Origin of the sequence: Flavobacterium psychraerolatum (assembly GCF_025960985.1) — a bacterium.
Classification (GTDB): domain Bacteria; phylum Bacteroidota; class Bacteroidia; order Flavobacteriales; family Flavobacteriaceae; genus Flavobacterium.
Genome location: NZ_JAOQMX010000003.1, coordinates 57,672 through 115,342 on the forward strand (window position 1 = coordinate 57,672; position 57,671 = coordinate 115,342).

A 57,671-nucleotide genomic window follows, 5' to 3' on the forward strand; every position below is an offset into this window, starting at 1 on the left:
ACCTTCTGGAAGGTTCATGATGACTTTTTTGTTTTCGCGATCTACCTTAACCAAGAAATGGTCAATCATCGGGATTAATATTTCTACGTTTCCGTTCAACACCTCAAATAGTGGCTGAGCAGAAGTATCATTAATAGATTGAATCACACCAAAAACCCCCAAACGTTGGTCTTCGATTTCAAATCCTACTACTTCGTGAAAATAAAATTTGTTACCACTAAGTTTTGGCAACATATTAAGGGGTAGAAAAAGCTCATTACCCATAATGGCATCAGCATCTTCTTCGTTTTTAACTTCTTCAAAACGAATACGTAAAAAATCGTTTTTATGAATGGAGCTATTTTCAATAAAAAAAGGAATCAAGTGTTTGTTGCATTCAACAAACACTGATTCCAAGTTTTCGTATAACTCAGGTTCATCCGTGTCCAAATAGGCCAGAACTTCTCCTTTGAAACTAAATTTTTTAGCGATTTTACCCAAATAGAAACAATCTTCTTTACGCATTATCGCTGTGGAATTAAGCTTGAGTTTCTTCGTTAGTTTCTTCAGCAGCTGGAGCTTCTTCAGCTTCAACTTCTGGAGCAGGTGCAGCAGCAGCGATAGCATCAGCTTCTGCTTGAGCAGCTGTTGCGATACGTTTTGCATTTACATCTTGCTCTGCTTTGAAAGCTTTAGCTTTAGCATCAGCTTGCACTTTTGATAAACCATCTTTCTTAGCATCAACAGTTCCTGTTTTAGATTCTAACCAAGTTGCTAATTTAGCATCAGCTTGTTCTTGTGTTAAAGCACCTTTACGAATACCTCCATCAAGGTGGTGTTTCAATAAAGCTCCTGTGTAAGAAAGAATTGCTCTAGCAGTATCTGTTGGTTGAGCACCATTGTGCAACCATTGAACTGCACTATCAATATTCAAATCGATAGTTGCTGGGTTAGTGTTTGGATTGTAAGTACCGATTTTCTCTAAGTATTTACCATCTCTTTTTGAGCGTGCATCTGCAGCTACAACCCAGTAAAAAGGTTTTCCTTTTTTACCGTGTCTTTGTAATCTAATTTTTACTGACATAATCGTGTGATTAAATTTTGAGGTACTCGACCTCTATTAATTAAGGGCGCAAAGATATACTTTTTATTTCAATAATACCAATCGATTTTCACTATATTAATCAAGTAGTTAGCTAATGTTTTTAATTTATAATTCTTATTTGCCCTCATAATACACTACTTTTGCTTGTCTAAAAAACAGGTTACATGAAAAAATATTTTCTATTTCTCCTTACAACTTTGAGCATCTTCTCTTGTGAAGAAAATGTAAAGTTCAACAACCCTTCCTTTCAAGGGCTAAAAGATAATGTTTTTTGGAGAGCCATTACCACTACTGCAACGATAAACAGCAGTAACGAACTAATTATTACGGCCTACACAAGCAAGGAACAGATTGTACTAAAAACTCCCTCAGACGACATAAACACCTATACACTCGGTGAAGACAACATCTCAACAGCAACTTATACGCTCACAGAAGACACAACGGTAACGACTTACTCAACAGGAACAAATACCGGAAACGGCCAAATTGAAATCACTGAATACGACATTGCAAACAAAATAATAACGGGTACCTTTAAATTTAACGCCATAAATACAATAACAAATCCTGAATCTCAATCGAATTTAAATTTTCAACAAGGTGTCTTTTATAAAATCCCAGTAACACCTTAATGCTTCATAATGAATTTAATCCCACCAAAAGAGAAGGAACAAGTCTCCTAATTGAAAAATATTTGATTAAATAAGCTTATTCATAGTAGATTAGAAAATATTTAAACTACATTTGCTACAATTATTATAAATAAGCACATATGAATATTTTTGTTGGAAGCCTTCCATTCAGTATTGAGGAAGCAGATTTAAGAGAGTCTTTCGAGGCTTACGGAGCAGTAGATTCAGTTAAAATTATCACAGATAAATTTACAGGAAGAAGCAAAGGATTTGGTTTTGTTGAAATGCCAAGTGATGATGACGCTCAAAAAGCAATTGACGAATTGAACGGTGCAACTGTTCAAGGACGTACAATCGTTGTTAACAAATCTGAGCCAAAACCAGAAGGCGAAAGAAGAAGTTTTAATAACAACCGTGGTGGAGGAGATTCACGCGGAGGTTATGGTGGAAACAACCGTGGTGGAGAAAACCGTGGTGGTGGAAACAGAGGAGGATATTAATATTTTTTTCTACAATATATAAAAAGGGTGTCAATTTATTTTGACACCCTTTTTTATTTTTATTAATTCTGTTTACCTAATTTCAATTGAAAAGTAACTACTGTAGCATAAATGTTCTTATTCTTTTTCTAAGACTTTAATGTCTTCAATTAAAGCCTGCATACTACTTGGATCAAGACTATTATAGATCCCGCGAATCAAACGATTTTCATCAATTAAGACAAAATTCTCTGTATGTAAGAAAATGGAGCTGTCATTGTTTTCTCCCAAATCTTCTTCGACAAAATAAAACTTTCGCCCTAAATTATAAATCTCCTCTTTGTCACCAGTAAGTAGTTTCCATTTACTATATTGAATATTATTTTTTTTAGCATAAGCTGCCATTACAGAAACACTATCCTTATCTGGCGTGACGGAATGTGACACCAATTGTATCTGATTATCATTCTTAAACTCCTCTTGAATTTTGGTCATACTATTGGTCATTTTTGGACAAATCCCAGGACAGCTAGTAAAAAAGAAATCTACAATAGTAATTTTTCCATCCAAATTTAATTCTGAAAACGCTTTCCCTTCTTGATCTATCAGATCAAAAGGTCGAATTTTATGAAAAGATTCAGTTTCTGGAGTATTCCAAACAGGCACAAAATCTGATGATTTGTAATAAGGCAATTTTCTCGTTTTTTCTTGACAAGAAATTACCAAAACTCCCAACAATGCGATGATATAATACTTTATTTTCATTTGGATTTTAGTTTTTGATCTTTGAGCGTATAACACAAGTTTGATTTTTGCAAACCATATCGTCGGCCGTCTTTTGCTTCGTAACTGATGTAGGGTTTTCCGTTTTCACGCCAAGCTCTTTGCATCCCTTCTTCTCTATCATTTTTATAGGTCAAAAAGGAGTATTTTCCTCCGCTTTCATACCATTGTTTATGCAAACCTTCTCTTCGATCATTCACATAGATATAATCAAATCTGGGGTTTCCATTCTCCCAATACCCATAATGCCTTCCAAATGACTTACCTTCTTTATAACTTCTAGATTCTTTTAATTTCCCATCTACATAATAAATCAAACTCAAGCCTTGTTGCTTTCCCCCGAAAAAACTAAAAATGCATTTGGTAAATGCTAAAGCATACATTTCTTTAACATAACCTGAATAGACTTTTTTATGAAAATAGTATATTCCGTTGTCTAAAACTAAATTTGGATTGGTAACTAATATAGTATCGTTTGGAATCCCTACCGTTGAAACAATTAAAGACGATGGCATCATAGCTTCGTCTTTAATCTCTTTTTTGCAACTTGTAACAAGAACTGCAATTACGGCTAAAAAATATACTTTAAAAAGTAAAAGTTCCTTTTGTACCATAATAACTTCCTGCTTTTAATACATAAAAACCAGAGTCCATATAATTGACATTCGAACAATGGTAATGATAAATTCCGTTTGGATACTCTACTGTTGCGCCAGTGTGTCCACCATTTGAATCTAGTGCTGAAGGATAAGAACCGTCTTTATCTTTACGACCATAAATTGGGAATCCATCTCTTAACCAGCCAATTAATTTTGCATCGTCATCCGAGGTAAAATCGCCATTAAAATGGTAATGATACAATCCCCCAGGGCCACTGTGAGCCCCAGCTCGATCAAACGATTTCAGTGTTCCTGCATCAACTGGCACATTCCCTCCTTCTCTATCATTGTAAATTGCCACACCATTTAGAGCCATTCCAATTGGACCTAAAGAGGTTTCTTCTTTAGAACTCGCTTCAACAGGATTCACTGGAATTGTCATTACAAAAACTTGCGATTGCAAATTCCCTGGGTTTACAACTTGACCAGTAGTTTGTTCCTCATATAACGAATTACCTGAACCCCAATAAGGCGTAACGTGGTCTGGAGTACCATTAGATTTCATAGTCACTGTAGTCCCTGTACTAGATAAAGTTACTGCTGACTTATAGTTAGTACTAAATACCGCAGGAACATCTGCAGTGCCTTCTACTGTCGTGGTAGAATCATCGCTACTACTACAAGAGTAAGTCGCTATTGATAAAGTAATTATACTTATTGCGGCAATTATTATATTCGATTTTTTCATTATTGTTAAATTAGTTAATTTAATTTGGTGAGGTGTATTCAAAATCTATTCTGTTGGTTTTTTACGCTCTGGCTTAGGCGCTTTTTTCAATTCATCCAGACTCAAGAAACCATCTTTATCCGTATCAATCTTTGTGAAGTCATCCTTCAACGGACCTTTTACCTCTGCTTTAGATAATTTACCATCTTTATCAGCATCCATTTTTTTTATAGCTTCTTCAGCAGTTGGTAGTTTTTGCCCCCCTTGCCCGCCTTGTGGTTGCGCAAAAAGTGAAACTGATCCAGAAAACAACATAACAGTTAAAATAATTTTTATACTTTTCATAGTCTATTTTTTTTAAAATTGTTTAGATAAACAAAGGTGAGGTTATTTTTAAGGTGCTTTTTGTACTTTCAGTGAATGACCAATAGTTATCAGTGTAAAGGTCAAAATTCCTAAATATGTCTCAAACCTAAGAAATAACTGAAATAATGCCATAAGAGGATTAACTACTTCATAAATGAGAGCCTAAGTTTTCCAAAACTTAGGCTCTTTACATGATTATAAAACAGATGTTCTACAATAATTATTTAAGATAAGCATTTACCGCTGTAGTACGTGCAGTAACGTGAGCGCTTAAAGCATCTATCGCTGTTTGAAAATCAGAAGTACTATTTAAAAATGTATAACCCTTTACCTCTTTTATAGCATATGGCTTCACGAGCGCTCCATAAGCTGCGTATTTAGCTTTCATGGTGGTTTCATTAAAAGCATTGTCAATAACACTTTTTACATAAGTATCATATTTGGTCTTATACGTTGCATCATTATATAAATACCCGATCATTGGCCACGAAGCTGTATTTAATCCAGAAAAATTTAAAGCATAAGCACCGCCTTGGTTTCCTGTTTGTAGCGCTTCATTGTTGTCCCATGGTATCCAAGATAGTTTTTTGGTATCGGGATTGTTGTATAGAAAATAATTATGCGTCATTCTACCATAGGTATCCCAGTTTTGAATAACGGTGTTGACAGCTAAATATTTCAAGAAAGTATCTGTATCAAATACCGACTCTAGATTGGTTCTCCAAGCGGCAGCATCTGTTGTTCTATTACTAGCATGCAAGGCAGTGAATAGATTTTTGATATCAGTGTAATCAGCAGCGTCTTCATTGGTTTTTTTAACAAAAACAGATTCTGTGAAACTCCCATTACTAAAACTTGCCCCAGTACCATCTGGCTTGTATAAATTACCATCGTTGTTCGAGAACTCATCAATCAATGTATCGTCAACCTCTTCTACCAAAGTATATACTCCAAAATAAGTAGGACCATCACCATGATCTACATATACCTCGTAAATTGCAGCATGTGAACTTATAACCCCAGACGCTCTAAAAATATCGGTAGCCACTTTTTCGCGCAACATAGACTTGTCATTGTAATTATTTTTTAGACTTAATTTCTTGAAACCATAAAAACGTTGGTTATCAATTTGAGGATACGTGTCTTCATATTCGTCGAAATCCAATTTAAACGACAACTTTAAATTTCCGCTAGACCAAGTAGATTGCAAACTGGAATTTCCTTTGAATCGCACGCCTACACGATACCATTCTTTGCCTTTGTAAAAAAACTCAGCAGGAACCATTATAGGATCTTCATCTGACGATACAAGTCCAGGACCTCCAGAACTTTTACCAAAAGTACCGTAAGTAGCTGTCATATCGGCTAGCATTTTTTTCCAACGTGTACTCGTTATCACAATATCCAATCGCTTTACCGAATTGTCATCAAAAATCTCGGCAAAATTTGGATCTACTTTCTTACTATGTGTTTCTGTAGTCCAATCTGGAATGTCAAATACAGTGTCATCAACTTCTACTTCTGCCACTTCACCTACAACTGCATCCTCTTTTGAGCAAGATGACACAAAGAATAGCTGCATTGTTAAGACTAATAGGATACTTATTTTTTTCATAGTTCTGGTTTTTGAAGTTACTATTGAGGACAAATTTCGTAAAACAATTTTAGCATGAAATTTTTATTCAACCAATAACCCAAACTAATCGGTAAACATTGTATTACAATCAGTAAATGTTTAATTTCAGCCTATTAATTGTCCCATTTTCAAAAAAGGATTCATTTTTATTTTATTTATTTGTACTATGACAAAATTGAATAGAACTCTTTTCCAGATTTTTTTGTGGGCAGCCATTTGGATCATCCTTGGGCTTAACCAGCGAGAAATCATGCATTTTTTTAGCGAAAATTGGTTAGCCTACTTACTGCAAGCAGTACTAATTGTTATACTTACTTACCAACTTGCTCCAAAATTTCTATTCAAAAAGAAGCACCTTGCTTTCACCTTCATATCGCTAGGAGCTTTAATTATTTCAGCATTTATATCTACTAGTGTTATGAACCCTCACAATGATGGTAGAATGCGACGTCAAAGACCAGAAATGGAGCTACCTCCTCCTCCTCCAGGCGAAGGCCCAGAGAGAGGTAACTTACGTGGCTCACAGCAAAACAGTTTACCACCCCCTGTGTTGATTAACTTTTTGATGCTAAGTGTTTCCTATATTTTGGCTATTTTTTTAGAAACTTTTTCTTTTGCACAAAAAAAAGAAGAAGACTTAATGTTGAGTAAAACTGAAAATATCGAAAACGAACTGAAGTTTTTAAAATCTCAGATCAATCCACATTTTCTATTCAACTCTCTCAATAATATTTATTCGCTCTCCATGATTGATTCGAATAAAGCACAGCAGAGCATCCTGTACCTGTCAGACATGCTTCGTTATGTTTTGTACGAATGCGAAAAGCCTATGGTTATTATCGAAAAAGAAGTAACTTATATTAAAGATTTTATTCAGTTATTTTTATTGAAAAGCAGTAAACAATATCCAGTTGAAACGAAGTTTTCTATCGAAAATAAAGGCCTACAGATTGCGCCTATGCTTCTAATACCTTTTATCGAAAATGCCTTCAAACACAGTAATATCGAAAACATTGAAGAAGCATTTATAAAAATCTGTATCCATTCATCCGGCTCAACCATTCTCTTTAGTGTTGAAAATACGTTTAGAAAAGGCCCGAAAGTTCAAGATGCCGTTGGAGGAATTGGGATACAAAATGTAAAAAAACGTTTAAACTTATTATATCCAGACAAGCATACCTTAGCCATTTCAGAAATTAATAGTACTTTTAAAGTTGAACTAAAAATTAACACTAATGCTTAAATGTATCGTTATTGATGACGAAGAACTGGCTCGAAAATTAATTGAAAGCTATATCGAAAAATTAGATTTTTTGACTGTTGCAGGTTCGTTCGAAAATCCTTTGGAAGCTATTAATCTTCTTAAAAAAGAAACTATTGATGTCGTTTTTTTAGATATTCAAATGCCTCAAATTAAAGGAACTGACTTTGCGAAATTGATTCCGTCCACTACCAAAATTATATTTACAACTGCATATTCTGATTATGCTATCGAAGGATTTGAACTAAGTGCGACTGACTACTTATTAAAACCTATTAGTTTTGATCGATTTTTGAAAGCGGTCCAAAAAATTAATACCCCAAATAATTCACTACAAGATAGCATCACCGTAAAATCGGGTTATGATTTATTCAAATTAAAATACGCCGACATTACCCATATCGAAAGTGATAGCGAATACGCTGTTTTTTATACTGCCGACAAAAAAGTAATGAGTTTACAGTCGTTAAAATCGTTAGAAAAAATATTAGACCCATCACTATTTATTAGAGTCCACCGCTCCTTTATCGTTAACAAAACCAAAGTTACCAGCCTAAAAAGTAGGGATTTATTTTTGGGAACTATTCAAATTCCGGTGAGCGATAGTTATTATGAAATGGTGAAAAAGGAGTTGTTTTCATAAAGCCGATCAAAAGAACATAAATAGAAATACAATCTTAAATCCTAGCCCCGATAGAAACGGAAATCCTTGTGGGGGCTGGCATTTTGCCGCCACAAGATTGTAGTGAATAGCGGGAACAGTCGTTATTGATAGCACAACTATTCTGCTTCTAATAAAAAACAAAAAAACTGTCAACCTTGCGATTGACAGCTTTTTGAATAGTATATATTTCGAATATTAGATATTAGCTGCTAACCAATCTCCAACTTCTTTCGTTCCGTGTGCTTTTCCACCATCTGCAAGGTCTTCAGTAACGATTCCTGCTTCTAGTGCTTTGTTTACTGCATCTCTCATAGCTTGACCTTCTTCCATCAATCCGAAGTTTTCGAACATCATAGCAGCCGATAAAACTGTAGCCATTGGGTTTGCAATGTTTAATCCAGTTGCTTGTGGATAAGAACCGTGAATTGGCTCAAATAAAGCTATTTTGTCTCCCATAGATGCAGATGGCATTAATCCCATAGATCCAGAGATTACCGAAGCTTCATCTGTAAGGATATCTCCAAATAAGTTCTCCGTAATTAATACATCATACGAGTTTGGCCATTGTACCAAACGCATTGCTACAGCATCAACAAATTCGTAAGAAACAGTCACTTCTGGATAATCTTTTTCCATAGCTTGTACTGTTTCTCTCCACAAACGAGATGTTTCAAGTACGTTTGCTTTGTCTACACAACATAATTTTTTTGAACGAGTCATTGCCAATTCAAAACCTTTTTTAGCCAAACGTTGTACTTCGTGTCTCGTGTAAACACAATTGTCAAAAGCCGTTTCACCATCATCTCTTCTTCCTTTTTCACCAAAGTAAATACCACCTGTTAACTCTCTTAAGAAAACCAAGTCAGTACCTTCGATACGTTCTCTTTTTAAAGGAGATTTATCCAACAAAGAAGGGAATGTAAATGTAGGACGTACATTAGCAAACAAACCTAATTTTTTACGCATCAACAACAATCCTTGCTCTGGACGAACTGGCGCAGTAGGATCATTATCGTATTTTGGGTGCCCAATAGCTCCAAAAAGAACTGCATCAGAATTTAAACATATCTCATGAGTCTCATCAGGATAAGGAACACCAACAGCATCAATAGCGCAAGCTCCTGTAAGTGCTGGTGTCCATGTGATTTCGTGTCCAAATTTTTTCGCAATTGCATCAGATACTTTTACTGCTTGATCAATTACTTCTGGTCCGATTCCGTCCCCTGCTAAAAGTGCGATATTTAATTTCATCTATTTTATATTTATAAGTTTCTAAGATTCTGAGTTTCTAAGTTTCTAAGTTTTTACAACTTTATAGCTTAGTATATTACGGTTCCAAATCTCTAAGTTTCTGAGTTTCTAAGTCTTTTTAAAATCTTAGAAACTTAGTCGCTTAGCAACTTAGCACTTCTTTTTAATTTGCGGCTACATTCAGCATTTTTTGAGTAGCGATAATCGCCGCTACAGTTTGATCTGAATCCAAACCACGTGTTTTATATTCTTTTCCTTCGAATAGCCATGTAATAACAGTTTCACACAAAGCATCGGAACTACTTCCTGGAGGAATCCTCACTGCATAGTCAATTAACTTAGGTAATTCTATTTTTTTGCTTTTATAGATTTTCGCCAAAGCATTCATAAAAGCATCAAATTGGCCGTCCCCTTGAGCATGCTCTTCGATGACATGACCATCCATTTTCATACATAAAGTCGTTGAGGGACGCATTCCTTTGGCATGAGATAATAAGTAGGATTCAAAAGTGATTTTTTCCTCATATGCATGACTTCCCAGAACATCCGAGATGATATAAGGTAAATCTTCTTTGGTAACGGTTTCTTTTTTATCCCCTAACTCAATAATTCGTTGAGTCACTAATTTTAAATCTTCATTATTAAGTTTCAAACCTAATTCTTGAAGATTTTTTTCAATGTTAGCTTTACCCGAAGTTTTTCCTAAAGCATACTGTCTTTTACGTCCAAAACGCTCAGGGAGTAAATCATTGAAATATAAGTTTTTCTTATTGTCACCATCAGCATGAATTCCTGCAGTTTGGGTAAAAACATTATCTCCAACAATTGGTTTATTGGCAGGGATTCTATATCCTGTAAAAGCTTCTACTAATTTACTCACCGAGTACAAGGAAGTTTCTTTTACACCAATAGTAATCTCAGGCATAAAGTCGTTAATTACCGCTACTGTACTTGCAAGTGGAGCATTTCCTGCTCTCTCACCCATTCCGTTTACAGTTACGTGCAACCCATGAATTCCTGCTTTAATGGCTTCCATTACATTTGACACACTCAAATCATAATCATTATGTGCGTGGAAATCAAAATGAATATTTGGGTATTTTTGAGTGATGGTCGAAATAAATTCGAATGTATCCGATGGAATTAAGACTCCTAAAGTATCTGGAAGCAAAATTCTTTTTACCGGTTGGGTACTAATGAAATCCAAATATTGGTACACATAATCAGGCGAATGATGCATTCCATTACTCCAATCTTCAAGGTAAACATTGGTTGCAATACCGTTTTCGGCTGCCAAAGCAATGCTTTCGGCAATTTCGGCAAAATGCTGTTCTGGTGTTTTTTTCAATTGGTGTACCAAATGATTCAAAGATCCTTTGGTTAGCAAGTTTTGTACTTTGGCACCCGACTTTTTCATCCATTCGATTGAAAGTCCTTTGTCAACAAATGTCAATACTTCGATTTTATCCGTAAATCCTTTTGTTTCTGCCCAAGACATAATGCCTTTTACGCCTTCAAATTCGCCTTCGCTCACACGAGCAGAAGCAATTTCGATACGATCAACCTTTAATTCTTCTAATAATAATTGGGCAATGGTTAGTTTTTCTGCAGCAGAAAAAGATACTCCGGAGGTTTGTTCACCATCACGAAGCGTTGTATCCATTATTTCAATTTTTCTTCTCTCCATTATCTATTAGATGCTAATACGATTTTGATGCTAAAAAGAAATAACATTATATATCGTAAAAGCAGTTACTAAACTCAATTGAATCAATCAAGCTTAGTAACTGCGTATTTATTAATTATTTTTGATTTAGTAAGGAAGCTTGTCAGCAAAAGCAACAATGTCTTCTTTGATGTTTGCTAGATAATCGATATCATCAAAACCATTCAACATGTTGTTCTTTTTGTATCCATTGATATCAAAAGATTCTTTCTCACCTGTCGCTTTTATAGTAATCGTTTGCTCTGGCAAGTTGATTTCTAATTCTGTTTTAGGATCTGCTTCAATAGCTGCAAAGATTTTATCTGCAAATTCAGCACTAACTTGAACTGGCAAAACACCAATATTCAAACAGTTTCCTTTGAAGATATCAGCAAAGAAAGAAGAAACTACTGCACGGAATCCGTAATCGTACACTGCCCAAGCAGCGTGCTCACGAGAAGATCCTGAACCAAAGTTTTTTCCTCCAACTAGGATTTTCCCAGAGTAAGTAGCATCATTCAATACAAAATCTGCTTTTGGAGTATCGTCTCCATTGTATCTCCAGTCACGGAAAAGGTTATCACCAAATCCTTCACGTTTCGTAGCTTTCAAGAAACGAGCTGGAATGATTTGATCTGTATCTACGTTTTCAATAGGTAGTGGCACTGCACTACTGGTAAGGATATTAAATTTATCGTATGCCATTGTTATTGTTTTACCGCAAAGGCGCAAAGGCGCAAATGCATTATTATTTTATATTTTATCGCAAAGGCACAAAGGCACAATGCTATATTATTTTAAGTTTTTGAAGATTAATATTTATTTACAAATCTTCTAAAACCACTTTTTATTAATGGAACATTAAAATTGATTAAAAATCCCATTCTTTTGTCTGCTAATTTCAAATATGAAATTATTTGTGCTTCATGAACAGGTAAAATCGAACCAACCGACTTTAATTCAATTATTATTTGTTTTTCAACTAGAATATCAATTCGATATTCTTTTGACAAATTGAATCCCTTAAATTGTAAAGGAATAGCAACTTGACATTCTGCTGAAATATTTCTCAACTGCAATTCTCTCAAAAGACACATTTCATATACGGACTCTAACAAACCTGGACCCATAATTTTATGAACCTCTAGACTAGCTAAAAATATTTCTTTTGCTAACTCTTCGTAACGGTATATTTCCATAATTCCTTGCGTCTTTGCGTCTTTGCGGTGAAAAAATACTACATCAACTCTCTTGGATCTGTCAATTTTCCGGTAACTGCTGCTGCTGCTGCCATGATAGGAGATGCTAGCAAAGTTCTTGAACCTGGACCTTGACGACCTTCGAAGTTTCTGTTTGAGGTACTTACTGCATATTTTCCAGCTGGTACTTTATCATCGTTCATTGCTAAACAAGCAGAACAACCTGGTTGACGTAAAACGAAACCAGCTTCAGTAAGAATATCTAATAATCCTTCTTCTTTGATTTGCGCTTCTACAACGTGAGATCCTGGAACTAACCAAGCGGTAACGTTATCTGCTTTTTTACGACCTTTTACAATTTCTGTAAAGGCTCTAAAATCTTCGATACGTCCGTTGGTACAACTTCCCAAGAAAACGTAGTCAATTGTTTTACCAATCATTACATCATCCTCGCTGAAGCCCATATAAGCTAACGATTTTTTGTAAGTCTCAGCACCACCTTCAACTTGGTTTGCAGAAGGAATGTGCTTAGATATACCAATTCCCATACCTGGATTTGTTCCGTAAGTAATCATTGGCTCGATATCTTCAGCTTTGATATTTAATTCAGCATCAAATATTGCATCAGCATCTGTTTTCAACGTTTTCCAGTATGCTACTGCTTTTGTCCAAGCTTCTCCTTTAGGAGCATGTAATCTACCTTCTAAATAATCAAATGTTTTTTGGTCAGGAGCGATCATACCACCACGAGCACCCATTTCGATAGAAAGGTTACAAACAGTCATACGTCCTTCCATTGTCATTTCTTCAAAAACGTTTCCAGCGTACTCAGCAAAATAACCAGTACCTCCAGAAGTTGTTAATTGAGCAATGATATAAAGTGCAACATCTTTTGGCCCCACACCTTTACTCAAAGTTCCATTTACGCTGATACGCATTTTCTTTGGTTTAGGTTGCATGATACATTGAGTAGAAAGTACCATCTCTACCTCTGAAGTTCCGATTCCAAAAGCAATCGCTCCAAAAGCACCGTGAGTTGATGTATGTGAATCACCACAAACAATAGTTGCACCCGGTAATGTAATTCCGTTTTCTGGACCTACAACGTGTACAATTCCGTTTTTTTGGTGCCCTAATCCCCAGTGTGAAATACCGTATTCAGCTGAATTATCTTCTAATGCTTGTAATTGATTAGCAGACAGTTTATCCTCAACAGGTAAATGCTGGTTGATTGTAGGCGTATTGTGATCTGCTGTAGCGAAAGTACGCTCAGGGTATAAAACGGTAACACCTCTAGATTTTAAACCTAAGAAAGCCACAGGACTTGTTACTTCATGGATGAAATGACGGTCAATAAAAAACACATCTGGTCCATCTTCAATTTTACGCACCACGTGCGAATCCCATACTTTGTCAAATAATGTAGTACTCATTTTTACTGTTTTTTAAGTGTAATTCTATTCACAATACCAGTTAATGAACTGTAATTGCTATAACAAGAAAACAAAACTACTAAAAAGAAATATAAGAGGTTATTACAATTATTGATTATATACGATACCCAAAACGCTTTTGAACTAAAATCCAACTTATTTTGATTGGTTTACAGTTTTAAAACTCATTTTTCTTTCAACAGCAAGTCGTCAAAATACAACATAGATTTCGGCTATTTTATTTTCGATAATAAATATGATATTCTTATCCATTATCTTAAAAAACTTTAAATAAAGTAACAAAAAATTAAAAATAGCACTTCTTACAGATAATTATACTTTCATTTTACAAAAATGAAGAAGGTATACCAGTATTCCTTTCGATAAAAATTTTAATCGAATACCCCTGTTTTCGACTAAAAAAACAGCCCGAAATACTACCGAAATACTACGACATCCAAAAAGAAATATGTTTTATTCTTTAGCACCGCGCTATCTACCCTTTACCAAAAAAACTTCTTTAAAATTGGATCTATATTTAGTTATAACATGTAGATATAGCCTTTCACTTCAAACGGATAAAAAACTCATGACACTAAAACGGGATCTCATGACATATTTCTAAGAAAATTAAAAAATCAACAATTAATTTTACGAGATAATATTTTTCCAATTAACTGAACCTTTTAAACACTAGTAGTATTGTGCAGTATATTTAGCTTTACGAAACATAAAAATAGAGCCTCTTTCTAAAAAAAGGGATATACTTTTTTATTTTTGCATGAATTTCGTTAATTTACATCGGAATTTGAAACATACAGAAACGACACCAACTAACTGAATTAAAACAGCTTAGTAAATAGAATACCTAAATACCACAAATCACTGACTATTGATATGAACATTACCAAATGGCTTCAATTTATAAAACCCAATGTAAACTTCTACAAAGATGGATTTTTTGAATTTCCGTTCTTAGCCAATTCTCCTCAATTAATGATTGAGTCAACTATCAAAACGCCACTGAGCAGACACGTTCCTGAGGAACAAACCGTTTATAGAAATAACCCCTTTACCAAAGGTGAAATGCGTTACCGAGAAATTGATGAGGGTTTATGGCTCACCATTTCGACTATCGAATTCAAACAAAATACCCTGATTAAATCGGTTTATGCCGAAGGAATTCCAAGCGAATATTATACCCTTACCTTCACTATTTTCGAAAGTGACGTGATGCTAAGCAATACCTTTCTAGACAAGATTCCGTTTCAAAATAAATTTTGGGGCTTTAAGAAACCAGGAACTGATGTTGGGGCTTATTTCTATAAAGGTTCCAAATGCCAATTTTACATCTATCACTTCAGTCCCGATTGGATTAAAAAGCACATACCTTTTGACAAATTAGACAATAGCATTCCGTTCAAGAGATTTTTAGATTCAGACAAAGGATTTATATCCTACCAAGATATTGTGCCAAATGCAGAGGAACTATCACATGCCATTTTACATAAATTCAAAACTTTTAATTATGATGTGTTTAGTGAAACCTTATTGAAGGCAGAAACCTTAACCTTAGTCACTTCTTTTTTCAAAAATGCTTTCACCGATTTGCGTACACAAGATTACAACACAAAAGAATCCATAGATTATCAAAAAATGGCCAAATGTGAGCGCTTGATTTCTTTAAATTTTTCAAAACCTTTTAACGGAATTGATGAACTAGCAGAACGTGTAAATCTTTCGACCTCAAAACTGAAGAAGGATTTCAAAATGGTTTACGGAAGTTCCATCTTGCAGTACCATATTGACAAAAAAATGCAATTTGCGATGAATTTGCTATCGACCACTGATATGCAAATAAAAGAAATAGCCCAAGAAGTAGGATATGACAGCCCAAGCAAATTTAGTGCTGCATTCAAAAAGAAATTTGATAAACTACCTTCCGATATTCGACCAGAAAATAGTTGATTTTAAAGCACTTTCATTTTAAAAACCAAATCTAAACCATAGCCATTCGCTATGGTTTTTTTATACAAATGAACGAAAAAACCGCACTTAGCCCGATTAATATGCATTTTATCGGTAAAATATGTCTGAATGGGCTATCGATATGTCCGAATGGGATAGTAAAAATAATAACCATCAAATACATTTGTAGCAAATAAAATTAACGTCAAATAAAATTATTATGAAACAAAATTATTTCTTAATCACATTTTTCCTTCTGATTTTCAATCAAGGATACTGCACTTACTATTTTCAGATATCAAGCCTAGACCCTTTAAATGGCGGACAAACTTATGAACTTAATCAAGCCGCAAACAACCTTAGCTTCAACATCAATTACTTAGGTTGCGGGACTTCAAAACCTCAAGTTGCAACACAATACACCCTAACTTGGTATGTAAACACAGTTAACTCAACAGTTGGAGGAACTGCCTTGTCATCATCCAATCAAACAACCGTGGCACAATATAATTTAGCAGATATCAAAACTCTTACTCCAAATACCACACAAGTAGGAACATATTATTATTACGCTATAGTATCAAATCCATCAATGTCAACTTGTGGATTCTCTGGTAGTTTAGCAACAACAATTCAAAGAGTCGATGTTACGCAACCTGCAACACATTTAAATTTTGATGGGGTTAATGATTATGTTAATATTAATAATTCAAGTTCTTTACAATTTGGTACTAATGATGTAACCTTAGAAGCAACAATTAAACTTGATGGATTACAAAAAAATTTCAGTGGCTTAATTTCAAAAGCAAATAATTCAGGCCTTTTTACAGGGTTTCAATGGGTCGTTAATGGTGATCAATTGTATATAGAATTTGGTCAAAATGCTGTAGTATTTGGGTCTGGAACAACTCATTTAAATGACAACTTATGGCATCATGTGGCTTGTGTCATCAATAGAACTTCAAGCACAATAAGCTTTTATGTAGATGGAAAGTTAGATGGTACAACTTCTTTTAGTTCAAGTTATAACATAACATCAACAAGACCACTATTAATTGGAACAAGTAGATTAACAGATGTTTTTTTTAAAGGAAATATTGATGAAGTTCGCATTTGGAATACTGCAAGAACTATAGAGCAATTAAATGCTTCAAAAAACTGTGAATTACAAGGAAATGAAGCTGGTTTAGTTTCTTATTACAAATTCGATCAAGGTATTAATGCTGAAAACAATACTGGCAATACCACTTTGATTGACGCAACCACTACTGGTAATACGGGAACATTAACCAATTTTGCATTAACGGGTACAACATCCAACTGGTTAGCTGGATCACCTGTCATTACAGGTTCAATTATACCTTCATCGCCTACTGTAACAACACCTATTACATACAATAAAGGGGCTACAGCAACAGCATTAACAGCTACAACAGGCACAAATGGCACAGGTTTATTATGGTATATTGTTGCAACTGGTGGATCTGGATCAACAACTGCAACTACTCCAAGTACTGCAACTGCAGGAAGTACATCTTACTGGGTTTCTAGTACAAATGCAAACGGATGCGAAAGTGCTAGAACTGAAATTATTGTTAAGATTAATGCCGCTGCTACTCACTTAAATTTTGATGGGGTTAATGATTATGCTGAAATTCCAGCTGGAATAAATATTTCAAATTCCTCTTTTACAATAGAATTTTACGTTAAACGTACGTTAAGCAACACTAATGATTATGTTTTTAATCAAGGGTACTACTATACTAACAATAACCTACATATTGGTTTTAGAGATAACAATAATTTTCTATTTGCATTTTACAACAATGACTTAAACGTTTCAGATGTTAATTACATTTCAGATAATGCATGGCATCAATGGACTTGTGTTTACAACATAACTACTGGTTCTAGAGAAGTATATCAAGATGGAATTTTAGTAGGTTCCCAAACAGGTGTAGCACCTTATACAGGTAATGGATCTCTTCAAATAGGATCCCAAGGTAATTACCAGCACTTTTATGATGGTAGTATTGATGACATTCGTATTTGGAATACGGCCCGAACTGCAGAGCAAATTAATGCGACAAAAAACTGTGAATTACAAGGAAACGAAGTTGGTTTAGTATCTTACTATAAATTCAATCAAGGTATTGATTCTGCAAATAATGCTGGAATTACAACATTAACAGATGCTACTGCACATGCAAATAATGGTACAATATCAAACTTCGCCTTAGCAGGAGCAACAAGCAACTGGCTGGCAGGTTCACCAATTATTACAGGAGTTACATGTTCAACACTAAGTACTAAATCATTCACAAAATCCAACAGTATAAAAGTATTCCCGAATCCTACTAGAAATAACGTAACAATTGAAGCTAGTACTATGGAAAACGCAACTATTCAAGTATCTGATATTGCTGGAAGAACATTTATATCTAAAAATATTTCTGAAACTTCAAATACTATTGATCTTTCACAATTGCAACAAGGTGTTTATATTTTCAAAGTCAAAACAAAAGACGGAGAATCAGTAACTAAAGTTGTCAAACAATAATTTTACACTTCAATTTTCTCTGAAATAGTAACAAAGCAACCCTGCTAGAGTTTTAAACTTTAGCGGGGTTTTTTAATACGATTTGGTCGCTCATGCGAAACTGATAAAAGTAATCCGCCGCAGCGGAGCAAATAGCAGAACAGCATTAAAAAAGGTGCTTTGTAACTGCAAAATACATTGAAACCCGCTTTTTACCCTAGCCACGAAGCTTCTTGATACACCAATTAGGAAGCGCTAATTTTTGTTGATAAATTCCCTTTCGAATCGCTAAAAAATTCGCTAAATTTGACATTCATTTTTTTGGACTTTTACTAATCTTAAAGTGTTAAAAACCCGCAAAATACACAGTCAAAATCTAAGCGATTTTGGCCCCCTTTCCTTTGGAGAGGGTTGGGAAGAGGATTTATGTACTTAATATTCGATACCGAAACTACAGGATTACCAAAGCGTTGGGACGCACCCATCACCGATTCGGCTAACTGGCCGCGTTGTATTCAGATTGCATGGCAATTGCACGATGAGATGGGAAAACTTATCGAACACCAAGATTATTTGGTGCAGCCTGACGGATTCAACATTCCGTATGATGCTGAGCGTATTCACGGGATTTCGACCGAGCTGGCGCAGCATGACGGAATTCCGTTGGCTGAGGTTTTGGAGAAATTCAATATTGCTTTGGGTAAAGCCAAATTTATTGTGGGTCAAAATCTAGGTTTTGACGTGAATATTATGGGAGCCGAATTCCACCGACTTTCAGTTGAAAGTCCGATGGCTTCGATGCCGGTTTTAGACACTTGTACTGAGGTTACTGCCTCTTTGCTAAAACTACCCGGAGGTCGTGGTGGAAAATTCAAGCTACCAACCTTAACCGAGTTACACCAATATTTATTCAACGTTCCCTTTGGCGAAGCGCACAACGCGACTGCCGATGTGGAGGCAACGACCCGTTGTTTTTTAGAATTAATTCGAAAAGAAATTTTCACCAAAGAAGAGCTAGATGTTCCTGGTTCCTACTTTGTAGATTTTCAAAATAAAAATCCAAGAGAGATTCAGCTCATTGGATTAAAACACATCAACCTCAAACAAGCTTCGGATAAAATTCGTCAGCAATTTGGGGAAACAACAACGCAAACCGTTTCAAAGCAGGAACTAAACGAGAACAAAGCGGTTTTGACCGATGTGCCTTATGCGCATTTGCACAATCATACCCAATTTTCGGTATTGCAGTCAACAATTGGTGTCGCCGATATTGTAAAAGCTACAGCAAAATTCAAAATGCCAGCGGTTGCAATGACCGACACGGCCAATATGATGGGAGCTTTTCACTTTGTGAGTGCGGTAATGAACCATACCAAAGCAGCTAAAGCCAAAAACGCAGCTTTAATTGAAAATGGTGAAGAACCAACCGAAACTGAAATCAAACCGATTGTGGGATTGGAGTTCAATATTTGTGAAAACCATAAAGACAAATCCAAAAAAGACAATGGCTACCAAGTGGTCTTTTTAGCCAAAAACAAAAATGGATATCACAACTTGGCCAAAATGGCGTCTATTGCCAATATTGATGGTTTCTATTATGTACCTCGTATTGACAAGAAATTAGTCGAAAAATACAAGGAAGACATCATGGTTTTGTCTGGAAATTTATACGGAGAAATTCCGGGTAAGATTTTGAACTTAGGAGAAAACCAAGCAGAAGAAGCCTTGATTTGGTGGAAGGAGCAATTTGGTGCTGACCTCTATCTCGAAATCATGCGTCACAACCAAGAGGACGAGAATCGTGTCAATAAAACTTTGATTGCATTTGCTCGAAAACACGATGTCAAATTAATTGCAACCAACAATACCTATTACGTAAATAAAGAAGATGCCAATGCACACGATATTTTGTTGTGTGTAAAAGACGGAGAAAAACAAGCCACACCAATTGGGCGTGGTCGTGGTTATCGTTATGGTTTGCCCAATCAAGAATACTATTACAAATCGGGTGACGAAATGAAGCAATTGTTTGCTGATTTACCTGATGCAATTATCAACATACAAGAAATTGTAGACAAGGTCGAGGCTTACTCCTTGTACCGAGATGTATTGCTACCTAAATATGATATTCCGCAAGAATTTGTCGACCCCGAAGATGATGTTGACAATGGGGTTCGTGGAGAAAACGCTTATTTGCGTGACCTGACCATGGTCGGTGCAAAAAAACGATATGGCGAAATAACCGAATCGATTCAGGAACGTCTTGATTTTGAATTATTAACCATTTCGAACTCAGGTTATCCTGGTTATTTCTTGATTGTACAGGATTTCATTGCCAAGGCTAGAGAGATGGATGTTTCTGTAGGACCTGGGCGTGGATCGGCTGCGGGTTCTGCCGTGGCGTATTGTCTCGGAATTACGAATATTGACCCCATTAAGTACGACTTGCTTTTTGAGCGTTTCTTGAATCCCGATCGTGTATCCATGCCCGATATTGATATCGATTTTGATGATGAGGGTCGTGGTCGCGTTATGGATTATGTAATCAAAAAATACGGAGCCAATCAGGTAGCACAAATTATCACTTATGGTAAGATGGCAACCAAATCGGCAATTCGTGATACGGCGCGTGTCCTGGATCTACCGTTATTTGAAGCTGATAGAATTGCAAAACTGATTCCGGCCATGATGCCCGGAAAATGGAATCTAGCGCGTTTCCTTTCCGAATCTGAAGATGATGTTCGAAAAGCATTGAAAGGTCCGGACGAATTTGACTTGGTCAAAGAATTAATAGCCATTGCCAACGGAGATGATTTGGCTGCCGAAACGATTCAGCAAGCAAAAATCCTCGAAGGCTCGATGCGTAACACGGGTATTCACGCGTGTGGAGTGATCATCACCCCATCGGATATTACCAATTATGTTCCAGTTACAACAGCAAAGGATTCCGATTTATACGTAACCCAATTTGACAACTCCGTGGCCGAAAGTGCTGGATTGTTAAAAATGGACTTTTTGGGTCTGAAGACCCTTACCCTGATAAAAGACACCGTTAAACTGGTCAAATATAGAAACGGAATAACGCTCGATCCCGACACCTTCCCTATTGATGATGTCAAGACGTATGAGCTCTTTCAGCGCGGAGAAACAGTTGGAATCTTCCAATACGAGTCACCCGGAATGCAGAAATACATGAAGGAATTAAAACCCACGGTTTTTGGAGATTTAATTGCCATGAATGCCTTGTATCGTCCGGGACCTTTAGAATATATTCCTTCTTTCGTTCGACGAAAAAATGGCGAAGAAGAAATCAAATACGATCTAGATGCCTGCGAAGAATACCTTGGAGAAACCTACGGAATTACCGTTTACCAAGAGCAGGTGATGCTTTTGTCTCAATCTTTGGCTGGATTTACCAAAGGTGAGGCCGATGTTTTGCGTAAAGCGATGGGTAAGAAACAAAAAGAGGTTCTTGATAAAATGAAACCTAAATTTGTCAAACAAGCGGCTGAAAAAGGTCATGATGCCAAGGTATTAGAAAAAATTTGGAAAGACTGGGAAGCCTTTGCGAGTTACGCCTTTAACAAGTCACACTCCACTTGCTACGCTTGGATTGCTTACCAAACTGCCTACTTAAAAGCACATTATCCGGCCGAATATATGGCAGCGGTACTTTCGAATAACATGAACGATATCAAGCAAGTTTCGTTTTTCATGGAAGAATGTAAACGTATGGGACTCCAAGTTTTGGGACCAGATGTAAATGAATCATTTTATAAATTTACAGTAAACGAAGAGTATGCGGTTCGTTTTGGAATGGGCGCTGTCAAAGGTGTGGGTTCTGGTGCGGTTGCTACCATTGTTGAACATAGAAAAGATGGTCGCTATAAATCGATTTTCGACCTGGCAAAACGTATTGATTTGCGCGCAGCCAACAAAAAAGCATTTGAAAATCTTGTACTCGCCGGAGGAATGGATTGTTTTGAGGATACACACCGAGCGCAATATTTTCATGATGATGGTGACGGAATTACATTCTACGAAAAAGCCATACGTTATGGAGCTAAATTTCAGGAAAACGAAAACTCCTCGCAAGTTAGTTTATTTGGGGAAGCCTCTGAAGTTCAAATTGCCGAGCCTGTTGTACCGCCTTGCGAGGACTGGAGTACCATGGAAAAACTAGCCAAAGAGAAAGAAGTGGTTGGAATTTACATCTCGGGGCATCCTCTAGATGATTTCAAATTCGAAATGAAAAACTTTTGCAATGTTCGACTAGAAGCACTCCGAAACCTTCATCTACATGTGAGCAAGCCGCTCGCTATTGCAGGAATCGTGAACAATGTGCAGCACAAAGTCGCCAAAAACGGAAAAGGTTGGGGTATATTTACTCTCGAAGGTTATGATGAAAGTTATGAGTTCAAAATTTTTGGAGAAGAATATTTGAAGTTCCGTCATTTCTTTTTGCAGAACAATTTTGTCTACATCAAATTGATGGTCAAAGACGGTTGGGTAAACCAAGACACCGGCAAGAAAAGTGACCCTAGAATTGCCTTTACAGAAGTACGACAACTGCAAGATGTGCTAGCTGCTTTTGCCAAAAGACTCGTTATTATCCTAAATATTACTGATTTACAAGCGGATTTCATTCACCACTTGAATCGCATTTTCCAAGAACACAAAGGCGAGCACCAAGTCACTTTTGACATTATGGAATTGGACCGTATCAAAAAAATGGTCGAAGTAGAACCGATTACTATCGAAACCGAAGATGATTTTATAGAAGACGTAAACGATGACGATGAAGGCGAAACAGGAACTACCAAAACACCAGAAATGACCGAAGTGGAAGAAGTTAAGGTTGTAACGCGACTAAGCATGCCAAGCCGCCGACTTAAAATTAATATCTCCAATGAGCTATTGGTCGAACTCGAAAAAATGCAAATCAACTTCAAGCTGAATTAATGGTTTAGGAGTAGATAAATAATTCTACTCCTTTATTTTAAAACACAAAACAAGAAAACATCATTCTTACCATAATTTACTTTTTTTATTTAATTAGCAATTATCCAAAAAGAAACACTAAATTTCATTTCAATTACAGAAATTGCAGCAATTAAACCAAAAAACAAAATTAGCTTATTGAAAAAAGAAGTCGAAAATATCAATTTTACCCGTTTTGTAAATCAAATTGTTCCATTCGAATTTATAACCATTACAGAACTCTATGAGCGTTGTGCAGTACACAATTATGATTTATCTACTCCGCATCGAATAGAGTTTAATGCACTTTTAATTATCACAAAAGGCAATGGTACACATTGTGTAGATTTTAAAAAAGAACAATTATCACCTGGTGTTGTTATACCGTTGACCAATGGACAAATTCACTCGTTTGACAACAAACAAACAATTGAAGGGCATATCATCACTTTTGAAGAAAATTTTATCACAGACACTATAAGTGAAAAAAACTTATTTCACTTCCTTCATTTATATCACACTCCTAGACTTTACATCAAGGAAGTTGAGATTGCCACTTTAGCCCCCTTTTTGATGTTATTGGATAAAGTGCATAAGGAAAACACAACATACATGAAAGCCGAAATTTTAAATACTGCTTTTATGACATTGCTTTTTCAAATCAAACGGCTCACTTTCGACCAAGAAAAAATAGTTCCAAACCAGCGTTTTAAAGATTTTATTAAATTCAAAAACCAAATAGCAACCTCCTACCATAAAACCCACAATGTCAAAGATTACGCAATAACACTAAGTATCTCATATAAATACTTAAATGATATTTGCAAGCAGATTTCAAATCAAACGGCAAAAGCCTTCCTAGACAATTGGATGCTACTCGAAATCAAAAGGTCATTGCTAGAAAATCGATATACCTCTCAAGAAATTGCCTTTAGAATGGGGTTTAAAGAACCTTCCAACTTCATCCGTTTTTTCAAAAACTACACTGGCCTTACTCCAAATCAATTCCAAGAAAATCTAAATAAAAGCAGACTCGGTTAGATATCGACTATTTTTTTATTCAAAAAGACATCCAAAAGAAAAGATCTTATATTGATCTTTGCAACAAACAAATTTTAAAATTAAAACTAAAAAAATACCACCTTATGAAAACAAATAAAATTATTTACTGGACCTCTACTGGATTACTATGCTTACTATTTTTGGCAAGTGCTATGATGTATATTTTTAATTACCCAAGGGCCGAAGAATTTTTTATAAGCCTTGGATTTCCGGTTTGGATTATATATCCATTGGCTACTCTAAAAATACTAGGAGTCTTAACTTTACTTAGTAAAAAATCAAATTTCTTAAAAGAACTGGCCTATGCAGGTTTTCTATTTGATGTCCTTTTAGCTTTAACGGCACACCTTATGGTAAGTGATGGCGAATTTGCACCTGCAATATTGGCGCTCATTTTTATTGTTACATCATGGATTTATGACCGCAAAATTTATGGTAGCTATACTCAAAGTACAACAGTTTCAAACAAAAAATAAAGACTTACAAGTAATTAGGATGGATACAAATGGGGCGAAGTAAGTAATGTATTAACAAGCTTTTAAAATTTATTTGATAGAAAAGAAAAAAATGGTAATGCCCCAATTAATACTTTGGTTAAATTCTATCCTAACAAAAGCAAAAATCTGGTAGGACATATTATCGCCAGCCAAAAATCATACTAGTATTGATCTATTTTGGGAATAAAATCGCTGGCAAGTCATTTTCATATAAACTTATCAGATTGAACCTAAAAAAATTCTACTCATTACTTAAGCTCACCATAAAATAGACATCGATTCCTCTTTTTTTTGCAGAGTACCATAGCAAACCTCCATTGATTGATATATTTTCCTTAAATTTAGTTTTGAAAACCTATCAAAACTTCATTTGTATGAAACCAGACTTATTTCAAGCCCCAGATTATTACTTATTGGACGACTTATTGACCGAAGAGCACAAATTAGTTAGGGAATCGGCACGAGCTTGGGTCAAAAAAGCAGTTTCACCCATTATCGAGGACTATGCTCAACGAGCCGAGTTCCCCAAAGAACTCATTCCTGGCTTGGGGGAAGTTGGTGGTTTTGGCCCTTATATACCAACAGAATATGGCGGTGCAGGACTGGACCAAATTTCTTATGGTTTAATCATGCAAGAACTAGAACGTGGAGATTCTGGGATTCGCTCAACCGCATCAGTACAATCCTCTTTGGTCATGTATCCTATCTGGAAATATGGAAACGAAGAACAACGCACTAAATACTTGCCCAAACTCGCTACGGGTGAGTTTATCGGTTGCTTTGGTTTGACAGAGCCTAATTACGGATCTGATCCAGGTAGTATGATAACTAATTTTAAAGACAAGGGCGATCACGTGGTTTTGAATGGTGCCAAAATGTGGATTTCTAATGCTCCCTTTGCAGATATTGCCATTGTTTGGGCCAAAGATGAATCGGACCGCATACACGGACTCATTGTAGAAAGAGGAATGAAAGGTTTTACTACTCCCGAAACACACAATAAATGGTCACTTCGCGCATCTGCTACTGGTGAATTAATTTTTGATAACGTCAAAGTTCCAAAAGCCAATATTTTACCTAACAAATCGGGCTTGGGTGCCCCTTTGGGTTGTTTGGACTCCGCACGTTACGGAATTGCTTGGGGAGCAATTGGCGCAGCGATGGATTGCTATGACACGGCATTGCGATACGCAAAAGAACGTATTCAATTTGACAAACCCATTGCGGGAATGCAACTGCAACAGAAAAAACTAGCCGAAATGATTACCGAAATCACAAAAGCCCAATTGCTCACTTGGAGACTAGGTGTATTGCGTAACGATGGTAGAGCGACTACTGCACAAATCTCGATGGCAAAACGCAATAATGTGAACATGGCCATTCAAATTGCCCGTGAGGCCAGACAAATTTTAGGAGGAATGGGAATCACCGGAGAATACTCCATCATGAGACATATAATGAACCTAGAATCGGTGATTACTTATGAAGGAACACACGATATCCATTTATTAATCACAGGAATGGATATTACTGGAATTTCAGCATTTAAATAATTAATAAATCATAAGTAAGTAGAGAAATAGCTTGGCTGCAATCAAAAACAAGATTTATACTACGCTTTGGATTGAAATCCAATATAGTTGACAAGACTAAACCCCTTTTACCCAAAAGATAAAAAACTAAATTATTATTTCTATCTCCTAAAAAGAATACAACATACTATTATTTAGTCCTTTAATTATTTTATTTATTAGAAATAATTAAAAGATCAATATATTTCTTTTAATCGAAACATACTTGTAACTCATCGAAATTTGCTTCTCCTAAAACCGTTTATTGATTAAATTCGTATATTATCTAACAGAAGTTCCTCAATATACATTAATGTATTAATAAAATGATGAGAAAGCTTCATGATAACTAGTAGCTTTTTTATATTTACATAAAATTATTCCAAATGAACATTCAACATATCAACAAAAGTATCGAGAGTCAAAAAAATATATTGTTGGAACATCCACTTTACAATAAAGTAAAAACGATTGAAGACCTTCAATCTTTCCTTGAAGGGCATGTTTATGCTGTTTGGGACTTCATGTCATTGTTAAAGGCGTTACAGTCAAAACTAACATGTACTACAACTCCTTGGTTCCCTACTTCGAATCCGCAAACTCGCTATTTAATTAACGAAATTGTTCTTGCAGAGGAGACTGATCTATCAATAGATGGCCGACGTCAAAGCCACTATGAAATGTACATTGAAGCAATGAAAGATTGTGGTGCTGACACTACTGAAATCTCACAGTTTTTAAGAGAAATTGATTCGCTTAAAAATATTTTTGTAGCCATTAAAACAAGTCATTTACACCCAGGGATTAAAGCATTTCTTGATTTTACTTTCACGGTAATTGAACACGGAAAACCGCATGAAATCGCGGCAGCCTTTACTTTTGGACGTGAAGATTTGATTCCAAATATGTTTACCTCCATTATCAAACGTTTCCAAGAAAACTTACTCGAAACCGATTTGACAAAATTGGTTTATTATTTCGAAAGACATATCGAACTAGATGCCGATGAACACGGACCAATGGCTATGGAAATGATTACAGAATTGTGTCAAAACGATACTGTAAAATGGAAAGAAGTAGAAGAAGTATCTATTCTTGCGCTTGAAAAACGCATTGGATTATGGAATGCTATTGAAGAGCACATTTCTCAAAAAGTAGCAGTGGTATAAAACCTTAAAGCTTGTATTACCGTAACTATCTATAGGAAACCTTTTAATTATCCCTATATGAAAAAGACAATAATCATTGTAGTTACGGTAGTACTCACTTTTTTACTTAGCAACTGTACCGCAGAAAACCCTGCTACAAAAATTACAACTACTCCATCTGATACAAAGGAAGAGACTTTTAAATATCTCGCACTAGGCGATTCCTACACCATTGGGCAGAGTGTTTGCTCAATCTGTTCTTTTCCTGAGCAACTAAAAAACCAACTAACAAACACAACTAAAAATCATAAGTATACTCTTGAAGTAATTGCAAGAACAGGATGGACAACCACCCACTTAATAGATGCAATTAAAGATAAAAATCCTAGCACCAATTATAATTTAGTTAGCTTACTTATTGGAGTTAACAATCAATTTCAGGATATTGATTTTAGTGTTTATGAGAAAGAGTTACCTCAATTAATTAATCAGAGTATTGCCTTTGCAAATGGGAACAAAAAAAGAGTTATCGTTGTATCAATACCCGATTATGCCTTTACTCCTTTTGGTCAAAATTATAGAAATCCAACAAACACCTCCTTGGAAATTGACCATTACAATGCCTTCGCTAAAAAATACTGTGAGGATAATTCCATTCAATTCCTCAACATAACAGATATTACTAGAGACGGCATTAAAAACCCTAGTTTGGTTACCAATGATGGCTTACACCCTTCTGCAGCAGCTTATACATTATTTGTTGAACGACTGCTACCGCTGGCATTTAAGACCTTACAAGAAGAAAAACAATAACTATAACTCTATCAAATCGACAACCAAAAATCACTTTATCCTCATCTATTTATACAAAAAACAAGCTAGGTAATAAATTAGAATAATTTAACTATTGTTCCATACCCAAAAGTTTATCTTTATAGTACTAAATATTACTATATGAAAAATAAGATTTCACTACTCGTCATGGTACTACTAGTTGTACCACAATTTACATTTGCTCAATTAAAAGCTATTGAATATAAAGATGGTATTGACAACTTGGCCGGCTATTTTGGAAAAGCCAAAGGAAAATTGCTAGACAATGCCGGAGTATTAATTCTACCTGCATGGATGGGAATTGACGACCACTCTAAAGAATCTGCTATAGAACTAAATGCTTTGGGATATCATGCCTTTGTAGCTGATATTTACGGAATTGGCAACAAGCCAAATAGTCCACAAGAGGCTGGTAAAATTTCAGGCTCGTACAAAAAAGACATTCAAAACTACCACCGAAGAATTCAATTGGCTCTAGACCAATTAATTAAAAACGGAGCCAATCCAGAAAAAATCGTAGTAATTGGCTATTGTTTTGGAGGTACCGGCGCTATTGAAGCGGCACGTATAAACATGAAAGTAAAAGGTATTGTCTCATTTCATGGAGGTTTGGCTCGTGACTCTTCAAGAACTATTACCCCAATTACCCCAAAAGTTTTGGTATTGCATGGAGCCGATGATCCTTATGAATCTGAACTAGAAATAAAAGATTTTCAAAATGAAATGCGCACAGCAAAAGCTGACTGGCAAATGAATTATTATTCGAATGCTGTACATGCTTTCACCCACAAGGATGCAGGAAACGATAATAGTAAAGGAGTTGCTTATAACAAAGAAGCCGCTGAACGCTCTTGGAAAGCAATGCTTACCTTTTTCAAGGAGATATTATAAATTTATCAGTTTTAAAATATAAATACTTTGACAAGTTAAGTGGGACAAGTTCCGTCTGACTATTTAACAATATCCTATTCTAACAAAAGTAAAAGCCTCCATTTGTGTAAATGGAGGCTTTTACTTTTGTAAAAAACACAATTAACTCTCTGGAGCTAATTCTAATTCTAGTCCTTCTAACTCTGGTGTGATTGGAATTTGACATCCCAATCGACTATTTGATTTTACGTAAAAAGCTTCAGAAAGCATGGCTTCTTCGTCCTCTCCCATTTCTGGCAAAGCAACGTCATTGGTTACATAACATTGGCACGATGCACACATTGCCATTCCACCACAAGTACCTTCTACAGGTAGTTCATAGGCTTTACATAATTCCATGATGTTCATGGCCATATCAGTAGGAGCTTGTAACTCGTGTACAACGCCTTCTCTATCTTTAATTTTTATTAATACATCCATTTTTTAAGGGATTGGGTTTTGCGTGAGGGATAGAAGCTGGCTACCGAAGTAGCGCGGATAGCCCGACAATTTTAAGAAATAAGGCCCATGAGCGCAAACTACATTTGGCCTTGTTTCTTAAAATGGTCACGCCCTCAAGGTGATTATGCTATATTGACAACGGTTTCGATTTGTGGCGCAAATTTTTTGATGGTAGTTTCGACACCTGCCTTCAAGGTCATTTGGTTCACGCTACAACTCGTGCAGGCACCTTCTAGTCGAACTTTTACATGCTTATCATCATCAATGGAAACCAATGAAATGTCTCCTCCGTCTGAGTTCAAAAAGGGACGAATTTCTTCTAGTGCTAATAACACATTGTTGGTTAATTCTTCTGTTGTCATATTTTTTTATATTATTCCCCTACCTAGTAGGTTTGGGGATTATTTTTTTACTGCTGAACAACCTGCCATAGTTGTGATTTTGATGGCTTCAGAAGCTGGTAAGCTTTCATTTCTACTGATTGTTTCTTGCACTACTTTACGAGTAATCTCTTCGAATACACTAGCGACAACGGAACCTTCCTGCATTGCTGCTGGGCGTCCGTAATCTCCTGCTTCGCGGATTGATTGTACGATTGGTACTTCTCCTAGGAAAGGCACGTCTAAATCTTGTGCTAAATTTTTTGCTCCTTCTTGACCAAAGATATAATATTTATTGTCTGGCAACTCTTCTGGTGTGAAATAGGCCATGTTTTCTATGATTCCAAGTACAGGAACATTGATTGCTTCTGACATAAACATAGATACTCCTTTTTTTGCATCTGCCAAGGCTACTGCTTGTGGCGTACTCACGACAACTGCACCTGTAACAGGCAATGATTGCATAATCGAAAGATGAATATCTCCTGTTCCTGGAGGTAAATCGATTAACATAAAGTCTAGTTCTCCCCAATCTGCATCAAAAATCATTTGGTTTAATGCTTTTGAAGCCATTGGTCCTCTCCAGATAACAGCTTGACTTGGTGCTGTAAAAAATCCGATAGAAAGCATTTTTACTTCGTAACTTTCTACTGGTTTCATTTTTGATTTTCCATCGACCATGATTGACGTTGGCTTTTCGTTTTCAACATCAAACATAATTGGCATAGATGGTCCGTAGATATCGGCATCTAAAACTCCTACTGAAAAACCCATTTTTGCTAATGAAACCGCTAGATTTGCCGTTACAGTTGATTTCCCTACTCCTCCTTTTCCAGAAGCAACAGCGATTATATTTTTGATTCCAGGAATCGATTTTCCTTTTATCTCTGCCTTTTCAGGAACTTGTACTTTACTGTTAATTTTTATTTTGGCATCGGCCGAAACTTTTTCTAAGATGGTTTTCTTGATGTCGTCTTCTGCACGTTTCTTGATGTGCATGGCGGGTGTATTCAAAACCAATTCAACCACAACTTCATCACCAAAAGTAAGTACATTTGCAATGGCGCCACTTTCTACCATATTTTTTCCTTCGCCAGCTATAGTTATTGTTTCTAAAGCTTTTAGAATTTCTTTTCTATCTAATTTCATCACTTATTCTATTTCTATTGTTGCATTCGGAGCCAAAACATTATGTTTATTTAAACTAATTTAAGCTCCAACGTTTCGGTAGCAAAGATAAGCGATTAAGTTCTTATTATAAAGTATTTAAATTGGATTTATTGTTAAGGAAAACGCAAAAGATAAAACACAAAAAACATTTTTACCGATGGCATTACTTCCTAATTATAGACTGAAACAACAGCAATTAGCAATCCAATTTCCGCATGTAAATGATCGATTTACATCCTGAAACTGTTACTTAAAAAGTAACTTCTGGTTGCCAAAAGTGCTTTTCGAAATCTATTATCTGATTATCAACCACTTTCACGCCTTCACTTTCTAGAAGTTGTTGCATGAGATTGGTACCATCAAAATGAATTTTACCTGTCAACAATCCTTTTCGATTGACCACGCGGTGTGCTGGAATATCTTCTCGATTGTGTGAGGCATTCATTGCCCAACCTACCATTCTGGCAGAACGAGCGGTTCCTAATGCCTTTGCAATTGCACCGTATGAAGTTACACAGCCAAAAGGGATTTGGCGAGCAATCACATAAACGCGTTCAAAGAAATTTTCGTTTTCCAAAAGATTATTTTTTTATCCTAAATAATAGCGGACGATGTTTATTAAGGTTAGTATTGAAATCAAACCTGTGATACTCCCAATAATAAGGTTCATGTTTTTTAAAAGCGAATCGGCTTTGGATTCTACTTTTTTAAAGAAGGAGATGTAAAAATAAAATACCAATGATGATCCCAAAACCACTCCGCTTACAAATGTAAGTATCGAGTTGTTCATAAAAGAAAACATTTGGTAGGATGCCAACGTGATACTTACAAAAACATAATATGGAATAGGAAAAAAATTAAGTGCAGAGAGCAACATTCCTAAAAAAAAACGTTTTTTCTTGCTTTTTTTTCCGATTTTAGCTTGTTTTAGCTTAGGTTTTTTGGCAATAAAAAGAAAAAATATAGTTAATAAAGTGAAAATTCCAAAACCAATTTCACGTAATAAAATTACAATATCTGGTCGAGAATTAATTACCTCCGCAAACAAAATCGCAATATAAGCCTGAAAAAATATAATTATTACCGCACCCAGCACAAACGAAAAGGCATTTTTACTTCCTTCCTTTAGATTTACCTTGGCAGCTGTCATATTGATTAGACCTGGAGGAATAATACCAACAACAGCTGTTAAAAATCCTAAAAAAAGTGGGGTAATAAAATTCATCCTAACTATTTAAAACGATCATTAGTAAAAAAAAATTAGTCTTTAATTTTGAATTTAATATAAGTAATCGCTTTGTTCACTTCCAAATACTGTTTTTCGTAAAAAGTCTGAAAAGCAGTAACCTCCTCTGGACTTCCTTCATTGACATATACATTGTGATTGGCATACAATACCTCGTGCCCTTCACCATGAAGTAATCCTAATGTATAACCATGCATGAATTCACTATCTGTTTTCAGGTTCATCACACCGTCTTTCTTCAATACTTTTTTGTACAATTGTAAAAATTCCGAATTGGTCATGCGGTGTTTTGTTCTCTTATACTTGATTTGCGGATCTGGAAAAGTAATCCAAATTTCGTCCACTTCATTTTCGGCAAAAATGTGGTTAATCAATTCGATTTGAGTACGAATAAAAGCTACATTGTGCAGACCTGTTTCTATCGCAGTTTTTGCACCACGCCAAAAACGAGCACCTTTAATATCAATTCCAACAAAGTTTTTATTCGGGTATCTTTCGGCCAAACCTACTGAATATTCCCCTTTACCGCATCCTAACTCCAAGACAACTGGATTGTCATTTTTGAAGAAACCTGAATTCCATTTTCCCTTTAACGGAAATAAATCACCGACTACTTCTTCTCTAGTTGGCTGGAATACGTTTTCGAATGTTTCGTTTTCTTTGAATCTCTTTAATTTATTTTTGCTTCCCACGATTTTCTATATATTTTACTTCGTACAATTGAACCTAAAAGGTCTCAGGCGGCAAATTTAAGTAATTATATAAGACCAAGGAGAATTTGAATGAAGATTAATGATATTTAGTAGAACCATAAAGCATACTATAAAAGGAGCAGTCCATTGTTTTGTTGCAGAGACAAAAGGTATAGAGAAAATTAAAACCTATTTTATTCAATGCTTTTCCGACATTGCATTAATTTTATAAAGATATCATCTCCAGACTAAGTACTCACTAGTAAAACACTAGACAATGAAATTAAAAAACTAATTTCATTCGTGGTTAAGGATAATATATCTGTCTTACCAGACTTTACATTATAATAAAGTAATAATTAAAATCTAGTCTGTACATTCGATCGGAAAAAGTGTTTCGTCGTGTTGTGAAATATCCAAACCCATTTTTTCTGACTCTTTTGAAACCCTCATTGGGATAATTCTATTTGTCACTTTAAACAGAAAATAAGCACCAAAAAAAGTAAAAATAGAGACCAAAACCAAGGCCATCATGTGGTGACCAAAAACACCCCATCCACCGTGAAGTAAACTAGCATCCTCACCATGTGCAAAAATGGCAGTTAGAATCATTCCCATAATTCCGCCTACTCCATGGCAAGCAAAAACATCAAGAGTATCATCAAACTTACGCAACAAACTAGAATGCACCAGTGAATTGGAAACTAAAGAAGTGATAAAACCGAAAAACATACTCTCAGGTACAGACACATAACCAGCAGCGGGAGTAATAGAAACCAAACCTACAACGGCACCAATACAAGCACCCAAAGCCGAAACTTTACGTCCATTCAATCTATCAAAGAAAATCCACGTGAGCATTGCTGCTGCTGAAGCAGTTGTAGTAGTCGCAAAGGCCATTGCAGCTACACCATTAGCTTCTAATGAAGACCCTGCATTAAAACCAATCCAACCAAACCACAACATTCCAGTTCCCAACAATACAAACGGAATATTGGTAGGCACATGATTGCTATCATTTCTTTTACCCAAAACCATAACTCCTGCCAATGCAGCAAAACCAGCACTCATATGTACCACTGTTCCACCTGCAAAATCCTTTACACCAAAAAACGAACCTAATATTCCTGTAGGATACCACACCATATGACACAAAGGTGCATATATAAAAATGGTAAACAAACAGATAAAAAGCAAATATGAAATAAAACGTACACGTTCTGCAAACGAACCGGTAATGATCGCCGGTGCTATGACAGCAAATTTCATTTGAAACAAAGCAAATAACATAAATGGGACCGTTGACGCAATTTTTTTATGCGGCAAAATACCGACATAATCCATAAAAGTAAATGAGGTTGGATCACCTATAAAGCTATAAAACCCATCACCTATTTTTACTCCGATTGGTTCACCAAATGACAAGCTAAATCCAACTACAACCCATATTAAGGTAACTACACCCATGCAAATAAAACTTTGTAACATGGTCGAAATCACATTCTTCTTCCCAACCATTCCTCCATAAAAAAAAGAAAGCCCAGGAGTCATAATCAATACCAAACAACAAGATGTAAGCATCCATGCGACATCTGCTGGAATAATATGTTCCAAAGTACCAAACTGAGACAATACAGGGTCTGAATCAGACACTGCAGGCCACAAAACACCTGTAATACAAACCAAGCTAATAATTGCAAAGGAAATAATCCAACGTCTTTCTATTTTCATTATATTTAGTTTACCCCATTAATTTAGGGGGCAAAGTTAAAAATAAATTATTTTTTTTCAACAAAACTATCCAAAATCGAAAATAAAACAAGAAAAAACACTAAATCAATAACGCAAAGCCACTTTAGAACACTTCCTATGATTAATAAACAAACAATTTGACATTTTTTTGAGAATACAATTTTTCCTAAATTCATAATGAATAAATACATCTGATTATATCTTAAATAAATCTTAATAAACATCCCTTTTTAATACAAATAGGTATAGTTATTGAGACTACGAAGCTTTAAGATTATTAAAAAAAACTTAATTCGGAAATAATTTTAATGTATTTTTACCTAGTTTTATTGACCAAATTTTAAACTGCTATGAGAAAGTTAAGCACATGTATCTATTCATTTTTAACCATAATACTTTTACTATCAGTATCTTGTAAAAAATCTAAAGATAGAACCGGAGTAACTGCACTAGAAAAAATCCCAGAAGATACCATTCCCACTTTTGACAGTACTTTTGTTAGTACCTTTTTTCAAAAACATCCTTTATTAGACAAATATCAAGATGAGGTACGTACGTTATATCGCAAGCATCATTTTAATTATGTATGGTATGACAAAAATGGAGTTAATGAATTTGGTAGCTTGCTGCATAATAAAATAATCAATATAGAAGATGAAGGAGTGCTTACCAGCATACCATATCGTCAAAAACTAGATTCAATTTATGAAAGTGTAACACCAAAAAAACCAAACCCTACCACAGAATTACTTAATACTTCTATGTATTTTTTCTATGTTGACAAAGTGTATCAAGGACTCGACACAGAAAAAACCAAAGAAATGGAATGGTTTCTACCACGAGACAAACAATCATACGGACAATATCTTGATTCTTTGCTTATCAACCCTGCCTTAATTAAGAAGAACGAGAAAGGATTATTTGCTCAATACTATTTATTAAAAGGAGTATTAAAAGACTACCGTAAGATTGAAAAAAAAGGAGGATGGGGAAGTATACAATTAGAGCCGAATGTAAAATCTCTTAATATTGGTGATAGTTCCAATACAATTATTCAATTAAGAAACCGATTATTCTTAACAGGAGAACTTAAAACTGACACCAAAAGTGCAATTTATGATGAAGAATTGGGGAATGCGGTATTGAAATTCAAAAAAGCCAACCGAAATGCTTCTAGCACCATCATATTACCATCACACCTTAAAGTCCTTAATATTTCTGTTACAGACAGAATAAAAACACTTGTAGTTAATATGGAAAGATGTCGATGGATCCCAAAAGACATCATCAAAGCTAAAGAAGTTATTGCTGTAAATATTCCGGCCTATGAATTAACCTATTTTAAAAACGGAAAACCGGCATTTAAGTCCAATGTTGTAGTGGGAAAAACCCTCAACAAAACTGTGATTTTCAGTGCACCAATGCGATACATCGTATTTAGTCCGTATTGGAACATACCTTATAGCATTATCAAGAACGAAATCAAACCTGGAATTGCTAAAAACCCAAACTACCTAGCCCAACACAATATGGAATGGAATGATGGAAAAGTGCGCCAAAAGCCAGGAACTCGCAATTCTTTGGGTTTAGTTAAATTTTTATTCCCTAATTCCAATTCGATTTACTTACATGACACTCCTTCAAAACATTTGTTCAGTCGACGTGACCGCGCCTTTAGTCATGGTTGTATACGAGTAGAAAAGCCCAAAGAGCTAGCAGAAGTATTACTACATAACGAACCAAAATGGACATCCGAAGAAATAGATAAAGCGATGCATGGTGGAAAAGAAGTTTGGCATACACTACAAAATAAAATCCCTGTTTACATAGGTTATTTTACTGCTTGGGTAGATACCGAGGGAACCTTGCAGTTTTATGAAGATGTGTATGAACGTGACCAGCCGCTAGCCGATTTACTATTCGAAAAACAATCTCAAAACTAGGGGCACAATACCTGTCTTTAAAGTAAGAGTTATCCTGATCTTCTCATTGTCTTTTTATTTGGAAAGACTCCCTAGGTGAGTCTGCTCAAATAAAAAGGATAATTTGATGCGCTTGGGGCTATCTATCGACTTCACTTTTCCAATACTTAGCTATTAATTTACGGATAAAGCAGATTTTTAAATCCTTAGCTATTTAGAGCCTATGCCACTAAATAATTTGCTTTTCTGAATACAAATCTAGAAATCAGAGTACTTTAAAAAATAAGCGATCAAATTGCACTTTTAATCAGTATGTTTCAAACTAAAAACAAGTCCTCCTGTTGAGTGATTATCCTTTTTATTACAAACAAAATATTCAATAATTCCTCTCTGCTAATTTAATATTTAGTTGAAGTAGCTAAGGTAAATCTCGAACTTACACCTAGGTTTCGAATCTTATTATTTGATTCAGCTATCGTAAATGATAAAAAAGGTAACATCCAAAAAAAGGACTTTATCTCATTCTTATTTCACATATGTACTAAACAAAAAAAGCAGCCTAAAATATTTCTTAGACTGCTTTTTCCTGAATTTATAATTGACCTTAGATATTCAAATTAATGTGCTTGCTGTTTTTCAAAAGCAGTTGTTAAAGCTTTTTTGATTTTATCAGAAGCTAAGAAAAAAGCTTTCTCGATAGAATCTGCATGAGCAGTAACAGCAATAGGTTGTAATTTTGCTGGACGGGCTTCGATGACACATCTTTTATCATCAACTCCACTTTTGGCACTGTTCTCATCGCCCAAATGTACCTCAAAGCGAGTAATCTTATCTTCAAAACGAGCTAAAGATTTTTCTAATTCAGCTGTAAAGTATGTTTCTAATCTTTCGTGTCCTTCTATATTTTTGTCAGTATTGAATTGTATTTTCATATATTATTATGTTTTTGATATATCTCAAATTTAGCAAAATTATTTGGCAAAAAATAGGGATTTAGTAAAAAATTATGAAATGAAAAACCAAAAAAGTAAACTAAAACTACTTAACTGCTTAAAATTGTGCGAACAGTGTTTTTTTTCGTTAGACAAAGAATTTATTTAATCACTCCAACAATAGAAAATTAGATAGAATGTACCTGATTCAATCACACCTTTTAATCTTTAAGGACTTTTAGTGATATCCTAATATTCAAAAACTAGGCTTTCTAAGTTGATTTTTCAATTATATACATAAATAAAACATAATAAAAACAAAGCTGATTTACCTCTCCGTCAATATTATTGAAATGTATCTAACAGGACGACAATTCTGCAGCTTTGTTTTGTTTTCATAATTTATTTATTCCTTAAAGATAACACTTACTTATCTTTCTGATAGTAAAGATATGAGCAGGACTAAATGTTCTTTGAATTTCGAATTATTATGCTCCTACACTTACTTAGGCAAACTCTTAAAACCCATATTATATAGTGTGAATGCCTGAATATCGACATTTTCTTCGATGGTTGCTCTTACTGACTTTCCAGCTCCGTGACCAGCCTTCACATCAATTCGGATGAGTGTTGGATTGTCACCCGTTTGCTTGTCTTGCAATTCAGCTGCAAATTTAAAACTGTGTGCTGGCACTACGCGATCATCATGATCGCCAGTGGTAATCAAAGTCGCAGGGTAGGCCACTCCAGATTTGACATTGTGTACAGGGGAATAATCTTTGAGATAGTCGAACATTTCTTTGCTGTCTTGTGCGGTTCCGTAATCGTATGCCCAGCCTGCTCCTGCAGTAAAGGTGTGGTAGCGTAACATATCAAGAACACCAACAGCTGGTAACGCAACTTGCATCAAATCGGGACGCTGTGTCATCACAGCCCCTACAAGCAAACCACCATTGGAACCTCCACGTATAGCTAAATATGGAGTCGATGTATAGTTATTGGCAATCAAATACTCCGCAGCTGCGATGAAATCATCAAACACATTTTGTTTGTGCTGTTGTGTACCTGCATCGTGCCATTTTTTTCCGTATTCACCTCCACCTCTAAGATTGGGTACTGCAAAAATTCCACCATTTTCCATCCAAACAGCATTGGATATACTAAAACTAGGTGTCAAGCTAATATTGAAACCTCCATAACCGTACAAAATCGTTGGGTTTTTACCATTAAGTAACAATCCTTTTTTATACGTAATCATCATAGGTATCTTTGTCCCATCCTTAGACGTATAAAAAACCTGTTGTGTCTCGTATAAATCCGATTGAAAATCGGCTTTTGATTTACGATACACTACTGACTTGCCCGTTGCGACATCCAACTGATAAATTGTTGGTGGCATAGTGTAGTTGGTAAAACTGTAGTAGAGTGTTTTCTCTTTCTTCTTTCCCCTCAATCCAGAGGCAGTTCCTAGGTCAGGTAATTCTATGACTCTAACTTTGGTTCCTTTAGCATCAAATTGTTCAATAACTGAAACAGCATCTTTCATATAATGTGCAAAAAAGTAACCACCACCAGTGGTTATTCCCAATACATTATTGGTTTCTGGAATAAAATCTTTCCAGTTTTTACTATTTGGTTCGTTTACTGAAACGGTCACAATACGTTTGTTGGCTGCTTTATAATCGGTTTCGATAAATAAAGTTTCGCCATGATTATCAATAACACTGTTATCACTTTCAAAATTAGCCACAACGGTTACTAACGGGCTATTTTTCTTGGTTAAATCCTGTACGTATAATTCATTCCCATAAGTAGAATTGGCAGCTGTGATGACCAAATAATGATCGTCCTCGGTTACAGAACCTCCTACATAACGACGTTTATGGCTGTTACCAAAGATTACTTTGTCGGTTTTTTGCTGGGTACCAATAGTATGAAAATATAATTTGTGTTGATCTGTTTTGGCTGACAATTCGCTACCGACTGGTTTTTCATAACTAGAATAATAAAACCCTTTGTTGCCCAACCAAGATAATCCACTAAATTTCACATCGATCAATGTTTCATCAATCTTCTGTTTGGTTACTGCATTAATAATAACCACTTTGCGCCAGTCACTCCCCCCTTCTGATATGGAGTAAGCTGCTAGCGAACCGTCTTTGGAAAAACTAATCTCACCCAAGGAAGTCGTTCCGTCTTTGGAAAATGTATTGGGATCTAAGAAAACTTCTTCTTTCCCTTTTATGTCTTTTCTCCACATTACAGCTTGATTTTGCAGACCATCATTTTTGTAGTAGTAATTAAAATTTCCTTCTAGAGAGGGTGCACTTTCTTTTTCGTAATTCCACAAATGTTCTAATCGGGTTTTGATAGCCTCGCGAAATGGAATTTGTTTTAGATAGTCAAAAGTAAGTTTGTTTTCAGTTTTTACCCAAGCTGCTGTTTCGGTAGAGCGATCATCTTCAAGCCAACGGTAGGGATCTGCAACGGTTATTCCAAAGTAATTATCAGTAACTGATCCTTTTTGTGTTTGTGGGTACTTGGGTGCATTTTGTCCCAAAGCAGAAATTGTTGTCATTAATAAAAGTATTTTTTTCATAAAGGTGCATTTAGTAAGCCTAACAAAAATAAGAAATCTGAATCTTTTTTATTTAAAACTCATTAGAAACTTAAGGCTGAGTTTTAGATTATGACAAAACAGACTAATTGAGTTTAACAAGTCTAGTCGTTTTTTTTTAAACACTATAAAAATCTTCCATTTATAAGTCAAAAAAAATACAAATAAAAAATACTACTCTTTCGAATAGTATTTTAGTTTTCTGATGTAACACTTATAAATCAAAGTTCAAACCTAGAACGATGTTTCTGCCTATGTTGGGAATTCCATCCGTTTTTAAGCGAGAAAGATGCGCAATATAAGTTTTATTGAAAAGGTTGTTCCCATTGAGGTTGAGTCTAAAAACGGTTTTACCCCAGGATATATTTCCTCCAAAGCCAAGATTAACCAAACCGTAACCACTAGAAGCAGTTTCGAAACCACTTACATTTTTTTGACGAAAAGTAGCATTATAAGTTAAGGTTGCGAAACCATTTTTCAACCACTCTTTTATTTTAAATTCGGTACGAATGGTATTGTTCCAATTATTTGCCGGAATTAAAGGCAAGTAATCATTGTCTTGTTTTTTACCCGTTACGGTTTCAAAACTTGTTTCAAAATGCAACCAGTCTAACGGGTGTGGGTGAAAATGCAAGCCTGCTTCTCCCCCATATAATTTGGCATTATTTTGAATATACTCATACACTAAATTATCCTCCAATGTTGCACCCGTTAGATTGATATAAATATAATTGTTGATATGATTGTAAAATCCATTAACAAAGAATTCAAAATGAGAATTTTTATATTCGATATTCAAATCGGTTTGTACATTCTGTTCATTTTTCAAATTGGCATTTCCTATTTCGTAACGGTAGGTTCCTTCGTGAACACCATTGGATGATAATTCGGCTAAGTTTGGTGCTCTAAAACCAGAAGCCACATTTAGACGCAAAATCCAATTGGTAGTCAATTCGGTCTTATACCCTACTGATGCATTCAAGCTATTAAAAGAACGATTTATAGCTTGAAAATATCCTTCTGTACCAAAATCACCGTGTTCTTGGCTTTGTACTTTTCGGTTATCATAACGCAAACCACCCTGGATTACATTGGTGTTCCATTCGTAATTGGCTGTTCCAAAAACACCAATATCATTTGTCTTGGCATCTGGAATTAAAAATTCTTCACCCGAATTGGCATTGGTCTGTCTCATTCCTTGAATCCCAAAAATGGACTCAACAGCTCCTATCTTGGGTAAATGATACTTGGCATTAAAATTAAAGGTATTCAACTGCATTTGCAAAATAGCTGCTGGACTATTCTCATATTCCCTTCGGTTATTGGCGATGTATCCTAAATCTAGGTCTAACTTGGAGGTACCTAAATACACCACCGAATTTAAACTTAACAAATGATTATCAATCCCTTGACGCGGAAAATCAGTAATCTTGGAAGTAGATTGAGCTTCGATTCCATTTTCGGGAATTCCCAAATCCAAACCATTATAATTGTATCGAAAAACAGTAGAAAAATCAGTATTACTATATCCAATTCCGGTTTTAAAATCGGTCTCGTTATACCGAGTGTTGGTTACGCGCTCACCGGCAGGTACCCTATAATCAGAATGAGTGGTATAGTCACCTCGTACCAAATATTTCCAGTTGTTGGTAGAAGCCTTCAGCCCCAAAGAAGAATTTGATCCCAAAGTATTGGAGAATAGTCTTTGATTAAAATTGATTTTGAACGTATTTGCATCGGCAAATTTTTCTGGATTGAAATACAATACACCACCCAAGGCATCAGAACCATACAATAATGAGGCAGGTCCTTTGATGACCTCAACGCTTTCTACTCCTGAGTCATTAAGTCCCAATCCATGTTCATCTCCAAATTGTTGGTTTTCAATGCGTACACCTTGGGAGTATACCAATACGCGATTACCACTCAACCCACGAATCACCGGTTTACCTATAGATGTTCCTGTAGAAACTTGTGACACTCCCGGAATGGTTGCCAATCCTTCGATCAAAGTAGATGTCCCTTTTTCTTGTAACGATTGAATGCTTTCGTGTGATACCTTCATCACATTTTGTGACTGAATCTTATTAAAGGCTGTAGAAATAATTACCTCATCCATAGTGAACAAAGACGGTTCCATTATGACATTTAGCTCTTGCCCTTGTTGAGCGATGACTACCGTTTTATTTTGAGTTCCAAAACCCACTAATACAAAACGGACAGAGAGTTCACTTTTAGGCACATTAGAAAAAGAAAAAGCACCTTTTTGGTTCGTGATAGTACCTTTATGTAATTCAGCAATATATACAGACACCCCTGCTAAGGGCTGATCATGTACATTGGTAACGGTTCCCGATATTCGTTGTTGTGCTTGTAGTATTGTTGCTAGCCCTAGAAATAAGACTAATATATATTTTTTCATTTTATGATTTTATAAGTACAATTGATGTTAACGGCTAGGCAGATAACTAAAAAAATAGCGGATGTAATGAATTTGCTTCTGCTAAATCGCTATTTAAAATTGGCTTTTTTTTAAACTTTTTTGGTTTTATACTGTGATTTTTATTGTGTATTGCTCTCTACTAAGCCTACTTCACTATGACTACTGTATAAATAACAATAGTTTCTGACTCGAAAATATTTCCGAACCAAATACAAGTTGTACTATTATCAAAACGCAACCAAGTTGTTCGTTCATCAAATAGAATAAAAAGCTTTAAAATTTATGTGCTAAAAAAAGGTGGACCGCGAAGGAAATATAAAATCCCTGAAAAAGTGGTTATTTTCTCAGCAGTTACGGAGAAATAAGGAATCAGTTTATAATCTAAGTAAAACTGGAAACTAACAATATCATTTGAAAGGTAGTTTCCAAACGAAAAATGACAGATACTACACGATTCTGCTTTGTAGTGGTGGTGGGTAATTTGCATTTTATTACCGTGACTATCATGATAGCAAGATTGTTGCGCTACCTCTTCGTAATGATGAACATGCGCATGAAAAGACTGTAACAATATTGATAGCAATACGGTTAACCCAAGCGAAAAGGCAATGACAATCTGTTTCTTTTTCATGAAGGGCAAAGATAGGGAAACAATTTTGGCAAATGCAAGGCGAGATTAGAAATAGGAATTAGCTTTTAACTGCTCATAAAAAGAGAACACAAATTCCATAAACTCAAAAAGAATATTGCACTATTTCTCAATTCGAACTTAAAACACTTTTGTAAATTCGGAAAATTAAAGGCTGAAAAATGGAGTACTACGACATTGTAGAAGCCTATACATAAAAATTAAAACTTGCTTAAACTACAGGAATGAAGGTATAAAAATTAGGATTTTAAGTCAGCATTATGAACAATTACTATTCATTACTTGCTAATTACTCCATTGTATTGATGGCATTTGTAACAAAAAAATCAATCCAAAGATTATAAGTATATAAGAATTTAAAACTAACTATTTTCTATCTCCAAAATAGTTGACAAACCAGTTATCCAAATAATAGGTCTCCATAAAAGAGCATATCCCAAAACTAGGATTGCGAAAAATGAAGAGAAAAACCAAAAGTCAGCTGTACCAGAAAATTCTGGAAAGAACTTAAGAAACACAAAAAAAACACCAAAAGGCACTGCAACCAAAATAAAGAACACTCGAAATATAAATTTAAAAACTATTGCTATAAAACCTACTACTACCTCACCCATCCTATTTTAATTTTAAATTAAGGTATGGGTACATGTTTGCCGTAATTACTTCCGTTGGGATGCATTGAGCATGAACTTATTGTCAAGCTCATAATTGAATACGACGATGCTTCACAGTATTTACAAATATATTGTGCTTTCTCAGTTCCTAGATATATTTTATGTTTTCCTTTACTGCCTCCAAGAGGATGGAGATGGCAAGATTTTGAAGTTAAGCTTGACTTATTCGAGTCTTTCGTCCCACAGTATTCACAATAAAAACTAGACATAATATTGGATTGTTGGTAGTTAAATTCTTAATTAACAGCAAAATACAAATTCAATCGCACTATTTTTAAATTATCTTATAAATACTACCTTTAAGATCACCAAACCCTACTTCTACCAAAAATAACTTATCAAAATCAGAACCCCGTTATTTCCAAATTTTTTGACCACTATACTTCTAAATGAATTATAACCGTCGTACCCTTATTTTTGGATTGAATAATATTAATTGGGTTAGCGACTTTAGACTGTCGAAGTCCCAGTCTTTCCTTTGTCAGATCAATTCCTTTTGATTGATGCCCGTTTCCTTCTTTCAATGTAGTAAATCCTTTTCCGTTGTCGATTATTTTACATTCTAGCAATTTAATTTCAATCATTTCAAATGAGATAATCAATTTAGGATTTGGGTGTCCTTCATCAAAGGCATGTACAAATACATTTTCTACAAAAGGCTGTAATAACATCGTTGGAATTTGAAAAAAATAAACATCAACCTTCGGTCCAATTTTAATTTCAAATTCAATACGATCTTCAAACCGCATATTTTCAATAGAAATATACAATTTTAAATAGTCCAATTCTTCATCAATCGTACTGTTTTGTCGAGAAGAGTTTTCTAATGTTTTGCGCATTAACTTGGCAAAGCTACCGATATATTTTAACGAATTATCAACATCATTACTTATGATAAAGTCTTGAATGGCATTCATTGCATTAAAGGTAAAATGAGGATTCATTTGACTCAACAAGGCTTCCAATTTGGTTTCGGCTATACGCTTTTCGACACTAATACGCTCTTTGGTGCGCGTTCGACTTCGAACGATAAAAAAGACGCCACTCAGTAAAATAACTAATAGGCATACCAAAACGAACCACCATGCTGTCCAAAATGGTGGCTGTATATCAATATGCAACAATCTAAAAGAAGTTGTTTTTCCTGCATTTGCATCATATACCTGTATTTCCAAAAGATATTTATCATCTGGTAGATATGGTAAAAACAAATTAGTTTCTTCACTGTATGGACTCCAACGATTGGTGCTTTTTAATCGATAACGGAACTTTAATTTATTTGGAAAAGAATGTCCAATTGGAACAAAATCAATCAAAAAAGAATTGTGTTTGTAATCACAAGTAATACTATTTGAGGAAAATTCAAACCATTTAAAATAGGCTTTATTCATTTCAACTCCATTTATAGCAACACCACTAATGGCTATAGAACTGACCGTTTTTTGATCTTTCAACATTTCCTTCAAATCAATACTATAATATCCCTTTTGAGTCCCTAACCATAATTGATCGCCAAAAATTTGCGCAGTCGATACCTCGGCATTTTTCAACCCTTGTTCTTTGTCTATCAATCGCATTATGCCATTTTGATAAACATTAATTCCTCTTTCAGTACCAATAAGAATACAATCCTTATACGCTTCCAAAAATAATATTGTATTACCTATAATTCTCTTTCCGGGAATTACTTTCTTAATTTTGAATAAATTATCATCTTCTATTATAAAAACATTTCCAAATTCAGTCGAAAGAATAAGTTGACCTCGATCGTTTACTGTAATATGCTTAAATTTGTGCTCAGACCAAATTCCATTGGCTACATACGATTGAAATTGATTATTTTTATAAACAAAAAGCCCTTTAAAAACAGAAATCAAATAGGTTTTATCTTTATAATTAAGGATATCGACTACATCCAAAGGGGTATCTTTATCAAACTGAGAAAAGAGTTTTCTTTTCAAACTATATACATCATCATACAAGTGAACTCCGGCATAAGGTATTGTCTCAATGAATTGATTTTGTGAGGTAAAACCAAATTTATACGTATGCAAAGGCAAGTAACCTATAATTTTACCTTCGATATTAATTTCAAAAACCCCAATATTACTAGAAACCCAAAGCGAGGATTTATGTTTTACCAATTCATAAAATTCAATTTTATTGGCTTTAATATCATAATTCAATTCATAATATCCCTCCTCATGGCTTGGTAAGCGTAATTTATTTTTAAGTATAAAATCGGATTCCTTTTTTTTAAAATCTAAAAGAGAAATCATGGAATCAAATTCATTTTTATTATTTAGGATGGTAATTCCTTCTTGATGCAAGACAATTTTTTTTTCATTAAAATCCTCAAAATCAATTATTGCTTTATCGTTAAACGGATTATAATCAATCATTTGATCCAGGCGAACTTTATAAACCCCCTTGTCCTTGGAACCAACGTATAGAACATCTTTGACTTTATCGTAAACAACATTCAGTAAATTTTTTGAATCAATTCCATAATAATTTGACACATTTACCATTTTATTATTGATTATTCGATACAAACCACCGTCTGCCTCAAAAACACCCCAAGCAGCAGCATATACATGGTCATTCTTATCTTTGGCATACTGCCAAATCACTGATTTACCAAATTTGGTATCGATATTGATTTTATTGGTCTTTTTATCAAAATCAAAAGTATCAGCATATCCTTTATTACTGCCGTAAAGTATATTTCCAAAATGACCAGATGCATAAATATATTGGTGTTCCAAAACGGGAACAATTTTAGGTAAACCTAAAGTATTATCGATCTTAAAAAAACCCTCATTGACTGCCGAAAAATAAACTTCGTCTTTATACAAAAAAAAACTACTTACGATAAACACTTCATAATGAGGAAGGATCCCTTTGGGCGTGATGACTTTATTAGTCTTTATATCAATAATAGAAACCCCCAATTCTGTTCCAACATACATTTTACCTTTGTAGCACAAAAGCTTTCGAACACGATCAACCGGTAGTCCTTCTTTGGTCGTGAAAACAGTAAATTTTTCGCCATCATATTTGCTCACTCCACCACCATAACTAGCAAACCACATTGCTCCGTTACTGTCCTGAGCAATATCCCAACAGCTATTGTAACCTAAACCATCTGATTCTGTAATGTTAAAAAAAGTTCCATTCTCAAATCTAGAAACCCCATTTTCTGTACCAATCCACAAGGTATTTTTTGAATCCAAAAACAATGCCCGAACGGCATTATTGGGCAGTCCATTTGTAGTTGAATAATTTTTGGAGGGAAGGTATTGTGCAAAGCTACTGTTGACAAACAAAAACAACAGGAAGAACCTAGCTAGTAATTGCATCTATCAATTTCTTTTTTGTGAACAAGTCTTCTGAGACCGGAATTTCGGCTCCATTGGTAAGTTGTAATCTATAATATTCGGATTTGAAAGACTTAATATAATTTCTGCTTACCAAATAACTTCTATGAACTCTAATAAAATCAGGTTCTTCAAGAATATCACATACCTCCTTAAACGTTTTGGAAGTAAAGTATTCTTTTTCGATAGTAAAAATACTGGTGTAAGAACCATCAGATTTACAATAGATAATACTATTGGCTTGAATTACCTCAAATCCATTTTTATTTGGAAAAACAATTCGTTGCTTGTCTGCAAATTGGCTACTAATATTTTCAGTTAATAATTTGAAGCGGTCAATTCCTATTTTAGAATCATTTTTTTGTTCAAAACGTGATATTGCTATTTTAAAATCTTCTACATCGATGGGTTTTATCAAATAGTCCAAAGCGCTGTTGCGTATTGCCTGTATTGCAAATTCTTTGTGGGCTGTAGTAAAAATAATTTCAAAATTTATGACCTCAAAATGTTTGAACAATTCAAACCCATTTTCATTGGGCATTTGAATATCCAATAAAACGAGATTGGGTTGGTTTTTTTTGATAGAGCGAACAGCAGCAGTAACCGAATTACATTCGTCAAGAACCTCAATTTTATCTCTAAAATAAAGTTCACACAGCTTCCTTAAAAAACTTCTTGCTCTCGTTTCATCGTCAACTATGATAACCTTTATCTTCATATAAAATATGTGAAATTTGATAAAGTACTAAAATAGCATATTAATTCACTTCACAATGAAAAAAGAATGAAAAGGTATTAAAAAATAAAAAATCATTTCATACTCCCAACAAAACATGATTTTACTTAGAATAATTCTCAAATAAAATACCCTGCACTATGCAAAAAACCATCTGCTTCACTCTTAAGAGGTAACAGATGGTTTAATAATCTAATTTTTTTATCTAAAAGTTAAATATGTATTACACCAACTTGGATGCAATCAAATATTCTGCGATTTGAATTGTGTTTGTAGCAGCTCCTTTTCTTAAGTTGTCAGCCACAATCCACATATTTAAAGTATTTGCTTGGCTTTCATCACGACGAATTCTACCAACAAAAACATCATTCTTACCTTCAGCATATCTTGGCATTGGGTAAGTGAATGTATCTAAGTTATCTTGAACTGTAATTCCGTCGGTGTTGTGCAATATTGTTCTTACTTCGTTCACGTCAAAATTATTAGAGAACTCCACATTTACTGCTTCACTATGTCCACCAACAACAGGCACACGAACTGCAGTAGCAGTTAATTTGATGCTATCATCACCTAATATTTTTTTGGTTTCATTAACCAATTTCATTTCTTCTTTAGTATATCCATTATCCTCAAAACTATCGCATTGTGGAATACAGTTGCGGTTGATTTTGTATTTGTATACCATATCACCTTCAACACCTGCACATTCGTTTTCAAATTGTTGCACTGCTTTTACACCTGTTCCCGTGATAGATTGGTAAGTTGAAACGATCACACGTTTTACATTGTATTTTTTGTGCAATGGAGCCAAGGCCAATACCATTTGAATAGTAGAGCAGTTTGGATTTGCAATAATTTTATCTTCTTTAGTCAATTCAGAAGCATTGATTTCAGGTACTACCAATTTTTTAGTAGGGTCCATTCTCCAAGCCGATGAATTATCAATTACCGTAGTTCCAGCTTCGGCGAATTTTGGTGCCCAAACTAGTGACGTTTCACCACCTGCAGAGAATAAAGCAATATCTGCTTTCATATCTACAGCTGTTTGTAAACCAACTACTTTATATTTTGTTCCTTTGAATTCAATTTCTTTCCCAACTGATTTCTCTGAGGCAACAGGAATCAATTCTGTTACTGGAAAATTACGTTCAGCCAATACTTTTAACATGATTTCGCCCACCATACCGGTAGCTCCTACTACTGCTATTCTCATCGTATATTTTTATTATTTATTTCTAATTTGATTTTTGAATTGCAAAAGTAAGTAATATCTATTTCTAAACAAGCACGATAACAAAAAATAACAAAATGTTACAATTATAACATTTGTCTCGTTATTATAACTAGTACCGTATTTTAGACCTTGATTTACAACTACATGAATAACCAAATATTCTTTGGCAAGTAAAACTATTTTATTTAAAAGCCCGTTTAGAGTAGAAAAAACATAAGCGAAAGCAATAAATAAATATTCTTTTTATAACGATAACACATTATAATTACAAGACATAAAACAGAAAAACCGCTTCGATTAGGAAGCGGTTTTTCTAGTATCTATTCTTGAAATGAAATTATTTTTTCAATAAATCTCTAATCTGAATCAACAATTCTTCTTGAGAAGGTCCTGCTGGTGCTGCAGGCGCTGCTGCTGCTTCTTTCTTTTTAGTAGCTTCAGCTCCTCTTAAAATTACAAACACAAAAAATGCAATAATTACAAAATTAATTATCGCTTGAACAAGGTTACCATATGTAATTACGGCTGCTCCAGCTTCTTGAGCTGCTTCTAGATTTGCATATGTCTTCCCATCTAAAGTAATAAATTTAGTAGTAAAATCAATACCTCCTGTTATCAAACCAATAATTGGCATAATAACATCTGTCACAACTGAATTAATAACTTTACCAAAAGCAGCACCAATTACTACTGCAGTTGCTAAACTTAAAACATCACCTTTCATTAGAGAGGCTTTAAAATCACTAAAAAATCCCATATCTTTCTTTTTTAATTATAATTAACAGCTAAAGTAAGTATAAAATTATCAGTAAGCATTAATTCTCGTTTAAAACCCATTATTATCTATAAAAAACTCTTTTTACCCGCTGTGAAATACTAGTTAAAATTTCATACGGAATCGTATTTAATGCTTCTGCTATTTCTACAACCGTTGGGCTTTCGCCAAAAATAATGACATCGTCCCCCTCATTACAGGCAATTTCAGACACGTCAACCATTAGCATATCCATGCAAACGCTACCTATAATCTTTGCTTTATGTTGTTTTATGGTCACATACCCCACTCCATTACCCCAACCGCGTGAAATGCCGTCTGCATAACCGATCGGAATGGTCGCTATTTTGGTTTCTTTTTCTGCCATAAAGCGTCTGCCGTATCCAACACTATCTCCCGCTGGTATAGTACGTATTTGTGATATGAGCGATTTTAACGTCCCTACGTTTTCCAAAAATTTTTGTTCTTGCGGATCGTTGGAAACGCCATAAATCCCAATGCCTAGTCGTACCATATTGAATTGTGCTTCTGGAAAATTACTAATGCCTGAAGTGTTCAAAATATGACGGATCGGATTAATCTGCAACTCAGATGTTATTTGACTCGAAAGTTCATCAAAAAGCCGAATCTGGCCTTTGGCAAATTCATACTGTTTTTTATCATCGCTAGTAGCCATGTGCGATAAAATACTTTTGACTTGCACAGTGTGACTTACTTTCAAAATCTGAATTAATTCGGGGATATCTTTTCGTTCAAACCCCAAACGGTGCATCCCAGTATCGATTTTGATATGAATCGGAAAGTTTTTAATTTTTTTACTTTCTGCTATTTTTAAAAAATTTTTCAAACCCCGTAAACTGTAAATTTCTGGTTCTAATTGGTATTGAATAATAGACGAAAAACTAGTACTCTCTGGATTTAATACCATAATAGGCAAACGAATTCCGTCATTTTTTAATGAAATTCCCTCATCAGCGAAAGCTACACCCAAATAATCGACTTGATGGTGTTCCAGCAAACTTGCAATTTCAAGTCCGCCGTTACCATAGCCAAAAGCTTTGACCATGACCATAATTTTGACCTTTGGCTTTAATTTGGCTTTAAAAAAATTCAAATTATCACTCAAAGCATTCAGGTTAATTTCGAGAACAGTTTCATGTTTTTTTTGCTCCAAAACGGCTACAACTTCTTCAAATTCAAAACTTCGTGCACCTTTCACCAAAATGGTTTCATTCGAAAAATCTAGATTTGAAAAATCGGCTAAAAAATCGGCTGTATCAGTGTAAGTAATACAATTGACAAATCGATCTTTGAAAGCCGAAATTGTTGTACCTATTCCGATCACACGCTGAATATGATTGGCAACTACCAATTTGGCGACTTGGCTATACAAAGCTTCCTCCGTTAAACCACTTTGAAAAATATCTGAAAGTATAAGTGTTTTCTTTTGGAATTTATTTTGACTTTCTAAAAAATCCAATGCTATTTTCAATGATTGAAAATCAGAGCTGTAACTATCATCAATCAAGTTGCAATTATTGATTCCGTTTTTTACTTCCAAACGCATTTCTACAGGATACAACATCGCCATTCGGGTCTCAATGATTGCAGCGTCATAGTTCATATATAATAAAACCATCAGACACGATATAGCATTTTCAACGGAAGCCATATCTTCGAATGGAATTTCGATATCAAAATATTTTCCGTTATATCGATAACTAATAGTTGTTTTTTGATTCAAAATGATTGTTTTCGAAATAAAAACTGCAGCCGTATCATCGTCAAAACTCCAACTGAATGTTTTTATATTTTTCGAAAGTAAAGCATCTACTTTTTGGTCTTTCTTGTAGATCAAAACAGCGGCACTCTTAAATAGTTTTAATTTTTCACTTATTTTTTGATGAGTATTTTCAAAACCCACATCATGCGAAGTTCCTATATTGGTCAAAACACCAATAGTAGGTTTCACGATAGGCTCCAGCTTTTCCATTTCTGCAACGGTAGAAATTCCAACTTCAAAAATCCCCAAATTGTGCATCTCATTGATTCCTATCACAGACAGAGGGACCCCGACTTGCGAGTTAAAACTTTTTGGAGAACGAATGATATTAAAATCTGGACTCAATAAGAAATTCAGCCACTCTTTTACAATTGTTTTTCCGTTACTTCCCGTAATTCCAATTACCGGAAAATGAAATAATCCACGGTAATATATGGCAAACTTCTGCAAGGCAACCAAGGTATTGTCTACCACCAAAAAATGGGCTTTATTTTCTAATCCATCTGGAATATATGTCACTACAAAATTACGTACACCTCCAGCGATCAAGTCCTTTATATAGAGATGTCCATCATTATTTGGACCTATTAACGAAAAGAACAAGGTATTGGCTCCATTATGAGAAGATCGGCTATCAATGGAAACATGATCGATCATCACGTCATTGATATCTGTTGTGCAACTTGCCGAAAAAACAGAAATAATATTTTTTAATAGTATGCTCATGGTCTTTATATAAACTACGTCAAAAATAACACTTCTTACTCATTTCTTGATTAGCCAATTCTTTTATTTCAAAAAAACTCCAAATTCTTTACAGATAGCATTCATGAACAAAGTTGCTCAAACCTATTTTTAATTCTAGTGATAAAGTAAAAAAACTAAGCTAAATTTCATTTCTTACCTATCTAATTTTTAATAAATTATACAACCAAATCCCCACTCATGACATAGTATCATCAAACAATTTTATTATATTTGTAAGGCTAACCAATACCACCACATTGAAAAAATTTCTCACTTTCATTTCGTATCTCTTTCATCCGTTATTCATACCGCTCTACGCTACTTTTTTTTACGTATTTGCTAATCATTCGACAGCAATTACTAAAGAAAAATTACTCATATTTCTTCAAATAATCGTTGTTACTATTATTTTACCATTACTCGTCTTTATGCTATTGCGTTCCATAGGTAAAATAGGCTCTGTAATGGCACCAAAAATAGGAGAACGCAAAATCCCTTTATTAATACAATCCTTTTTGATTATACTATTAGTCAAAAAAGGAATTACAATTGAGCGCTATCCAGAGTTTCATTTCTTCTTTCTTGGGGCTCTATTCAGTTCGCTTACTGCTTTAATTTTACTATTTCTCAAGACCAAGGCGAGCCTTCATATGATCGGAATAAGTGCATTAACGGTTTTTGTTTTTGGCTTGAGTATTCATTTCCACACCCAAAATACTTTCTGGATTGGTTTTTTAATTTTTATGAATGGTGCAGTAGCATCGTCACGACTTGAAATGAAAGCACATACCTCAAGAGAGTTAACCATTGGACTCTTTATTGGTAGTATTCCACAACTGTTATTCCTGTTTGTCTGGTTATAGGATATAGAAAATAACCCCCAAATTGAGGGCATTCAAATTCAGTTTTTCATTCGAAATATCTGCTGATTTGAAAAGAGAATTCAAACCATAATAGGCATAAATATTGAACGTATTGTAACCTGTGGCCAAATACAATCCATACTGTAATTTCTCAAAATCTTTATTATTATTAATGACTATTTTGGAGTTATTTACTTCTGAAACATAACGATTAGAAACCAAATAACTAAATTTTACCCCACCATAAATACGCCAAAATTTATAGGATTCGTAGGTGGAAGTACGCCAACGAAACTCAATTGGAACATCTACGTACAGTTGAGAAAAACGGTTTTTACTGTAATCCGAAGCTGAAGCAAAAACCGAGTACGTATTGGTTTGTCCCGATTGACGAATTTTTATATTTTGAATGTTATTATTGTAGGTAAATCCCAAACCCGTGGCAAATGCAATATTTCTCTTTTTATTGACTGGCATATCTCTCAAAAAACCGGCTGAAAAACCAGTACTAAATTTACTTTGGTTTAAATTTGCAGGACCGTTTTGTAAAGTATTAAAGGTGAAACCAAAATAAAACTGATCTTCACGATAAAGTGAATCTACCACAACTAAAGTTGGTTTTTCTTCGTCTATGTCTTCCTGTGCAGATAGGTTAAAAAACGAAAACATAAATAGTAAAATCGGTAGTTGTCGCATTATAGAGTTATATTATAGAATAAATAAAAATCATTTTTGTTGAGTCCTTTTTTCTTTTTAAGATATTCTATCTAAGGTTATCATTAATAGAGCCAACGAAATGCAAATATAAATATTTAAAAGTACCTTTTCTAACTTATCAAATTTCAATTACCTTTCACTTACAAGTCAAAACACTTATATTTGACTATACTTTACTCCTTTATTATGCGATTTTCACTTTACATACTTTTACTAACAATGCTTTTCGGTTGTGGTAAAAAAACTTTCAAGACAGATCAAGTCCAACTTAAGCCTTTAAAAGCAAAAATTGATCCCGCTCATTTTGAGTCCATTATTGATGGAAAAAAAACACATTTGTATGTGTTGCGAAATAAAAACGGAATCGAAATTACCTTTACCAATTACGGGCAACGGCTTGTTTCCTTAATGGTTCCCGACCAAAACGGAAAATTTGAAGATATTGTCTTGGGTTTTAATACTCTCGAAGATTACAAAAATCCGAAAGCAAAATATATTGGAGCTATCATTGGCCGCTCTGCCAACCGCATCGCCAATGGAGAATTTACTGTACATCAAAATAAATATACACTTACGGTAAATAATGGTAAAAACCATTCTCACGGAGGTAATAACGGTTATAACAACCAAGTCTGGGATGCAGTACAACTGGCTTCCAACCAAATAGAATTCTCCCGTCTTTCACCAGATGGAGAAGAAGGTTACCCTGGGAATCTACAAGTCACTACCAAATACACTTTGACCAATTCAAACGAACTTATCATAGATTACAGTGCAACTACAGACAAGAGTACAATTGTAAATCTCACTAATCATTCGTTCTTTAATCTATCTGGTGAAGGAAACGGCAATGTCAACGATCATATTTTGATGATTAATGCCAATAATTACACTCCACTTAACGCTGACCAAATTCCAATTGGCGAAATTACTTCAGTACAAGGTTCTCCATTTGACTTTAGAGTTCCAAAAGCTATTGGTCAAGATCTACACCAACAAAACCAACAACTTACAATTGCCAGTGGTTACGACCAAAACTACGTTTTGAATAACAGCCCGAAAAACAAAAACGGTCTTGTATTTGCCGCCAAAATTACCCAACCCAAAAACGGTCGAACGCTTGAGATTTACACCAACGAACCTGGCTTACAATTTTATGAAAGCAATTATTTTGACGGTTCACTCATTGGTAAAAGTGGTAAGGCTTATCTTTACAGAGGGGCATTCTGTCTGGAATCACAGCATTTTCCTGATGCACCGAACCAAGGTAATTTTACCAAAACCACCTTAGAACCAGGACAAACATACCATTCTACCTGTGTATATACATTTGGAATACTATCAAAATAGGATAACTACTCTTGTCCTGTTCGTGCTACTTTGCTGTGGTCTATAATTTGTCCTTATTATTAGTCCTTAAAATAGGTGGTCTTTACCTAATTAACCTTTTCAGGCAAACTCAAGCTTTACTACATACATAAGTGCTAACCAACTTCAGATAATCTTGAATTAAATAATTCATATACTTTATAATAAACAAAAACCTCGAAATCCAATAATTTCGAGGTTTTTATTATAAGCGTAATAAAGTTTTTGGACTATAATTCATCTTCTAATTCTATATCGATGAAACGAAATCCTCCCATTGGGATATCAATTCCAACTGTAGAATTAGTAGTTCCTTTAAATTCTTCGTTGTTCAAAATATCTTTCATCTTCTTCACTTTGATGTTATTAATTTTAACGATTGCTTTGGCATTGTTTGGATTGATATATCCGTTTTCAACCAATGTCAAACGCAGTTGTTTTGGCCCTACTTGCGCAACAACCCAACCTACATTTCCAGAAACCGTAATCGGAATCAAGGCCGCGCTTTTCTTAATATCCTCTTCAATCACTTTGTAATATTCATTTGGAGCATAGGTCGTTTTTCCGTCCGCAGAAAAATAGTTCTTACCATCTGAATAATATTCTTTCGTAATGTTTTTGTACCATGGATGAATGTTGTCGACCAATGGTTTCCTAAATGCATTTTTATCGGCAAAAACACCTAGTTGTGGGGGCGTAATCAAAACCATCCCGTTACTATATTTCGGAATAAAGTTCAATCTTCTTTCGGTTGCACCTGCAGCATATCTTGAAAAATCCCATTCGGTTAATGGCGCTCCTGGCCATGTTCCGTTTAATCTACTGAAAGCGAAAGGTTCACTGTCTTTTTTATCTTTATCAAAAAAGGTCAACCATTTCACGTTACTCGCATCGTTAAGATACTCTTCGTCTGGATTGGCAATGCTTAAATGTACCGGCGAAAAGCTCAAAATATCAGCACGTTTTGGCACATAAATAGCACCTTGAGCCACTAAGTCCCAAAGCATACTCATGTATTCCTGATCCACTGGAAAATTATCAATAAACTGCGCTCCACTGGCAATAGAATACACCATTGTTCTTAAAAAATGGTTCGGCAACGTTTGGTTCGAATGCTGACGTAAACGGTCAAAACTAGTATTGTCTCTAGCGCAACGTGCTCCAAAACTATCAACGGAACCTGCAGCCCATAATCCTAATCTGGCTGTAAAACTTAATTCCATAGATTTATCGGTAGTTTCCTCCATGGCAGGAACAAACACACTAGCGTATTGCCCAGAAACCAAGGGTTGCCATTTGTCCATATACACACTTGATTGCCAAAACAAATGCTTATTACGCAGGTACAAACTACCATTTCTTGTTGAAGCATACTCAGCCAAAGGCAAGATTAAATCATTCATCACAAATGTAAATGCCTCTGAATGATCTTCCACTTCGGGGTATATAATTACTGTTTTATTACCGTTAGCCAAATCCAATCCTTTCTTGGTTGTTTCGACTTGGTACATATAAGGATCGTTACCATGACCCCCCCAATAAGAAATCCCTTTCCCATTGGACTGACTGTGTTTTTTGGCAAGTATCTCTAAGACTTGATCTTGAGTAAGTATATATTTCATTCTACCGTCACGTTTGTTTTTATACACTTCACTTGGCATCGCAGAACGGTCCCAGTTTTCTTTATCAAAACTACCTCCGTTCAAGAATACAGGATTTTTATACTTTGATTCAATTCGATCCATAGCTTCTGCTGCACCCTCTTTTTTTCTACTTTCAGACATAAAATAAACTGTAGC

47 protein-coding genes (2 of these 47 cut by a window edge) are annotated in these 57,671 nt (G+C 35.0%); 16 read left to right on the plus strand and 31 right to left on the minus strand.

Annotated features, from left to right (window positions below; translation table 11 throughout):
* Positions 1-504: the 5' portion of a ribosome maturation factor RimM gene (gene rimM, locus M2326_RS02130; RefSeq protein ID WP_264617902.1), read on the minus strand. Its footprint begins 21 nt before the window's first position; 504 of the gene's 525 nt are visible here — the first part of the coding sequence; the start codon lies at positions 502-504; the stop codon falls past the left edge of the window.
* A 13-nt stretch (positions 505-517) separates the two neighbouring features.
* Positions 518-1,063, minus strand: coding sequence for a 30S ribosomal protein S16 (locus tag M2326_RS02135; protein ID WP_264617903.1), 546 nt, complete (start codon positions 1,061-1,063; stop codon positions 518-520).
* A gap of 185 nt (positions 1,064-1,248) precedes the next feature.
* On the opposite strand from M2326_RS02135, the gene M2326_RS02140 reads away from it, so the two are divergent.
* Together M2326_RS02140 and M2326_RS02145 are read left to right on the plus strand one after the other, a co-directional pair.
* Positions 1,249-1,719, plus strand: coding sequence for a DUF6252 domain-containing protein (locus M2326_RS02140; RefSeq protein ID WP_264617904.1), 471 nt, complete (start codon positions 1,249-1,251; stop codon positions 1,717-1,719).
* Positions 1,720-1,859: 140 nt separating this feature from the next.
* Positions 1,860-2,219 carry an RNA recognition motif domain-containing protein gene (locus M2326_RS02145; RefSeq protein WP_264617905.1) on the plus strand — a complete coding sequence of 120 codons (360 nt, stop codon included), beginning with the start codon at positions 1,860-1,862 and terminating at the stop codon, positions 2,217-2,219.
* 117 nt (positions 2,220-2,336) lie between these two features.
* Here the strand turns inward: M2326_RS02145 and M2326_RS02150 are convergent, their stop codons facing one another.
* The 5 genes from M2326_RS02150 to M2326_RS02170 form a co-directional block, all read right to left on the minus strand.
* Entirely contained in the window at positions 2,337-2,963 is a 627-nt protein-coding gene (locus M2326_RS02150; RefSeq protein WP_264617906.1) for an SCO family protein, read from the minus strand.
* On the minus strand, positions 2,960-3,595 hold the full coding sequence (locus M2326_RS02155) for a toxin-antitoxin system YwqK family antitoxin (protein WP_264617907.1): 636 nt from the start codon (positions 3,593-3,595) through the stop codon (positions 2,960-2,962). Before M2326_RS02155 ends, M2326_RS02150 begins: the two co-directional genes overlap by 4 nt.
* Positions 3,567-4,328, minus strand: a complete 762-nt coding sequence (locus M2326_RS02160) for a YHYH protein (protein WP_264617908.1) — start codon at positions 4,326-4,328, stop codon at positions 3,567-3,569. The genes M2326_RS02155 and M2326_RS02160 overlap by 29 nt, the downstream gene beginning before the upstream one ends.
* Before the next feature lie 45 nt (positions 4,329-4,373).
* The gene (locus tag M2326_RS02165) at positions 4,374-4,652 is read right to left on the minus strand and encodes an EF-hand domain-containing protein (RefSeq protein ID WP_264617909.1); all 279 of its coding nucleotides are present in this window, start codon (positions 4,650-4,652) and stop codon (positions 4,374-4,376) included.
* 241 nt (positions 4,653-4,893) lie between these two features.
* Positions 4,894-6,288 (minus strand): CotH kinase family protein, encoded by a 1,395-nt coding sequence (locus tag M2326_RS02170; RefSeq protein ID WP_264617910.1) that lies wholly within the window; start codon positions 6,286-6,288, stop codon positions 4,894-4,896.
* 187 nt (positions 6,289-6,475) lie between these two features.
* Here M2326_RS02170 and M2326_RS02175 point away from each other — a divergent pair, with 187 nt between their 5' ends.
* Positions 6,476-7,552, plus strand: a complete 1,077-nt coding sequence (locus M2326_RS02175) for a sensor histidine kinase (protein ID WP_264617911.1) — start codon at positions 6,476-6,478, stop codon at positions 7,550-7,552.
* Positions 7,545-8,213 carry a LytR/AlgR family response regulator transcription factor gene (locus tag M2326_RS02180; RefSeq protein WP_264617912.1) on the plus strand — a complete coding sequence of 223 codons (669 nt, stop codon included), beginning with the start codon at positions 7,545-7,547 and terminating at the stop codon, positions 8,211-8,213. Before M2326_RS02175 ends, M2326_RS02180 begins: the two co-directional genes overlap by 8 nt.
* Positions 8,214-8,429: 216 nt before the next feature.
* On the opposite strand, the gene leuB is transcribed toward M2326_RS02180, so the two are convergent.
* From leuB to leuC, 5 genes are all read right to left on the minus strand, one after another.
* Entirely contained in the window at positions 8,430-9,485 is a 1,056-nt protein-coding gene (gene leuB / locus M2326_RS02185) for a 3-isopropylmalate dehydrogenase (RefSeq protein ID WP_264617913.1), read from the minus strand.
* A gap of 163 nt (positions 9,486-9,648) precedes the next feature.
* Positions 9,649-11,172, minus strand: coding sequence for an alpha-isopropylmalate synthase regulatory domain-containing protein (locus tag M2326_RS02190; RefSeq protein WP_264617914.1), 1,524 nt, complete (start codon positions 11,170-11,172; stop codon positions 9,649-9,651).
* Between the two features lie 126 nt (positions 11,173-11,298).
* The gene (leuD, locus tag M2326_RS02195; protein WP_264617915.1) at positions 11,299-11,895 is read right to left on the minus strand and encodes a 3-isopropylmalate dehydratase small subunit; all 597 of its coding nucleotides are present in this window, start codon (positions 11,893-11,895) and stop codon (positions 11,299-11,301) included.
* A 107-nt stretch (positions 11,896-12,002) separates the two neighbouring features.
* The gene (locus tag M2326_RS02200; RefSeq protein WP_264617916.1) at positions 12,003-12,389 is read right to left on the minus strand and encodes a GxxExxY protein; all 387 of its coding nucleotides are present in this window, start codon (positions 12,387-12,389) and stop codon (positions 12,003-12,005) included.
* A 38-nt stretch (positions 12,390-12,427) separates the two neighbouring features.
* Positions 12,428-13,822 carry a 3-isopropylmalate dehydratase large subunit gene (gene leuC / locus M2326_RS02205; RefSeq protein ID WP_264617917.1) on the minus strand — a complete coding sequence of 465 codons (1,395 nt, stop codon included), beginning with the start codon at positions 13,820-13,822 and terminating at the stop codon, positions 12,428-12,430.
* Between the two features lie 897 nt (positions 13,823-14,719).
* Between leuC and M2326_RS02210 the strand changes: the two genes are divergently transcribed.
* The 9 genes from M2326_RS02210 to M2326_RS02250 all read left to right on the plus strand — a co-directional run bounded on the left by M2326_RS02210 (position 14,720) and on the right by M2326_RS02250 (position 29,312).
* Positions 14,720-15,790 (plus strand): helix-turn-helix domain-containing protein, encoded by a 1,071-nt coding sequence (locus M2326_RS02210; RefSeq protein WP_264617918.1) that lies wholly within the window; start codon positions 14,720-14,722, stop codon positions 15,788-15,790.
* 220 nt (positions 15,791-16,010) lie between these two features.
* Entirely contained in the window at positions 16,011-18,350 is a 2,340-nt protein-coding gene (locus tag M2326_RS02215; protein ID WP_264617919.1) for a LamG-like jellyroll fold domain-containing protein, read from the plus strand.
* Positions 18,351-18,755: 405 nt separating this feature from the next.
* Positions 18,756-23,291 (plus strand): DNA polymerase III subunit alpha, encoded by a 4,536-nt coding sequence (gene dnaE / locus M2326_RS02220; protein WP_264617920.1) that lies wholly within the window; start codon positions 18,756-18,758, stop codon positions 23,289-23,291.
* Between the two features lie 177 nt (positions 23,292-23,468).
* Complete coding sequence (locus tag M2326_RS02225) at positions 23,469-24,350, plus strand: AraC family transcriptional regulator (protein WP_264617921.1); 882 nt, start codon at positions 23,469-23,471, stop codon at positions 24,348-24,350.
* 104 nt (positions 24,351-24,454) lie between these two features.
* Positions 24,455-24,847 (plus strand): DoxX family protein, encoded by a 393-nt coding sequence (locus M2326_RS02230; RefSeq protein WP_264617922.1) that lies wholly within the window; start codon positions 24,455-24,457, stop codon positions 24,845-24,847.
* A gap of 395 nt (positions 24,848-25,242) precedes the next feature.
* Entirely contained in the window at positions 25,243-26,421 is a 1,179-nt protein-coding gene (locus M2326_RS02235; protein ID WP_264617923.1) for an acyl-CoA dehydrogenase family protein, read from the plus strand.
* 404 nt (positions 26,422-26,825) lie between these two features.
* Complete coding sequence (locus M2326_RS02240) at positions 26,826-27,608, plus strand: DUF3050 domain-containing protein (RefSeq protein ID WP_264617924.1); 783 nt, start codon at positions 26,826-26,828, stop codon at positions 27,606-27,608.
* 57 nt (positions 27,609-27,665) lie between these two features.
* Positions 27,666-28,400, plus strand: a complete 735-nt coding sequence (locus M2326_RS02245) for an SGNH/GDSL hydrolase family protein (RefSeq protein WP_264617925.1) — start codon at positions 27,666-27,668, stop codon at positions 28,398-28,400.
* Positions 28,401-28,541: 141 nt separating this feature from the next.
* Entirely contained in the window at positions 28,542-29,312 is a 771-nt protein-coding gene (locus tag M2326_RS02250) for a dienelactone hydrolase family protein (protein ID WP_264617926.1), read from the plus strand.
* 141 nt (positions 29,313-29,453) lie between these two features.
* On the opposite strand, the gene M2326_RS02255 is transcribed toward M2326_RS02250, so the two are convergent.
* The 7 genes from M2326_RS02255 to M2326_RS02285 all read right to left on the minus strand — a co-directional run bounded on the left by M2326_RS02255 (position 29,454) and on the right by M2326_RS02285 (position 35,011).
* On the minus strand, positions 29,454-29,771 hold the full coding sequence (locus tag M2326_RS02255) for a 2Fe-2S iron-sulfur cluster-binding family protein (RefSeq protein WP_264617927.1): 318 nt from the start codon (positions 29,769-29,771) through the stop codon (positions 29,454-29,456).
* A 143-nt stretch (positions 29,772-29,914) separates the two neighbouring features.
* Positions 29,915-30,154 carry a NifU family protein gene (locus tag M2326_RS02260; RefSeq protein WP_264617928.1) on the minus strand — a complete coding sequence of 80 codons (240 nt, stop codon included), beginning with the start codon at positions 30,152-30,154 and terminating at the stop codon, positions 29,915-29,917.
* Positions 30,155-30,193: 39 nt separating this feature from the next.
* Positions 30,194-31,321: an Mrp/NBP35 family ATP-binding protein gene (locus M2326_RS02265; protein ID WP_264617929.1), complete on the minus strand. Its 1,128-nt coding sequence runs from the start codon at positions 31,319-31,321 to the stop codon at positions 30,194-30,196.
* 271 nt (positions 31,322-31,592) lie between these two features.
* Positions 31,593-31,919 carry an MGMT family protein gene (locus M2326_RS02270; protein WP_264617930.1) on the minus strand — a complete coding sequence of 109 codons (327 nt, stop codon included), beginning with the start codon at positions 31,917-31,919 and terminating at the stop codon, positions 31,593-31,595.
* Positions 31,920-31,931: 12 nt separating this feature from the next.
* The gene (locus tag M2326_RS02275; RefSeq protein ID WP_264617931.1) at positions 31,932-32,567 is read right to left on the minus strand and encodes a LysE family transporter; all 636 of its coding nucleotides are present in this window, start codon (positions 32,565-32,567) and stop codon (positions 31,932-31,934) included.
* 35 nt (positions 32,568-32,602) lie between these two features.
* Complete coding sequence (gene trmB, locus M2326_RS02280; RefSeq protein ID WP_264617932.1) at positions 32,603-33,280, minus strand: tRNA (guanosine(46)-N7)-methyltransferase TrmB; 678 nt, start codon at positions 33,278-33,280, stop codon at positions 32,603-32,605.
* A 366-nt stretch (positions 33,281-33,646) separates the two neighbouring features.
* The gene (locus M2326_RS02285) at positions 33,647-35,011 is read right to left on the minus strand and encodes an ammonium transporter (RefSeq protein WP_264617933.1); all 1,365 of its coding nucleotides are present in this window, start codon (positions 35,009-35,011) and stop codon (positions 33,647-33,649) included.
* Between the two features lie 371 nt (positions 35,012-35,382).
* Between M2326_RS02285 and M2326_RS02290 the strand changes: the two genes are divergently transcribed.
* A complete protein-coding gene (locus tag M2326_RS02290; protein ID WP_264617934.1) occupies positions 35,383-36,975 on the plus strand; it encodes a L,D-transpeptidase family protein in 1,593 nt (530 codons plus the stop codon).
* 596 nt (positions 36,976-37,571) lie between these two features.
* Here M2326_RS02290 and M2326_RS02295 read toward each other — a convergent pair.
* From M2326_RS02295 to M2326_RS02340, 10 genes are all read right to left on the minus strand, one after another.
* Positions 37,572-37,886, minus strand: coding sequence for an HPF/RaiA family ribosome-associated protein (locus M2326_RS02295; protein WP_264617935.1), 315 nt, complete (start codon positions 37,884-37,886; stop codon positions 37,572-37,574).
* A 502-nt stretch (positions 37,887-38,388) separates the two neighbouring features.
* The gene (locus M2326_RS02300) at positions 38,389-40,485 is read right to left on the minus strand and encodes a prolyl oligopeptidase family serine peptidase (RefSeq protein ID WP_264617936.1); all 2,097 of its coding nucleotides are present in this window, start codon (positions 40,483-40,485) and stop codon (positions 38,389-38,391) included.
* A 232-nt stretch (positions 40,486-40,717) separates the two neighbouring features.
* The gene (locus M2326_RS02305) at positions 40,718-42,925 is read right to left on the minus strand and encodes a TonB-dependent receptor (RefSeq protein WP_264617937.1); all 2,208 of its coding nucleotides are present in this window, start codon (positions 42,923-42,925) and stop codon (positions 40,718-40,720) included.
* 301 nt (positions 42,926-43,226) lie between these two features.
* Complete coding sequence (locus tag M2326_RS02310) at positions 43,227-43,577, minus strand: hypothetical protein (protein WP_264617938.1); 351 nt, start codon at positions 43,575-43,577, stop codon at positions 43,227-43,229.
* A 380-nt stretch (positions 43,578-43,957) separates the two neighbouring features.
* Positions 43,958-44,209, minus strand: coding sequence for a hypothetical protein (locus M2326_RS02315; protein WP_264617939.1), 252 nt, complete (start codon positions 44,207-44,209; stop codon positions 43,958-43,960).
* A gap of 437 nt (positions 44,210-44,646) precedes the next feature.
* Positions 44,647-47,631, minus strand: coding sequence for a sensor histidine kinase (locus M2326_RS02320; RefSeq protein ID WP_264617940.1), 2,985 nt, complete (start codon positions 47,629-47,631; stop codon positions 44,647-44,649).
* Entirely contained in the window at positions 47,615-48,367 is a 753-nt protein-coding gene (locus tag M2326_RS02325; RefSeq protein WP_264617941.1) for a LytR/AlgR family response regulator transcription factor, read from the minus strand. Before M2326_RS02325 ends, M2326_RS02320 begins: the two co-directional genes overlap by 17 nt.
* Before the next feature lie 241 nt (positions 48,368-48,608).
* Positions 48,609-49,598, minus strand: a complete 990-nt coding sequence (locus M2326_RS02330) for an aspartate-semialdehyde dehydrogenase (RefSeq protein WP_264617942.1) — start codon at positions 49,596-49,598, stop codon at positions 48,609-48,611.
* Between the two features lie 358 nt (positions 49,599-49,956).
* A complete protein-coding gene (gene mscL, locus M2326_RS02335) occupies positions 49,957-50,376 on the minus strand; it encodes a large conductance mechanosensitive channel protein MscL (protein WP_264617943.1) in 420 nt (139 codons plus the stop codon).
* Between the two features lie 82 nt (positions 50,377-50,458).
* Positions 50,459-52,903, minus strand: coding sequence for a bifunctional UDP-N-acetylmuramoyl-tripeptide:D-alanyl-D-alanine ligase/alanine racemase (locus M2326_RS02340; RefSeq protein WP_264617944.1), 2,445 nt, complete (start codon positions 52,901-52,903; stop codon positions 50,459-50,461).
* 278 nt (positions 52,904-53,181) lie between these two features.
* Here M2326_RS02340 and M2326_RS02345 point away from each other — a divergent pair, with 278 nt between their 5' ends.
* Complete coding sequence (locus M2326_RS02345; RefSeq protein ID WP_264617945.1) at positions 53,182-53,787, plus strand: hypothetical protein; 606 nt, start codon at positions 53,182-53,184, stop codon at positions 53,785-53,787.
* On the opposite strand, the gene M2326_RS02350 is transcribed toward M2326_RS02345, so the two are convergent.
* Positions 53,782-54,483, minus strand: coding sequence for a porin family protein (locus M2326_RS02350; protein ID WP_264617946.1), 702 nt, complete (start codon positions 54,481-54,483; stop codon positions 53,782-53,784). The genes M2326_RS02345 and M2326_RS02350 overlap by 6 nt on opposite strands.
* A gap of 207 nt (positions 54,484-54,690) precedes the next feature.
* On the opposite strand from M2326_RS02350, the gene M2326_RS02355 reads away from it, so the two are divergent.
* Entirely contained in the window at positions 54,691-55,854 is a 1,164-nt protein-coding gene (locus tag M2326_RS02355) for an aldose epimerase family protein (RefSeq protein ID WP_264617947.1), read from the plus strand.
* A 248-nt stretch (positions 55,855-56,102) separates the two neighbouring features.
* Here the strand turns inward: M2326_RS02355 and M2326_RS02360 are convergent, their stop codons facing one another.
* On the minus strand, positions 56,103-57,671 hold the 3' portion of the coding sequence (locus M2326_RS02360) for an outer membrane protein assembly factor BamB family protein (RefSeq protein WP_264617948.1). The gene runs 1,290 nt beyond the window's last position; only the last 1,569 of its 2,859 coding nucleotides appear in the window; its start codon lies off the right edge, out of view; its stop codon occupies positions 56,103-56,105.

Bases quoted from the DNA above. Each gene is read 5' to 3' on its own strand.
- M2326_RS02135 (WP_264617903.1), bottom strand. From the start codon at position 1,063: ATGTCAGTAAAAATTAGATTACAAAGACACGGTAAAAAAGGAAAACCT.
- M2326_RS02140 (WP_264617904.1), top strand. From the start codon at position 1,249: ATGAAAAAATATTTTCTATTTCTCCTTACAACTTTGAGCATCTTCTCT.
- M2326_RS02145 (WP_264617905.1), top strand. From the start codon at position 1,860: ATGAATATTTTTGTTGGAAGCCTTCCATTCAGTATTGAGGAAGCAGAT.
- M2326_RS02150 (WP_264617906.1), bottom strand. From the start codon at position 2,963: ATGAAAATAAAGTATTATATCATCGCATTGTTGGGAGTTTTGGTAATT.
- M2326_RS02155 (WP_264617907.1), bottom strand. From the start codon at position 3,595: ATGGTACAAAAGGAACTTTTACTTTTTAAAGTATATTTTTTAGCCGTA.
- M2326_RS02160 (WP_264617908.1), bottom strand. From the start codon at position 4,328: ATGAAAAAATCGAATATAATAATTGCCGCAATAAGTATAATTACTTTA.
- M2326_RS02165 (WP_264617909.1), bottom strand. From the start codon at position 4,652: ATGAAAAGTATAAAAATTATTTTAACTGTTATGTTGTTTTCTGGATCA.
- M2326_RS02170 (WP_264617910.1), bottom strand. From the start codon at position 6,288: ATGAAAAAAATAAGTATCCTATTAGTCTTAACAATGCAGCTATTCTTT.
- M2326_RS02175 (WP_264617911.1), top strand. From the start codon at position 6,476: ATGACAAAATTGAATAGAACTCTTTTCCAGATTTTTTTGTGGGCAGCC.
- M2326_RS02180 (WP_264617912.1), top strand. From the start codon at position 7,545: ATGCTTAAATGTATCGTTATTGATGACGAAGAACTGGCTCGAAAATTA.
- leuB (WP_264617913.1), bottom strand. From the start codon at position 9,485: ATGAAATTAAATATCGCACTTTTAGCAGGGGACGGAATCGGACCAGAA.
- M2326_RS02190 (WP_264617914.1), bottom strand. From the start codon at position 11,172: ATGGAGAGAAGAAAAATTGAAATAATGGATACAACGCTTCGTGATGGT.
- leuD (WP_264617915.1), bottom strand. From the start codon at position 11,895: ATGGCATACGATAAATTTAATATCCTTACCAGTAGTGCAGTGCCACTA.
- M2326_RS02200 (WP_264617916.1), bottom strand. From the start codon at position 12,389: ATGGAAATATACCGTTACGAAGAGTTAGCAAAAGAAATATTTTTAGCT.
- leuC (WP_264617917.1), bottom strand. From the start codon at position 13,822: ATGAGTACTACATTATTTGACAAAGTATGGGATTCGCACGTGGTGCGT.
- M2326_RS02210 (WP_264617918.1), top strand. From the start codon at position 14,720: ATGAACATTACCAAATGGCTTCAATTTATAAAACCCAATGTAAACTTC.
- M2326_RS02215 (WP_264617919.1), top strand. From the start codon at position 16,011: ATGAAACAAAATTATTTCTTAATCACATTTTTCCTTCTGATTTTCAAT.
- dnaE (WP_264617920.1), top strand. From the start codon at position 18,756: ATGTACTTAATATTCGATACCGAAACTACAGGATTACCAAAGCGTTGG.
- M2326_RS02230 (WP_264617922.1), top strand. From the start codon at position 24,455: ATGAAAACAAATAAAATTATTTACTGGACCTCTACTGGATTACTATGC.
- M2326_RS02235 (WP_264617923.1), top strand. From the start codon at position 25,243: ATGAAACCAGACTTATTTCAAGCCCCAGATTATTACTTATTGGACGAC.
- M2326_RS02240 (WP_264617924.1), top strand. From the start codon at position 26,826: ATGAACATTCAACATATCAACAAAAGTATCGAGAGTCAAAAAAATATA.
- M2326_RS02245 (WP_264617925.1), top strand. From the start codon at position 27,666: ATGAAAAAGACAATAATCATTGTAGTTACGGTAGTACTCACTTTTTTA.
- M2326_RS02250 (WP_264617926.1), top strand. From the start codon at position 28,542: ATGAAAAATAAGATTTCACTACTCGTCATGGTACTACTAGTTGTACCA.
- M2326_RS02255 (WP_264617927.1), bottom strand. From the start codon at position 29,771: ATGGATGTATTAATAAAAATTAAAGATAGAGAAGGCGTTGTACACGAG.
- M2326_RS02260 (WP_264617928.1), bottom strand. From the start codon at position 30,154: ATGACAACAGAAGAATTAACCAACAATGTGTTATTAGCACTAGAAGAA.
- M2326_RS02265 (WP_264617929.1), bottom strand. From the start codon at position 31,321: ATGAAATTAGATAGAAAAGAAATTCTAAAAGCTTTAGAAACAATAACT.
- M2326_RS02275 (WP_264617931.1), bottom strand. From the start codon at position 32,567: ATGAATTTTATTACCCCACTTTTTTTAGGATTTTTAACAGCTGTTGTT.
- M2326_RS02285 (WP_264617933.1), bottom strand. From the start codon at position 35,011: ATGAAAATAGAAAGACGTTGGATTATTTCCTTTGCAATTATTAGCTTG.
- M2326_RS02290 (WP_264617934.1), top strand. From the start codon at position 35,383: ATGAGAAAGTTAAGCACATGTATCTATTCATTTTTAACCATAATACTT.
- M2326_RS02295 (WP_264617935.1), bottom strand. From the start codon at position 37,886: ATGAAAATACAATTCAATACTGACAAAAATATAGAAGGACACGAAAGA.
- M2326_RS02300 (WP_264617936.1), bottom strand. From the start codon at position 40,485: ATGAAAAAAATACTTTTATTAATGACAACAATTTCTGCTTTGGGACAA.
- M2326_RS02305 (WP_264617937.1), bottom strand. From the start codon at position 42,925: ATGAAAAAATATATATTAGTCTTATTTCTAGGGCTAGCAACAATACTA.
- M2326_RS02310 (WP_264617938.1), bottom strand. From the start codon at position 43,577: ATGAAAAAGAAACAGATTGTCATTGCCTTTTCGCTTGGGTTAACCGTA.
- M2326_RS02315 (WP_264617939.1), bottom strand. From the start codon at position 44,209: ATGGGTGAGGTAGTAGTAGGTTTTATAGCAATAGTTTTTAAATTTATA.
- M2326_RS02320 (WP_264617940.1), bottom strand. From the start codon at position 47,631: ATGCAATTACTAGCTAGGTTCTTCCTGTTGTTTTTGTTTGTCAACAGT.
- M2326_RS02325 (WP_264617941.1), bottom strand. From the start codon at position 48,367: ATGAAGATAAAGGTTATCATAGTTGACGATGAAACGAGAGCAAGAAGT.
- M2326_RS02330 (WP_264617942.1), bottom strand. From the start codon at position 49,598: ATGAGAATAGCAGTAGTAGGAGCTACCGGTATGGTGGGCGAAATCATG.
- mscL (WP_264617943.1), bottom strand. From the start codon at position 50,376: ATGGGATTTTTTAGTGATTTTAAAGCCTCTCTAATGAAAGGTGATGTT.
- M2326_RS02340 (WP_264617944.1), bottom strand. From the start codon at position 52,903: ATGAGCATACTATTAAAAAATATTATTTCTGTTTTTTCGGCAAGTTGC.
- M2326_RS02350 (WP_264617946.1), bottom strand. From the start codon at position 54,483: ATGCGACAACTACCGATTTTACTATTTATGTTTTCGTTTTTTAACCTA.
- M2326_RS02355 (WP_264617947.1), top strand. From the start codon at position 54,691: ATGCGATTTTCACTTTACATACTTTTACTAACAATGCTTTTCGGTTGT.